The 56,549-nt window shown below is 71.2% G+C and carries 52 protein-coding genes and 3 pseudogenes (2 of these 55 running past the window's edge); 33 read left to right on the top strand and 22 right to left on the bottom strand.

Translation table 11 applies throughout. From position 1 onward, the window contains the following. The 5 genes from GKE56_RS05680 to GKE56_RS05660 form a co-directional block, all read left to right on the top strand. Positions 1-202: the end of a carboxymuconolactone decarboxylase family protein gene (locus GKE56_RS05680; protein ID WP_154683712.1), read on the top strand. Its footprint begins 359 nt before the window's first position; the window shows 202 of its 561 coding nt (coding positions 360-561); the start codon falls outside the window, past its left edge; its stop codon occupies positions 200-202. An 81-nt stretch (positions 203-283) separates the two neighbouring features. Beyond that, positions 284-1,168, top strand: a complete 885-nt coding sequence (locus tag GKE56_RS05675) for a fumarylacetoacetate hydrolase family protein (protein ID WP_154683711.1) — start codon at positions 284-286, stop codon at positions 1,166-1,168. A 2-nt stretch (positions 1,169-1,170) separates the two neighbouring features. Next, complete coding sequence (locus GKE56_RS05670) at positions 1,171-2,022, top strand: fumarylacetoacetate hydrolase family protein (protein WP_154683710.1); 852 nt, start codon at positions 1,171-1,173, stop codon at positions 2,020-2,022. 80 nt (positions 2,023-2,102) lie between these two features. Then, the gene (locus tag GKE56_RS05665; protein ID WP_154683709.1) at positions 2,103-3,371 is read left to right on the top strand and encodes an amidohydrolase family protein; all 1,269 of its coding nucleotides are present in this window, start codon (positions 2,103-2,105) and stop codon (positions 3,369-3,371) included. Next, on the top strand, positions 3,368-4,213 hold the full coding sequence (locus GKE56_RS05660; RefSeq protein ID WP_154683708.1) for an alpha/beta hydrolase: 846 nt from the start codon (positions 3,368-3,370) through the stop codon (positions 4,211-4,213). The genes GKE56_RS05665 and GKE56_RS05660 overlap by 4 nt, the downstream gene beginning before the upstream one ends. 22 nt (positions 4,214-4,235) lie before the next feature. Here the strand turns inward: GKE56_RS05660 and GKE56_RS05655 are convergent, their stop codons facing one another. Further along, the gene (locus GKE56_RS05655; protein ID WP_154683707.1) at positions 4,236-5,006 is read right to left on the bottom strand and encodes an IclR family transcriptional regulator; all 771 of its coding nucleotides are present in this window, start codon (positions 5,004-5,006) and stop codon (positions 4,236-4,238) included. Positions 5,007-5,074: 68 nt separating this feature from the next. Here GKE56_RS05655 and pcaH point away from each other — a divergent pair, with 68 nt between their 5' ends. The 8 genes and pseudogenes from pcaH to GKE56_RS05615 all read left to right on the top strand — a co-directional run bounded on the left by pcaH (position 5,075) and on the right by GKE56_RS05615 (position 11,361). Then, the gene (gene pcaH, locus GKE56_RS05650) at positions 5,075-5,842 is read left to right on the top strand and encodes a protocatechuate 3,4-dioxygenase subunit beta (protein WP_195908254.1); all 768 of its coding nucleotides are present in this window, start codon (positions 5,075-5,077) and stop codon (positions 5,840-5,842) included. Further along, on the top strand, positions 5,835-6,416 hold the full coding sequence (gene pcaG / locus GKE56_RS05645) for a protocatechuate 3,4-dioxygenase subunit alpha (RefSeq protein ID WP_154683706.1): 582 nt from the start codon (positions 5,835-5,837) through the stop codon (positions 6,414-6,416). The genes pcaH and pcaG overlap by 8 nt, the downstream gene beginning before the upstream one ends. Next, positions 6,413-7,624: a lyase family protein gene (locus GKE56_RS05640; protein ID WP_154683705.1), complete on the top strand. Its 1,212-nt coding sequence runs from the start codon at positions 6,413-6,415 to the stop codon at positions 7,622-7,624. Before pcaG ends, GKE56_RS05640 begins: the two co-directional genes overlap by 4 nt. Further along, positions 7,617-8,411 (top strand): alpha/beta fold hydrolase, encoded by a 795-nt coding sequence (locus tag GKE56_RS05635; RefSeq protein WP_154683704.1) that lies wholly within the window; start codon positions 7,617-7,619, stop codon positions 8,409-8,411. The genes GKE56_RS05640 and GKE56_RS05635 overlap by 8 nt, the downstream gene beginning before the upstream one ends. Next, on the top strand, positions 8,404-8,814 hold the full coding sequence (gene pcaC, locus GKE56_RS05630) for a 4-carboxymuconolactone decarboxylase (RefSeq protein WP_154683703.1): 411 nt from the start codon (positions 8,404-8,406) through the stop codon (positions 8,812-8,814). The genes GKE56_RS05635 and pcaC overlap by 8 nt, the downstream gene beginning before the upstream one ends. A gap of 2 nt (positions 8,815-8,816) precedes the next feature. Then, positions 8,817-9,479 (top strand): 3-oxoacid CoA-transferase subunit A, encoded by a 663-nt coding sequence (locus GKE56_RS05625; RefSeq protein ID WP_154683702.1) that lies wholly within the window; start codon positions 8,817-8,819, stop codon positions 9,477-9,479. Beyond that, the gene (locus GKE56_RS05620) at positions 9,476-10,165 is read left to right on the top strand and encodes a 3-oxoacid CoA-transferase subunit B (RefSeq protein ID WP_154683701.1); all 690 of its coding nucleotides are present in this window, start codon (positions 9,476-9,478) and stop codon (positions 10,163-10,165) included. Before GKE56_RS05625 ends, GKE56_RS05620 begins: the two co-directional genes overlap by 4 nt. A 7-nt stretch (positions 10,166-10,172) precedes the next feature. Continuing rightward, positions 10,173-11,361, top strand: a pseudogene (locus tag GKE56_RS05615) (4-hydroxybenzoate 3-monooxygenase). 283 nt (positions 11,362-11,644) lie between these two features. Here the strand turns inward: GKE56_RS05615 and GKE56_RS05610 are convergent. From GKE56_RS05610 to rhaI, 7 genes are all read right to left on the bottom strand, one after another. Beyond that, complete coding sequence (locus tag GKE56_RS05610) at positions 11,645-12,283, bottom strand: LUD domain-containing protein (RefSeq protein WP_230209212.1); 639 nt, start codon at positions 12,281-12,283, stop codon at positions 11,645-11,647. After that, entirely contained in the window at positions 12,280-13,785 is a 1,506-nt protein-coding gene (locus tag GKE56_RS05605) for a lactate utilization protein B (protein WP_154685642.1), read from the bottom strand. The genes GKE56_RS05610 and GKE56_RS05605 overlap by 4 nt, the downstream gene beginning before the upstream one ends. 14 nt (positions 13,786-13,799) lie before the next feature. After that, on the bottom strand, positions 13,800-14,555 hold the full coding sequence (locus tag GKE56_RS05600) for a (Fe-S)-binding protein (protein ID WP_154683700.1): 756 nt from the start codon (positions 14,553-14,555) through the stop codon (positions 13,800-13,802). After that, positions 14,552-15,583 carry a LacI family DNA-binding transcriptional regulator gene (locus tag GKE56_RS05595; RefSeq protein WP_154683699.1) on the bottom strand — a complete coding sequence of 344 codons (1,032 nt, stop codon included), beginning with the start codon at positions 15,581-15,583 and terminating at the stop codon, positions 14,552-14,554. The genes GKE56_RS05600 and GKE56_RS05595 overlap by 4 nt, the downstream gene beginning before the upstream one ends. Positions 15,584-15,662: 79 nt before the next feature. Beyond that, positions 15,663-17,084 (bottom strand): rhamnulokinase family protein, encoded by a 1,422-nt coding sequence (locus tag GKE56_RS05590; RefSeq protein WP_154683698.1) that lies wholly within the window; start codon positions 17,082-17,084, stop codon positions 15,663-15,665. A gap of 12 nt (positions 17,085-17,096) precedes the next feature. Then, the gene (locus tag GKE56_RS05585) at positions 17,097-19,130 is read right to left on the bottom strand and encodes a bifunctional aldolase/short-chain dehydrogenase (protein ID WP_370518463.1); all 2,034 of its coding nucleotides are present in this window, start codon (positions 19,128-19,130) and stop codon (positions 17,097-17,099) included. A 36-nt stretch (positions 19,131-19,166) separates the two neighbouring features. Beyond that, complete coding sequence (gene rhaI / locus GKE56_RS05580; RefSeq protein ID WP_154683696.1) at positions 19,167-20,333, bottom strand: L-rhamnose isomerase; 1,167 nt, start codon at positions 20,331-20,333, stop codon at positions 19,167-19,169. A gap of 272 nt (positions 20,334-20,605) precedes the next feature. Between rhaI and GKE56_RS05575 the strand changes: the two genes are divergently transcribed. The 4 genes from GKE56_RS05575 to GKE56_RS05560 are packed head-to-tail and all read left to right on the top strand — an operon-like array spanning position 20,606 to position 26,020. Then, a complete protein-coding gene (locus tag GKE56_RS05575; RefSeq protein ID WP_154683695.1) occupies positions 20,606-21,916 on the top strand; it encodes an ABC transporter substrate-binding protein in 1,311 nt (436 codons plus the stop codon). Then, on the top strand, positions 21,910-22,878 hold the full coding sequence (locus GKE56_RS05570; RefSeq protein ID WP_154683694.1) for a carbohydrate ABC transporter permease: 969 nt from the start codon (positions 21,910-21,912) through the stop codon (positions 22,876-22,878). The genes GKE56_RS05575 and GKE56_RS05570 overlap by 7 nt, the downstream gene beginning before the upstream one ends. Beyond that, on the top strand, positions 22,875-23,702 hold the full coding sequence (locus tag GKE56_RS05565; protein ID WP_154683693.1) for a carbohydrate ABC transporter permease: 828 nt from the start codon (positions 22,875-22,877) through the stop codon (positions 23,700-23,702). The genes GKE56_RS05570 and GKE56_RS05565 overlap by 4 nt, the downstream gene beginning before the upstream one ends. A gap of 38 nt (positions 23,703-23,740) precedes the next feature. Continuing rightward, the gene (locus tag GKE56_RS05560) at positions 23,741-26,020 is read left to right on the top strand and encodes an alpha-L-rhamnosidase (protein WP_154683692.1); all 2,280 of its coding nucleotides are present in this window, start codon (positions 23,741-23,743) and stop codon (positions 26,018-26,020) included. 19 nt (positions 26,021-26,039) lie between these two features. On the opposite strand, the gene GKE56_RS05555 is transcribed toward GKE56_RS05560, so the two are convergent. Continuing rightward, positions 26,040-26,378 carry a hypothetical protein gene (locus GKE56_RS05555; RefSeq protein ID WP_154683691.1) on the bottom strand — a complete coding sequence of 113 codons (339 nt, stop codon included), beginning with the start codon at positions 26,376-26,378 and terminating at the stop codon, positions 26,040-26,042. 220 nt (positions 26,379-26,598) lie between these two features. Here GKE56_RS05555 and GKE56_RS05550 point away from each other — a divergent pair, with 220 nt between their 5' ends. The 6 genes from GKE56_RS05550 to GKE56_RS05525 are packed head-to-tail and all read left to right on the top strand — an operon-like array spanning position 26,599 to position 33,863. Next, complete coding sequence (locus GKE56_RS05550; RefSeq protein ID WP_154683690.1) at positions 26,599-29,025, top strand: glycoside hydrolase family 31 protein; 2,427 nt, start codon at positions 26,599-26,601, stop codon at positions 29,023-29,025. A 40-nt stretch (positions 29,026-29,065) separates the two neighbouring features. Continuing rightward, on the top strand, positions 29,066-30,943 hold the full coding sequence (locus GKE56_RS05545; RefSeq protein ID WP_195908252.1) for a GAF domain-containing sensor histidine kinase: 1,878 nt from the start codon (positions 29,066-29,068) through the stop codon (positions 30,941-30,943). A gap of 26 nt (positions 30,944-30,969) precedes the next feature. Then, on the top strand, positions 30,970-31,827 hold the full coding sequence (locus GKE56_RS05540) for a DMT family transporter (protein WP_154683688.1): 858 nt from the start codon (positions 30,970-30,972) through the stop codon (positions 31,825-31,827). Beyond that, a complete protein-coding gene (locus GKE56_RS05535; protein ID WP_154683687.1) occupies positions 31,824-32,273 on the top strand; it encodes a TIGR03668 family PPOX class F420-dependent oxidoreductase in 450 nt (149 codons plus the stop codon). Before GKE56_RS05540 ends, GKE56_RS05535 begins: the two co-directional genes overlap by 4 nt. After that, entirely contained in the window at positions 32,263-32,697 is a 435-nt protein-coding gene (locus GKE56_RS05530) for a DUF309 domain-containing protein (protein ID WP_154683686.1), read from the top strand. The genes GKE56_RS05535 and GKE56_RS05530 overlap by 11 nt, the downstream gene beginning before the upstream one ends. Further along, positions 32,694-33,863 carry an acyl-CoA dehydrogenase family protein gene (locus GKE56_RS05525; protein ID WP_154683685.1) on the top strand — a complete coding sequence of 390 codons (1,170 nt, stop codon included), beginning with the start codon at positions 32,694-32,696 and terminating at the stop codon, positions 33,861-33,863. The genes GKE56_RS05530 and GKE56_RS05525 overlap by 4 nt, the downstream gene beginning before the upstream one ends. On the opposite strand, the gene GKE56_RS05520 is transcribed toward GKE56_RS05525, so the two are convergent. Continuing rightward, on the bottom strand, positions 33,860-34,972 hold the full coding sequence (locus GKE56_RS05520; protein ID WP_154683684.1) for a glycosyltransferase family 4 protein: 1,113 nt from the start codon (positions 34,970-34,972) through the stop codon (positions 33,860-33,862). The two genes, GKE56_RS05525 and GKE56_RS05520, sit on opposite strands and share 4 nt — an antisense overlap. 206 nt (positions 34,973-35,178) lie before the next feature. On the opposite strand from GKE56_RS05520, the gene GKE56_RS05515 reads away from it, so the two are divergent. Both GKE56_RS05515 and GKE56_RS05510 read left to right on the top strand, forming a co-directional pair. After that, the gene (locus tag GKE56_RS05515; protein WP_195908251.1) at positions 35,179-35,964 is read left to right on the top strand and encodes a phosphatase PAP2 family protein; all 786 of its coding nucleotides are present in this window, start codon (positions 35,179-35,181) and stop codon (positions 35,962-35,964) included. A gap of 36 nt (positions 35,965-36,000) precedes the next feature. Continuing rightward, entirely contained in the window at positions 36,001-36,702 is a 702-nt protein-coding gene (locus GKE56_RS05510) for a response regulator transcription factor (RefSeq protein WP_154683682.1), read from the top strand. On the opposite strand, the gene GKE56_RS05505 is transcribed toward GKE56_RS05510, so the two are convergent. The 3 genes from GKE56_RS05505 to GKE56_RS05495 form a co-directional block, all read right to left on the bottom strand. Then, the gene (locus GKE56_RS05505; protein WP_154683681.1) at positions 36,651-37,874 is read right to left on the bottom strand and encodes a cell wall metabolism sensor histidine kinase WalK; all 1,224 of its coding nucleotides are present in this window, start codon (positions 37,872-37,874) and stop codon (positions 36,651-36,653) included. The two genes, GKE56_RS05510 and GKE56_RS05505, sit on opposite strands and share 52 nt — an antisense overlap. A gap of 535 nt (positions 37,875-38,409) precedes the next feature. Next, positions 38,410-39,777: an ATP-binding protein gene (locus GKE56_RS05500; RefSeq protein ID WP_154683680.1), complete on the bottom strand. Its 1,368-nt coding sequence runs from the start codon at positions 39,775-39,777 to the stop codon at positions 38,410-38,412. Next, positions 39,774-40,430: a response regulator transcription factor gene (locus GKE56_RS05495; RefSeq protein WP_154683679.1), complete on the bottom strand. Its 657-nt coding sequence runs from the start codon at positions 40,428-40,430 to the stop codon at positions 39,774-39,776. The genes GKE56_RS05500 and GKE56_RS05495 overlap by 4 nt, the downstream gene beginning before the upstream one ends. A gap of 61 nt (positions 40,431-40,491) precedes the next feature. Between GKE56_RS05495 and GKE56_RS05490 the strand changes: the two genes are divergently transcribed. The 3 genes from GKE56_RS05490 to GKE56_RS05480 are packed head-to-tail and all read left to right on the top strand — an operon-like array spanning position 40,492 to position 43,482. Next, positions 40,492-41,604, top strand: a complete 1,113-nt coding sequence (locus GKE56_RS05490; RefSeq protein ID WP_154683678.1) for a hypothetical protein — start codon at positions 40,492-40,494, stop codon at positions 41,602-41,604. Continuing rightward, entirely contained in the window at positions 41,601-42,608 is a 1,008-nt protein-coding gene (locus GKE56_RS05485; RefSeq protein ID WP_154683677.1) for an ATP-binding cassette domain-containing protein, read from the top strand. The genes GKE56_RS05490 and GKE56_RS05485 overlap by 4 nt, the downstream gene beginning before the upstream one ends. Beyond that, positions 42,595-43,482: an ABC transporter permease gene (locus GKE56_RS05480; RefSeq protein WP_154683676.1), complete on the top strand. Its 888-nt coding sequence runs from the start codon at positions 42,595-42,597 to the stop codon at positions 43,480-43,482. The genes GKE56_RS05485 and GKE56_RS05480 overlap by 14 nt, the downstream gene beginning before the upstream one ends. Positions 43,483-43,511: 29 nt before the next feature. Here GKE56_RS05480 and GKE56_RS05475 read toward each other — a convergent pair whose 3' ends face one another. Next, a complete protein-coding gene (locus GKE56_RS05475; protein ID WP_154683675.1) occupies positions 43,512-43,754 on the bottom strand; it encodes a hypothetical protein in 243 nt (80 codons plus the stop codon). 267 nt (positions 43,755-44,021) lie between these two features. Between GKE56_RS05475 and GKE56_RS05470 the strand changes: the two genes are divergently transcribed. After that, on the top strand, positions 44,022-45,683 hold the full coding sequence (locus GKE56_RS05470; RefSeq protein ID WP_154683674.1) for a glycoside hydrolase family 13 protein: 1,662 nt from the start codon (positions 44,022-44,024) through the stop codon (positions 45,681-45,683). Between the two features lie 37 nt (positions 45,684-45,720). On the opposite strand, the gene GKE56_RS05465 is transcribed toward GKE56_RS05470, so the two are convergent. Then, entirely contained in the window at positions 45,721-46,410 is a 690-nt protein-coding gene (locus tag GKE56_RS05465) for an HAD family hydrolase (RefSeq protein WP_154683673.1), read from the bottom strand. A gap of 138 nt (positions 46,411-46,548) precedes the next feature. On the opposite strand from GKE56_RS05465, the gene GKE56_RS05460 reads away from it, so the two are divergent. Then, positions 46,549-47,310, top strand: a complete 762-nt coding sequence (locus GKE56_RS05460) for a GAF and ANTAR domain-containing protein (protein WP_230209211.1) — start codon at positions 46,549-46,551, stop codon at positions 47,308-47,310. A 113-nt stretch (positions 47,311-47,423) separates the two neighbouring features. On the opposite strand, the gene GKE56_RS05455 is transcribed toward GKE56_RS05460, so the two are convergent. From GKE56_RS05455 to GKE56_RS05435, 4 genes and pseudogenes are all read right to left on the bottom strand, one after another. Beyond that, complete coding sequence (locus tag GKE56_RS05455; RefSeq protein ID WP_154683672.1) at positions 47,424-48,017, bottom strand: DUF1989 domain-containing protein; 594 nt, start codon at positions 48,015-48,017, stop codon at positions 47,424-47,426. After that, positions 48,014-48,654: pseudogene (gntA, locus tag GKE56_RS17250) on the bottom strand (guanitoxin biosynthesis heme-dependent pre-guanitoxin N-hydroxylase GntA). The gene GKE56_RS05455 and the pseudogene gntA overlap by 4 nt, the downstream one beginning before the upstream one ends. 103 nt (positions 48,655-48,757) lie before the next feature. Continuing rightward, entirely contained in the window at positions 48,758-49,255 is a 498-nt protein-coding gene (locus tag GKE56_RS05440) for a hemerythrin domain-containing protein (RefSeq protein WP_154683670.1), read from the bottom strand. Between the two features lie 74 nt (positions 49,256-49,329). Then, complete coding sequence (locus GKE56_RS05435) at positions 49,330-49,599, bottom strand: Rho termination factor (protein ID WP_154683669.1); 270 nt, start codon at positions 49,597-49,599, stop codon at positions 49,330-49,332. 108 nt (positions 49,600-49,707) lie between these two features. Here GKE56_RS05435 and GKE56_RS05430 point away from each other — a divergent pair, with 108 nt between their 5' ends. The 3 genes from GKE56_RS05430 to GKE56_RS05420 all read left to right on the top strand — a co-directional run bounded on the left by GKE56_RS05430 (position 49,708) and on the right by GKE56_RS05420 (position 52,211). Beyond that, entirely contained in the window at positions 49,708-50,001 is a 294-nt protein-coding gene (locus tag GKE56_RS05430) for a WhiB family transcriptional regulator (protein ID WP_370518462.1), read from the top strand. A 115-nt stretch (positions 50,002-50,116) separates the two neighbouring features. Next, on the top strand, positions 50,117-50,554 hold the full coding sequence (locus GKE56_RS05425) for a hypothetical protein (RefSeq protein ID WP_154683667.1): 438 nt from the start codon (positions 50,117-50,119) through the stop codon (positions 50,552-50,554). A 52-nt stretch (positions 50,555-50,606) separates the two neighbouring features. Further along, a complete protein-coding gene (locus GKE56_RS05420; protein ID WP_154683666.1) occupies positions 50,607-52,211 on the top strand; it encodes an NAD(P)/FAD-dependent oxidoreductase in 1,605 nt (534 codons plus the stop codon). 198 nt (positions 52,212-52,409) lie between these two features. Here the strand turns inward: GKE56_RS05420 and GKE56_RS18155 are convergent. The 3 genes and pseudogenes from GKE56_RS18155 to GKE56_RS05410 all read right to left on the bottom strand — a co-directional run. Continuing rightward, positions 52,410-52,688 (bottom strand): annotated as a pseudogene (locus GKE56_RS18155) (SRPBCC family protein); the annotation flags it as partial. A gap of 94 nt (positions 52,689-52,782) precedes the next feature. Then, positions 52,783-55,224 (bottom strand): bifunctional salicylyl-CoA 5-hydroxylase/oxidoreductase, encoded by a 2,442-nt coding sequence (locus GKE56_RS05415; RefSeq protein ID WP_154683665.1) that lies wholly within the window; start codon positions 55,222-55,224, stop codon positions 52,783-52,785. After that, positions 55,221-56,549 carry the 3' portion of an AMP-binding protein gene (locus GKE56_RS05410; RefSeq protein WP_154683664.1) on the bottom strand. The gene runs 345 nt beyond the window's last position, so the window shows 1,329 of its 1,674 coding nt (coding positions 346-1,674); its start codon lies off the right edge, out of view; its stop codon occupies positions 55,221-55,223. The genes GKE56_RS05415 and GKE56_RS05410 overlap by 4 nt, the downstream gene beginning before the upstream one ends.

The following is a 56,549-nucleotide window of genomic DNA, read 5'->3' as shown; positions in this document are numbered from 1 at the left end:
CTCCGGTGAGTATGCCGCGCTGCCGGCGGACGAGCGGGCCCTCGCGGAGGCGGCGGCACGCCTGGCGGGGGACGGGGACCTCGACGACGCGGCATACGCGCAGCTGGTGGACCTGGTCGGCGAGGCCGGGGTGTTCGAGCTGACCACCTTGGTGGGCTACTACGCGACGCTCGCTCTGCAGCTGCGGGTCTTCCGGGTTTGACAGCGGCCAGAGTCCCGTTCAGAATGTGAAAGTCACTTTCAATGAATGAAAGTTGCGGAACTCAACGCGGAGGGTAGCCCCATGAAGCTCGTGACGTTCGACGAGGGCCGGGTCGGTCATGTCGACGGGGATTCGGTCGTCGTCCTGGACTGCGCGTCGACGCGCGAGTACTTCGAGCGAGGCGGCGACGTGGCCGAGACCGGCGAGCGCCTGGCCCTCGCCGAGGTCACCCTCCGGGCGCCGATCGTGCCCAAGAAGTTCTTCCACACGGCGGGCAACTTCTCCGACCACCACGAGGAGCTCCAGGCCGTCAACTGGTCGCACCCCGTGCACAAGGGCATCGTGTTCTTCCAGAACGTCGACGCGATCATCGGCCCGGACGAGGCGATCGTCTATCCCGAGGGGCTGACCAAGGAGCTCGACTACGAGCTCGAGCTGGCCGTGGTCATCGGCAAGAGCGGCAAGTTCTTCGGGCCCGAGGAGGCCGAGGACTACATCGCGGGGTACCTGGTCTTCAACGACATCACGGCCCGCGACATCCAGCGGCGCGAGATGCAGTCAGGCGTGTTCTCGTTCTCCAAGGCCATCGACACCTTCTGCCCGATCGGGCCGTGGATCGTCACCAAGGACGAGATCGCCGACCCGCAGGCGATGCGGATGGAGCTGCGGGTCAACGGCGACGTGCGGCAGAAGGGCAACACCTCGCAGATGCTCATCTCGATCCCGCACCTGGTGGCGCACCACTCGGCCCAGGGCTACAGCGCCGGCGACATCATCACGACGGGGACCATCTCGGGCGTGGCCGCCATCCAGCCCGACCCGTTCGAGTTCTACCTCAACCCCGGCGACCGCATCGAGGCCGAGATCGAGGGCATCGGCATCCTGCGCAACCACGTCGTCGCCTGGCGCGATGCGCACGACACCGAGCCGTACACGACGGACCTCTACTCCTCGGCCACGGACTGACCGTGCGGTTCGGCACGGTCGAGGGCCGCTTCGTCCTCGTCGACGGCGACCGCGCCCTGGACGTTGCGACGGCATCGGGTGGCGAGATCCCTTCTGATGCCCTTGCGGCCCTGGCCCAGTGGGACGCCGTGCGGGAGTGGGCGAAGCGGGCCGACTGGGCGCTGGCCCGCGACGTGCGGCCCGAGGAGCTCGGCGCGCCGGTCCCGATGCCGCGGCAGGTCTTCGCCGTGGCCCTCAACTACCGCCCGCACGCCGCCGAAGCGGGGTACGTGCCGCCCGAGGAGCCACTCGTCTTCACGAAGTTCCCCAGCTGCATCACCGGGCCGGTCGGCACCGTCGCCCTGCCGCCCGGTCACGTCGACTGGGAGATCGAGGTCGTCGCGGTGATCGGCCGGGGCGGGTACCGGATCGACCGGTCGCAGGCCTGGGACGCTGTCGCCGGCCTCACCGTCGGCCAGGACCTCTCCGAGCGGGTGTACCAGCTCCAGGGCACCCCGCCGCAGTTCTCCCTGGCCAAGTCGCACCCGGGCTTCGGACCGGTGGGTCCGGTGGCGGTGACGCCGGACGAGCTCCCCGACCGCGACGACCTGGCGTTCGAGGCGACGCTCGACGGCGAGGTCGTCCAGCACGGCCGCACCAGCGAGATGATCTTCCCCGTCGACGACCTCGTCGCGCGCCTCTCGGCGATCTGCCCCTTGCTGCCGGGCGACCTCATCTTCACCGGGACACCGGCCGGCGTGGGCAACCGCCGCACCCCGCCGCGGTTCCTGCGGGCCGGCGAGGTCCTCGTCAGCAGGGTCGAGGGGATCGGCGAGCTGCGGCAGACGTTCGTCGCCCCGACGAACGGTCGGTGACGCGCCTAGCCTTGACAGGGCGCGACGCGCCATCCAGAATTCTGAAAACGATTTTCACGATGTGATAATGAGGTCACGCCATGACGCGCACAGTGTTCACCGGTGGTCAGGTCTTCGACGGGACGGGATCAGCGGCCTTCCCCGGCGACGTGGTGCTCGAGGGTGACCGCATCGTCGAGGTCCGCGTCGGCCGCCACGAGGTGCCCGACGGTGCCGTCGCCGTCGACGTGACCGGTCACACCGTCATGCCCGGCCTGATCGAGTCCCACGCCCACCTCACCTTTCCCTCGGCCGTCGGCCACATCGACCCGCGGTTCAACCCACCAGTCGACGTCTCGTTCTTCCGGCACATCGAGGGCTTCGAGTCCGAGCTCGCCCGCACCGAGCGCAACGCGGCGATCCTGCTCGACGCAGGGTTCACCTCGGCATACTCCGCGGGTTCCCTGCTGCCCATGCCCGTCGAGCCGGTGGTTCGCGACAAGATCCGCGCCGGGGTGATCCCGGGTCCGCGGCTGCTGGCGGCGGCGGCCGAGCGCGACAACCACCCGCAGCGCCCGGACGGGCATTTCGAGGCCGACTGGCAGGGCCCCGAGGCCTGCGCGACCTGGGTTCGCGAGCACGCGGCGCAGGGGTTCGACAGCGTCAAGTTCCTCGTCAGCAACGACGACGTGTTCGTCCCTGGCGGCAGCCACATGACGCAGTACACCGCCGAGGAGCTGAATGCCGCCGGGCAGGCCGCCCGCGAGACCGGTGTCTGGCTCAACGGCCACTGCCAGTCGCCGGAGTCGGTCAAGCTCGCGGTGAAGGCGGGCTTCCGCTCGATCTACCACTGCACGTATGCCGACGAGGAGGCCCTGGACCTGCTCGAGTCGGTCAAGGACTTCGCGTTCGTCTCGCCCGCGCCCGGCATCATCTACGCCAACGTCTACGAGGGCGAGGAGTTCGGCATCACCAGCGAGGTCGCCCGGACCATGGGCTCGGTGGATGCCCTGGACGGGATGCGCGCGATCTACCCCGAGATCTGCAAGCGCGGCATCCGGGCGCTCATCGGCGGCGACTACGGCTTCCCCAACAACCCCATTGGGCGCAACGCCCGAGACCTCGGACTGTTCGTGCGGGAGCTGGGCTACTCCCCGGTCGAGGCACTCGTCGCCGCCACGCAGTACGGCGGCCAGCTGATGGGCATGGGCGACGAGCTCGGCCTGCTCAAGCCCGGTTACCTCGCCGACTTGCTCGTCGTGGAGGGTGACCCGACCACGGACGTGACGCTCCTCGAGGACGCCGACAACCTGGCCTTCATCGTGCAGGGTGGCGCCTTCCACAAGAGCCCGTCGCCACTGGCCGCGTGACGGGTTCCGAGACCACCGATCCGGGCGCGGGGGTCGTCGTCCACCGCGACGTCGTGTACTCCTCGCCGACGGGGTTCCGACCGCTCTCGCTCGACGTCTACATCCCACCGGCTCCCCGCGCCGTCTGCGTCTACCTGCACGGCGGCGGCTGGCGGGTCGGGTCGCGCCGTCAGGGTCCGGGGTCGCTGTCTCCCACGTCGTGGCGTCGCTTCGCCCGGATGGCGGCACGCGGGCTCGCGGTCGTCTCGGCCGACTACCGGCTCAGCGGTGAGGCGCAGTTCCCGGCACAGCAGGACGACGTGGCCGCGGCCTGCGCCTTCGTCCTGGACCGGCGCGACGAGTTAGCCCTGGGCTCGGGCGGGCTCACCGTCTTCGGGGTCAGCGCAGGCGGACACCTCGCCGCCCTCCATGCGCTGACCTCGGCCGACCGTGCAGCCGTCGCCGCCGTCGCAGCGTGGTACCCCGTCACCGACCTCGAGGCCATGCCTGACGACCTTGCCGCGGTGGGAGGCGAGGTGGATCGCGGCGCTGGCTCGCGCGAGGCGCTGCTCCTCGGCGCTCCCGCTGCGGCGGTGCCCGAGCTGGCCCGCGCGGCGAGCCCGGTCCACCACGCGGCAGCGGGCGCCCCGCCGTTCCTGCTCGTCCACGGTGACGCCGACGTGGCGGTGCCGCTGCACCAGAGCGAGCGGCTCCTCGCGGCGCTGGAGGCCGTCGGCGCCCAGGCAGAGCTCGCCGTCGTGCCGGGGCAGGGGCACCTGTTCCCCGACCTGCCCGACGACGCCCTCGACCTCTGGCTCGACCGGACGGCCGACTTCCTGGTCGACCACGGATCGCGGGCGTAAACCTCCCGACGGGATGCCGTGCTCACCGCGAGATGCTGCGGCCGATGCCCTGCGCCGCAACCTGGAGCGCGGCCAACAGCCGGCTCCGATCGCGCTTCAACGACGGCACCACGACCCCCACCGCCGCCACGACTGCGGCGTCGCTGCGGTCCTCGCCGTGGGCCGACCACACCGGCACGGCGAGCGAGCAGGCGCCGAGGGTCATCTCCTCCACCGTCGTGGCGTAGCCGTCCCTGCGCACCGTCGCCAGCTGCTCGCGGAGCCGGGCCGGCTGCACGATCGTGTACGGCGTCAGCCGGGGTAGCCCGGCCAGGACCTGCTCGACCACCTCCTCGGGCGCGTGGGCGAGCAGCACCTTGCCGACCCCCGTGGCGTGCAGCGGCAGGCGCGAACCCACCCGGCTCACCACGGGCACCGACGCCTTGCCGGACAGGCGCTCGAGGTAGAGCACGTGGCTCCCGTCGCGGATGGCGAGGTGCACGGTGGCCAGGGTCGCCGCGTGGATGTCGGTGAGGAACGGCGAGGCGACCTGGCGCAAGCCGGTCTGCACCGGCGCCAGCAGCCCGATGTCCCACATCCGGCGCCCCACGACGTACTCGCCACCGGCCCGGCGCACCAGCGCGCCACCGGCCACGAGCTCGCGAGCCATCCGGTATGCCGTGGGCACGGGCAGCTGCGCGCGCGTGGCCAGCTCGGTGAGGGTGAGGCGTCGGTGCTGCTCGTCGAAGGCGTACAGCAGGGCCAAGGCTCGCGAGACGACCGTCGCGCCCGCCGTCGAGGTGTTACCCGCCATGGCTCCGTCTTTCACTGAGTGAAAGGCCATCCTCGCGCACTGGGGTCGCATCGCGCCACTATCTGAGGGTGACGACGACGCACGCCGGCCTCGACCCGCAGTCCCGGGTGAGCGAGGAGATCGCGCTGGCCCACCGCGAGGCGCGCCCGGGCGACCCACAGCCGCAGGTGGACTTCCCGGCATACCGCAGCTCGGTCCTGCGCCACCCCACCAAGGCGCTCTGGCGGGTGGATCCCGAGGGCGCCGAGCTCGTGGCCCCGGTCTTCGGGCACTCAGACGTGAGCCCGCTCGAGGCGGACCTCACCATTGCGCGAGGCGGCGACCCGCTGGGCGAGCGGATCGTCGTCACCGGGCGGATCATCGACGGCGACGGGCGGCCGGTCCGCCACCAGCTCGTCGAGGTGTGGCAGGCCAACGCCGCCGGGCGCTACGTGCACCAGCGCGACCAGCACCCGGCCCCCCTCGACCCGCACTTCACCGGGATGGGGCGCTGCCTGACCGACGGTGACGGCGTCTACCGCTTCACGACGATCAAGCCGGGGCCGTACCCGTGGCGCAACCACCACAACGCCTGGCGCCCGGCCCACATCCACTTCTCGCTGTTCGGGCGTGAGTTCACCCAGCGCCTCGTCACGCAGATGTACTTCCCGGGCGACCCGCTGTTCGCGCTCGACCCGATCTACCAGTCCATCACCGACCCCGCCGCGCGCGAGCTGCTGGTCGCGACGTACGACCACGACCTGACGCAGCACGAGTGGGCGACGGGCTACCGCTGGGACGTCGTCCTCACGGGCAGCCATGCGACGCCGGTGGAGCGGGAGGACGACGATGCCTGACCTGGCTGGCGCCCCGAGCCCACGCGCCGCCACTCCTGGACAAACCGTGGGGCCGTTCTTCCACTACGCGCTGCCGTACGACCAGGACCACGAGCTCGTGCCCCCGGCGACCCCGGACGCCATCCGCCTGCACGGGGTCGTCTACGACGGCAGCGGGGCACCCATCCCCGACTCCCTCGTCGAGATCCGCCAAGCCGACCGCAACGGTCAGGTCCCCGCGGTGGAGGGTGCCCTGCGCCGCGACGGGATGGTCTTCGCCGGGTGGGGCCGGTGCGCGACCGACGCGGGCGGCCGCTACGCCTTCACCACCATCGCGCCGGGGCCGAGCGGGCGTGATGGCGCGGCGTTCTTCTCCGTAGTCGTGGTCGCCCGGGGTCTGCTGGACCGGCTGTTCACCCGGGCCTACGTGCCGGGACCGCACCTCCAGGACGACCCGCTGCTCGCTTCGCTGCCAGCCGATCGGCGCGACAGCCTGGTGGCCACCCGAGAGCCCGACGGCGGGCTGCGGTTCGACCTCCATCTCCAGGGTGAGGCCGAGACCGTCTTCCTGACCTTCCCCGGGCACCGGCGATGAGCCCCGCGAACGGGCTGCTCGAGCCCGGGTCCGGCCGGGCGTCGGGTGTCGCCGACGACGCCGCCCTGTTGGCCGCGATGGTGCGCGTCGAGGTCGGGTGGCTGCGCGCGCTGGCCTCCGTCGGCGCGATCAACCCCGACGACGCCGAGATGGCCGCGGCGGCCGTCTCGTCGCTCGACGTCGACCTGGTCCGGCTGCGAGCCGATACCGAAGCTGCCGGCAACCCGGTGGTCCCGCTCGTCCAGCTGCTGCGCGACAGCGTGCGGGAGCCCCGCGTCTCGACCCTGATCCACCGCGGCCTGACCAGCCAGGATGTGCTCGACACCGCGCTCGTCCTGCTCGCCCGCGATGCCCTCACGCGCATCCGGGAGGACCTCGCGGCAGCGGCGCGCGCGTTGGGGCAGCTGGCGCAGACGCATCGCGGCACCGTGATGGCCGGGCGGACGCTCACGCAGTATGCCGTCCCGATCACCTTCGGCCTCAAGGCGTCCCAGTGGCTCTCGGGAGTGCTCGATGCACTCGAGCAGGTCGAGGACGTCCTGGACCGCCTGCCGGTCCAGTGCGGGGGAGCCGGCGGCACGCTCTCCCTCGTTGCCGAGGTCGCGGGCGACCCGGTGGCGGTCGCCCGGGCCTTCGCCGACGAGCTCGCCCTGGTGTGGCCTGGCCTGCCCTGGCACACGACGCGGACGCCGGTCACCCGGCTGGGCGACGCCCTCGTCGGGGCGTGCGACGCGGTCGGCGTCGTGGCCACCGATGTGGCCCTGCTGTCGCGCCCGGAGATCGCGGAGGTCCGTGAGGGCGCGGTGGCCGGCCGTGGCGGTTCGTCGACGATGCCGCACAAGCGCAACCCGGTCCTGAGCGTCCTGGTCCGCAGCGCCGCGCTCCAGGCCCCCCTGCTCGGTGCCCAGCTGCACCTCGCCGCGGGGCAGGCCGTCGACGAGCGCCCCGATGGCGCCTGGCACTCCGAGTGGCCCGCGCTGCGGCGGCTCCTCGAGCTCACCGTGACGGCCACCTCGCAGGCTGCCGAGCTGGCGAGCGGGCTCGAGGTCGATGCCGTCGTCATGCAGGCCCGGGTGGTCGCGGCGGCGGACTCGTTGCTGGCGGAACGTGGTGGCGGTGGCACCCCGCAGGACTACCTCGGCGCGACCGGGCAGTTCGTCGACCACGTCCTCGCCCGGCTCCCGAAGGACGGTCCCCGGCATGGTTGAGGGACAGCTGGCCATCACCCGCCTCGCCGGGTCGCCGACCTGCGCAGAGGTTCTCGTCGTCGGGCCCTCGTTGGGCACGTCGGTCGAGGCCCTCTGGGGGGCCGCTGCGAGCCTGCTGAGCGAGCGGTTCGAGGTATTCGGGTGGGACCTGCCCGGCCACGGCCGAAGCCGGCCCGCCACGGCGCCGTTCAGCGTGGCCGAGCTCGCCGCCGAGGTGCGCCGGATCGGCGCCACGGTCGCGAGCGGTGGGTCCCGCCCGGTCTCGTATGCCGGCGTCTCACTCGCGGGCGCCGTTGGTCTCGAGCTTGCCATCGACCCAGGTCCGTTCGCCGCCGTCGGGTGCTTCGCCTCGGCCGCGAAGATTTCCGAGCCGGACGCCTGGCGCGACCGGGCCGCACTGGTGCGCCGGGCCGGCACACCCGTCATGGTTGCCGGGTCGGCGCAGCGCTGGTTTGCCGCAGGCTTCGTCGACCGCGACCCGGCCACCGCGAACCGGCTCCTGCTCTCGCTCTCCGATGCGGATGCCGAGTCCTACTCACTCGCGTGCGAGGCCTTGGCGGACTTCGACCTCCGGGCGCGCCTCGACCAGGTAGCGGTGCCGCTTGTGGTGGCCCCGGGCGAGCACGACCCGGTGGTGACCGTCGAGCTGGCCACGGCCACCGCCGCGGCCGCGCCCGGTGCCCGGCTGCACGTCATGGCCGGCTGTGCCCACCTGCCGCCGGCCGAGGACCCCTCGGGCACGGCATACCTGCTGCTCCACCACCTCGAGGAGGGCTCCCGTGCCTGACCAGACCGACCGCCCCGACCCGTATGCCGCGGGCCTCGCCGTGCGCCGCGAGGTGCTCGGCGACGAGCACGTCGACCGCGCCCAGGCGACGGCCACGGCCTTCACCGAGGACTTCCAGGAGCTCATCACGCGCTACGCCTGGGGGAGTGTCTGGACCCGGCCCGGGCTGGACCGCCGCATGCGCAGCGTCGCCACGCTGAGCGCCCTCCTCGCGCTGGGTCACTGGGACGAGTTCGCCATGCACGTCAAGGCTGCTCGCACGAACGGCCTGAGCGACGAGGAGATCGGTGAGGTGATCCTGCAGAGCGCCGTCTACTGCGGCGTGCCGGTCGCCAACCATGGGTATGCCGTGGCGCGGGGTGTCTTCGAAGGACTCGACGGCGTTGCCGAGGGTCGGGACTGAGGATGGCGACGATCGTGTCGAGCCCGGCCGAGGCCGTGGCAGGCATCGCGGACGGCGCCACGGTGATGATCGGCGGTTTCGGCCCGGCCGGCCAGCCCGTCGAGCTCGTCGACGCGCTCATCGGGTCGGGCGCCACCGGCCTGACGGTGGTGAACAACAACGCGGGCAACGGCGACGTCGGCCTGGCTGCCCTCATCCGTGCCGGCCGGGTGCGCAAGATGGTCTGCTCGTTCCCCCGTCAGGCGGACTCGTGGCACTTCGACGCGGCGTACCGGGCCGGGGAGCTGGAGCTCGAGCTGGTGCCCCAGGGCAACCTCGCCGAACGAATTCGGGCCGCTGGTGCGGGAATCGGGGCGTTCTACACCCCGACCGGGTACGGCACGCCGCTGGCCGAGGGCAAGGAGGTCCGCGAGATCGCCGGGCGGCACTACATGCTGGAGTACCCCTTGCACGCGGACGTCGCCCTCGTGTCCGCGCACGTCGCCGACACTCTCGGCAACCTCGTGTACCGCAAGACCGCCCGCAACTTCGGCCCGATCATGGCGGCCGCCGCGACGACGACCGTCGTGCAGGTGGGCTCGATCGTGCCGGTCGGCGGGCTGGATCCCGAGCACGTCGTCACCCCGTGCGTCTACGTCGACCGTGTCGTCGAGGTGGCGCGGTGAGCCCGGCGCAGGGACGAGCCGTCCCGGTTCACGCGGGCCTGGACCAGGACTCCCTCGCCGCCTTGGTCGCACGAGACATCCCGCACGGCTCGTTCGTCAACCTCGGGATCGGCTTGCCCACCAAGGTCGGCAACCACCTGAGTCCCGAGGGCGCGGTCATGCTGCACACCGAGAACGGCATGCTGGGCATGGGTCCAGAGGCGCACGGTGACGAGGTGGACGCCGACCTCATCAACGCGGGCAAGGTGCCTGTCACCGAGCTCCCAGGGGCGTCGTACTTCCACCATGCCGACTCGTTCGCGATGATGCGTGGCGGCCACCTCGACGTCTGCGTCCTCGGCGCCTACCAGGTCTCGGCGACCGGCGACCTCGCCAACTGGCACACCGGCAAGCCCGGTGACATCCCCGCTGTCGGGGGCGCCATGGACCTCGCCCTCGGGGCCAAGCAGACGTTCGTCATGATGAACTTGCTCGCTCGCGACGGTGCCCCCAAGCTCGTGCCCGAGTGCACCTACCCGCTCACCGGGGTGTCGTGCGTGAGCCGGGTCTACACCGACCTCGCCGTCTTCCTGATCGCCCCTGAGGGCGTCGTGGTCCGCGAGGTGTTCGGGGTCGAGGTCGCACGCCTTCGCGAGCTGACCGGCATACCGCTCCTTGATGGAACAACGCCTTCGAGCCCGAGATGAGGACGCCATGGCACCGCAGGTGACCACCACCGAGGTGGGCATCGTCGGCGGCGGACCCGCCGGCCTGATGCTCGCGCACTTGCTCGCGTTGCAGGGGATCGACTCGGTCGTCGTGGACCACCGCACCCGGCTCGAGATCGAGAACACGGTCCGCGCCGGCATCCTCGAACGCGACAGCGTCCGGCTCCCTCGTGGACAGCGGGGTCTCGGACCGCGTCCTCACGGCCGGTGACGAGCATGCCGGCATCGAGCTGGCCTTCGGCGGCTCCTCGCACCGCGTCGACTTCCGGGACCTCGTCGGGGCGTCGGTGTGGCTCTACCCGCAGACCTCGGTCTTCACGGACCTCGCGACCGCGCGGGAGAAGGCCGGCGGGGACGTCCGTTTCGGCGTCAGTGACACCGCCGTCGCGGACCTCACCAGCGAGCGGCCCGTGATCCGCTTCACCGACTCCTCCGGCGGGTCGCAGGAGGTCCACTGTCGGTACCTCGTCGGCGCTGACGGATCGCGCAGCCTGACTCGCCACGAGATCCCGGAAAGCCAGCGGCGGCAGTACTTTCGCGAGTACCCGTTCGCCTGGTTCGGGATCCTGTGCCAGGCACCGAAGAGTGCACCCGAGCTGATCTACAACCACTCCGAGCGGGGGTTCGCGCTCATCAGCCAGCGCACCGAGTCGATGCAGCGCATGTACTTCCAGTGCGATCCCGAGGAGGACGTCGACTCGTGGTCCGACGACCGGATCTGGTCCGAGCTCCAGGCCAGGGTCGGCGCCAACGGCCACGCTCTGGTCGAGGGGCCGATCACCGACAAGGCGGTGCTCCGCTTCCGGAGCTTCGTCAACGAGCCGATGCGCTACGGCAACCTGCTGTTGGCCGGGGACGCGGCCCACACGGTGCCGCCGACCGGGGCCAAGGGCCTTAACCTCGCGCTGGCGGACGTGCGGGTGCTGGCCGAGGCCCTCGAGCGCGTCCTGCGCACGGGCGACGACGACGCCCTCGAGGGCTACACGCAGCGGGCCCTGTCCAGGGTGTGGCGGTCGCAGCACTTCTCGTACTGGATGACCACGATGCTGCACCGCCTGCCTGACGCGAGCGACTTCGACATTCGGCGTCAGATCGGTGAGCTCGCCTCCGTGGTCGGCTCGCGGGCCGGGTCCACCTGGCTCGCCGAGGGCTACACCGGCTGGCCCGACCGCTGACGGCTCGGCCGAACGGACGAGGGCCGGATCGACCGTTCGGGCCCGACTCGCCTCGCCACGCGCTCTGGACACCGGTGCGGCATACCCATGACCACCGCCGCGTCGTTGTGGTGCCATGGGGGAACTGTTCGGAGACGAGATCACCGACTACGCGCTCGAGGGTGAGATCGAGCTGCTGGCGGAGGTGATCACCGCAGTGCGCACCTGTCAGGGGCGACTCACTGGCCGAGCACTCGACGAGGCACTCGGGCTCGTGGCAGCGAGCTCACCCGCCGCCGCAGGCTCAGCCAACGATGAGGACGATGAGGGTGCGCGGGCCGTGAACGCCTTCGACGCGGCTCAGCTCGATGTCGCTGGTGGCTGACGGCCCGCTGATGAGGGTGAGTGGCCGGGCGGGGTCGAGCCCGGCCAGCCCCTCGGGCACGGTGTGCACGATGTCGCCCGCGAGCACGATGCACAGATGGGTGTCGGGAACCAGGGTGATGGCGCGTCGTCCGCACAGGGGGCTGCCGTCGAGGGCGATGGTGCCGGTGTCGGCGACCGCGAGGACCGATCCGGTGATGACCGCGGGGATCTGGTCGAGGTCGCGGGCGGTGGCGCTGCCGTCGTCGGTGGTGACGTGGGGCAGGCGGGCAGTCCAGGCGGGTGGCAGCCCCGGGGGCGCGATGGCGTGGTCGACTGTCCGGGAGGTCAGGGCGTCGGCGACGGCATGGCCGACCATGGCCTCGCTGTCGACCCGGATGACGGTCGCCCGGTAGTCCTGCAGGCGCTCGGTGAGCTGGGTGACCAGCTCGGGTGAGCCGGGGGCGAAGGCACCGGTGGTGCGGTAGTCGCGGGGCACCGGCGCGGCGGGGGCGCCATCGCCGAGAGCGCTGCGGATCCGGGCCAGGACCTCCGCACGGGCGGTGTCGGGGGCGCTCACTGCGGCGCCTTGCGGGTGCGGTCCCACCAGTCGCGGAAGGTCTCCGTGGGCAGGGCAGGTGCGTCCCGAGAGGCGGTCCACCCGTTCAGGGGCGGCGGCAGCGGCAGGACTGGTTTGCCGTCGCGTATGCCGTGTCGTGCCCAGCCCGCAGCCCGGCCCGCCTTCGCGAAGCGCCCGTCGTCGGCCATCACCCACGCGGCAGCCTTCATCGCGGCGGCTTCCGGGCTGGGCAGCCGATGGGTGTCGGCGTGGGCCTCGGTGTGTTCGGCGCGCAGCTGGACGAGGATGTCGGGGATGTTGATCTTCACGGGGCAGACGTCGTAGCAGGCGCCGCAGAGGCTGGAGGCGTAGGGCAGCGAGTCGTTGGGGTCGTCGCCCCCGGTCAGGCCGGTCAGCAGAGGCGTGAGGATCGCGCCGATCGGGCCGGGGTAGACCGAGCCGTACGCATGGCCGCCGGTGCGTTCGTAGACAGGGCAGACGTTCAGGCAGGCCGAGCAGCGGATGCAGTGCAGGGCGGTCCGGCCGAGCTCGTCGGCCAGGGCGCGGGTGCGGCCGTTGTCGAGCAGCACCAGGTGGAACTCTTGCGGCCCGTCGCCTGGGACCACGCCGGTCCACGTGGAGGTGTAGGGGTTCATCCGCTCGCCTGTGGAGGAGCGAGGGAGTAGCTGGAGGAAGACCTCCAGGTCGCGCCAGGTGGGGATGACCTTCTCGATGCCCATCACCGTGATCAGGACCTCGGGCAGGGTCAGGCACATCCGGCCGTTGCCCTCGGACTCGACCACGGTCAGGGTGCCGGTCTCGGCGACCGCGAAGTTCGCACCCGACACGGCCACACGGGCGCGCAGGAACACCTCGCGCAGATGGGTGCGGGCTGCGGCCGCGAGCGCGGCCGGGTCGTCGGTCAGGGTCGGGTCGACGCCGGGCATCTCCCGCGCGAAGATCTCGCGGATCTCGGCCCGGCCGCGGTGGATCGCCGGCACGAGGATGTGCGACGGCTTGTCGCGCCCGAGCTGGACGATGAGCTCGGCGAGGTCGGTCTCGTGGGGGGTGATGCCGGCGGCGTCGAGCGCCTCGTTGAGCCCGATCTCCTGGGTCGCCATCGACTTGACCTTGACGACCTCGTCGGCGCCGGTGGCCTTGACCAGGTCGACCACGATCGCGTTCGCCTCCGCGGCATCGCGGGCCCAGTGCACCACCCCGCCACGGGCTACCACTGCGGCCTCGAGCTGTTCGAGAAGCTCGGGCAGGCAGGCCATCGCGTCGGCCTTGATCGCCGACCCCGCATCACGCAGCGCCTCCCAGTCCGGTACCTCGGCGACGACCTGGGCGCGCTTGCCGCGGATCGTGGAGGTGGCATGCGCCAGGTTGGCCCGCAGCCGGGTGTCCGCGAGCGCGTCGTGTGCCGCGGCGGGGAACGACCGGTCACCGCTCAGCTGACCGACCCCGGTGTCGGCGGCCGGACCACGCACACCGGCGGGACCCGGGGCCCAGCCACGCGGCATACCCAGGAAGGTGCTCACCGGGTGCCGCCCTCGGTCGAGGCGAGGATCTCGGCGAGGTGCACCGGGCGCACCCCGGTCCGCAACCTCGAGAGGCCACCACCGATGTGCATCAGGCACGACGCGTCGCCCGCCGTGACGACCTCGGCCCGCGTGGTGAGCACGGCCGTCATCTTGTCGGCGAGCATGGCCGTGGAGGTCTCGGCGTTCTTGACCGAGAACGTGCCCCCGAACCCGCAGCAGACCTCGGCCGTTGGGAGCTCGACGAGGTCGATGCCGCGAACCTCCCGCAGGAGCCGCAGTGGCGCGTCGCCGACCCCCAGCAACCGCAACGAGTGACACGTGGGGTGGTAGGTCACCCGGTGCGGGAACGACGCCCCCACGTCGGTCACCCCGAGGACCTCCACCAGCAGCTGCGACAGCTCGTACGTCCGCGCCGCCACGGCCTCGGCGCGCACCGCCAGGGCCTCGTCGCCGAACCGGCGCGCCACCGCCGCGTGCTGGTGGCGCACCGAGCCCGCGCAGGACCCCGACGGCGCCACGACGGCCTCGCACCCGGCCGCGAGGGCCGCCTCGAAGACCTCGACGTGGTGCGCGACCAAGCCAAGGGCGTCCCGCTGGTACCCGGTGTTCGTGTGCATCTGGCCGCAACACGTCTGCTCGCCGGGAAACACCACCTCGTGCCCCAACCGCTCGAGCACCGTCACCGTGGCCTTGCCCACGTCGGGGAACACCACGTCACCCAGGCAGGTCACGAACAGCGCGATCTTCACGGACCGGTCCTCGTGACCGCGGTGGACGCCCTGGCCACCAGCTCCGGGGGGAAGACGACGTGCTGGTGCTGGTGGTCGGTTCCGGCTTCGCTCTCCTCTGCCAGGAGCCGTGCGGCAGTCCGGCCGAGGAGCAGCCGGGGCTGGGCGACGGAGGTCAGCGGGACGGCCGCACCGGCGGCGTACTCGATGTCGTCGTACCCCACGATGGCGACGTCCTCCGGGACGCGGACCCCGTGCTGGATGAGGTGCTGGAGCAGCCCCAAGGCGAGCAGGTCGTTGGCACAGAAGACCCCGCTCGGCCTGCGGCGCTTGGGCAGCCCAAGCAGCCGCTCACCCGCCCGGCGCCCGTCAGCGATGGTGAGGGCGTCGGTCTGGATCCAGACGAGGTCCTGTGGGTCCAGCCCCGCATCCACCATGGCGTTGACGGCTCCGGTGTGACGGTCGGCGACCTGCGGGATGTTGCCGGGACCGCCCACCAGGGCGAGCCTGCGGTGGCCGCCCTCGACCAGGTGGCTGATGGCGAGGCTGCCGCCGGTGACGTCGTCGACGCCGACGGTGCACCAGTCCTCGGGGGTGTCCGGTGCGCGGTCGACGAGCACGACCGGCACGCCCTGGTCGCGCAGCCCCTTCAGCCGCGGGTTGGAGTAGTCCATGGCAGTGATGAGGACACCCCGCACGCGAAGCTGGGCGAGCTGCTCGAGGTACTCGTCCTCACGCTCGGCGTCCTGGTCGCTGTTGCAGAGAAAGAGCGACAGTCCGCTGGTGCGCGCCACCTCCTCGATGCCGCGGGCGACGTCGTTGAAGAACGGGTTGGCGGTGTCGAGGACCAGATAGGCGATGGTCCGGCTGCGACCGGCGGCGAGCTGCCTCGCCGAGCCATTGGGGACGAACCCCAGCTCGGCTATGGCGGCCTCGACCCGGGCGCGGGTCGCTGGGCGCACGGCGGCCGGCCGGTTGAGCACGTTGGATACCGTGCCGAGGGAGACCCCGGCCCGCGCCGCCACGTCCTTGATGCTCACCGATGCCATTCGCACTCCGTTCGTCGAGGAAACGTACCGCGTTCGTGGGTGGGGCCGGTCGGCCCCTGGTCGGCGCCCCGCGCGCGTGTCACGACGGGCGGTACCGGCGGACCGCCTGGGTGCGGGCGAGACCGGCCCGGATCTGTTCAAGGGTGGCGGGCGCGGCGCCCACCGCCCGCGCCTGGACGAGCACGTTGCCCAGGGCCGTCGCCTCGACCGGCCCTGCGGTGACCGGCAGTTCTGACAGGTCGGCGGTGAGCTGGCCCAGCAGGGCGTTCTGCGAACCGCCGCCGACGATGTGGATCACGTCGGCGTCCTGCTGGGCCAGCGTGGTCGCCTGCCGGACCGTCCGGGCGTATGCCGTCGCGAGCGAGTCGAGGATGCAGCGCACCGTCTGGGCCGGGGTACTCGGGGGTGCGAGCCCGGCCGAGACGGCTGCTGCGCTGATCCGTGCCGGCATGTCGTCTGGAGGAATGAAGGTTGGGTCGTCGACATCGACGACCGGGCCGCCCGCGGGGAGGGCCTCGGCTTCGCCGAGGAGGTCCGCGGCGGTGAACGGTCGACCTGTCGCCGCCCAGTCGCGCAGCGACTCCTGGAGCAGCCAGAGGCCGCCGACGTTGCGCAGGAAGCGGATCCGTCCGTCGACACCGCCCTCGTGGGTGAAGTTGGCCTGCTGGCTCTCGGCGGTCAGGACCGGCTTGTCGAGCTCGAGCCCCACGAGCGACCAGGTGCCGCTGGAGACGTAGGCGAACCGCGAGCTCGTGGCGGGGACGCCGACCACCGCCGAGGCGGTGTCGTGCGAGCCCACGGTGGTGACGACGGTTCTGGGCGACAGTCCCGTCTGGTCGAGGACCGCGGGCAGGAGGCGACCCCTGATCGTCCCTGGCTGCTCGAGGGGCGGCAGCAGGGCGGGCGGGATCGCGAGGTCGTCCAGGAGCTGCGTGGACCACTGCCCGGTGCGCACGTCGACGAGGCCGGTGGTCGAGGCGTTGGTGGCCTCGGTCGCCAGGGCACCGGTGAGCCAGTACGCGAGGAGGTCGGGGATCAGGACGAGGTGAGCTGCCTTGTCCCACAACGGGGACTCGCGCTCGGCCTCCAGCTGGTACAGGGTGTTGAAGGGCAGGAACTGGAGCCCGTTCACGGCATACAGGGCGTCGCGGCTCACGCGTTCGTGCACGCGGGGCACCGCTGCGTCGCTCCTGGTGTCCCGGTAGGACACCGGCTCGGCGAGCAGCGCACCGTCGCTGTCAAGCAGCCCGTAGTCGACCGCCCAGGTGTCGATGCCGACCGACTCCACCTCCGGGAAGCCCCGCGCGAGGGCGCGCAGCCCGGTCAGCACCTCGGCGAACAGGGCGGTGAGGTCCCAGCGGAGGTGGCCGTCACGGTGCAGTGCGCCATTGGGGAAGCGGTGCACGGTGTGCAGCGTGGTCGCGTCCCGATGGACCACGCCGGCCATGACGCGGCCACCGGAGGCGCCGATGTCGATGGCGCCGAACACCCGTGCTGTCATTGCCCGGTCCGACTATCGCAGGAAGGCCGCGGCAACGCCGGCGTCGACTGGGATGTGCAGCCCGGTGGTGTGGCTGAACTCGTCCGAGGTGATCAGGGCTGCGGCATTGGCCACGTGGTCGGGCAGCACCTCGCGCTTGAGCAGCGTCCGCTGCGCGTAGTAGGCCCCCAGCTCCTCCTCCGGCACGCCGTAGACAGCGGCGCGCTTGGCACCCCACCCGCTGGAGAAGATGCCGCTACCGCGGACCACCCCGTCGGGGTTGATGCCGTTGACCTTGATGCCGTACTCGCCGAGCTCGGCGGCCAGCAGGCGCACCTGGTGGGCCTGGTCGGCCTTCACGGCGCTGTAGGCGATGTTGTTGGGACCGGCGAACACGGAGTTCTTGGAGGAGATGTACACGATGTCGCCGCCGAGCTTCTGGTCGATCATCGCCTTCGCCGCGGCCTTGGCCATGAGGAAGCTGCCCTTGGCCATGACGTCGTGCTGCAGGTCCCAGTCGGCCTCGGTGGTCTCCAGCAGGGGCTTGGAGATCGACAGACCAGCGTTGTTGACCAGCAGGTCGAGTCCGCCGAAGGCGAGCAGGGCCGCGTCCACGGCAGCCTGCACCTGCGCGGCGTCGGTGACGTTGGCCTGCACTCCGACGGCGACATCGGCGGTGCCCAGCTCGGCCGCCGCGTCCTGGGCCTTGGCGAGGTCGAGGTCGGCGATGACGACGCAGGCACCCTCTGCCGCGAGGCGGGTGGCGATCGCCTTGCCGATGCCGGAGGCGGCGCCGGTCACCAGGGCGATCCGGCCGGCGTGGGAGCGGGGCTTGGGCAGGCGGGCCAGCTTGGCCTCCTCGAGCGCCCAGTACTCGATCCGGAACTTCTCGGACTCGTCGATGGGGGAGTACGTCGAGACCGACTCGGCGCCGCGCATGACGTTGATGGCGTTGACGTAGAACTCTCCGGCGACCCGCGCAGTCTGCTTGTCCTTGCCGAAGGAGAACATCCCGACCCCGGGCACGAGCACGATCGCCGGGTCGGCCCCACGGATCGCGGAGGAGTTGGGCGTCGCATGGCGGTCGTAGTAAGCCTGGTAGTCCTCACGGTATGCCGCGTGCCGCTCGCCGAGCCGGGCGACGGTGTCCTCGACGCTGGCGTCCGCGGGGACGTCGACGACCAGGGGCTTGACCTTGGTGCGCAGGAAGTGGTCGGGGCAGGAGGTGCCGAGCTCGGCGAGGTGGGCGAGCTTCTCGTGGGCGAGGAACTCCAGGACCACCTCGGCATCGGTGAAGTGACCGACCATCGGGCGGTCCTTCGAGGCGACGGCGCGGACGTGCGGCGCGAGTGCGGCGGCCTTGGCGCGACGCTCGTCCTGCGACAGCGCGGCAAACGCGGGCACGGGCGCACCAAACGGATCGGCCTTGCCGTGCTCGTCGAGATAGACCTGCGCCGTCTCGATGATCCAGACCGAGTTCGCCTGCGCCTCGTCGCTGGTCGCGCCCCAGGCGGTGACGCCGTGGCCACCGAGGATGGTGCCGATGGCCTGGGGGTTGGCCTTCTTGATCTCGGCGATGTCCAGTCCGAGCTGGAAGCCGGGACGACGCCACGGCACCCACACGACCCGGTCGCCGTAGATCTCCTTGGTCAGGTGCTCGCCATCCTTGGCGGTGGCGATCGCGATGCCGCTGTCCGGGTGCAGGTGGTCGACGTGGGGCGCGTCGACCAGGCCGTGCATGGCGGTGTCGATCGAGGGCGCCGCGCCACCCTTGCCGTGCAGGCAGAAGTCGAACGCCGCGACCATCTCGTCCTCACGGTCGACGCCGGGATAGACGTCCACCAGGGCGCGCACCCGGTCGAGCCGCAGCACCGCGAGGCCGGACTCCGTGAGGGTGCCGAGGTCGCCGCCCGAGCCCTTGACCCAGAGCAGGTCGACCTGCTCGCCGGTGACGGGGTCGGTCTCGGTGCCCTTGGCGGAGGTGTTGCCGCCGGCATAGTTGGTGTTCTTGGGATCGGCACCCAGCTGGTTGGACCGGGCGATCAGGTCTGCGACGACGGTGTTCATGGCTTCCTTCGTGGTCATGGGTTGTCAGACGGGTGGTCAGGCGCCCCAGCCGGCCTGGGTCCCGCCCACACGGTCGGCGGCGATCTGGGACTGGTAGCCGCTGGCGGCATACGCCTGCATGGGGTCGGCTGGAAGGCCGCGGCCGGCCCGCCAGTCGGCGAGGTCTGCGCGCACGTCGGTGTAGAAGGCGTCCATGAGGATGCCGTTGCCCGCGAGGACGTCCCCGGCCCGCTCGGCCTCGAGCAACGCGGTCCGGTCCACGAGGAGCGCGCGAGCGGTCATCTCCTGCACGTTGAGCACGGAGCGGATCTGGCCCGGGATCTTGTCCTCGACGTTGTGGCACTGGTCGAGCATGAAGGCGACCTCGCTGCCAGGTCCGTACCCGCCTCCGCGCACCACCTCGTGGAGGATCCGGAAGAGCTGGAACGGGTCGGCCGCGCCGACGATGAGGTCGTCGTCGGCGTAGAAGCGGGAGTTGAAGTCGAAGGCGCCGAGGCGACCCAGGCGCAGCAGCTGCATGACGATGAACTCGATGTTGGTCCCCGGGGCGTGGTGACCGGTGTCCAGGCACACCATGGCCCGCTCGCCGAGCGCCAGGCACTGGACGAGCGAGGTGCCCCAGTCGGGGACGTCGGTGGCGTAGAAGGCCGGCTCGAAGAACTTGTACTCCAGTACCAGCCGCTGGTGCTCGCCGAGGCGGGCGTACACCTGCTGGAGGCTGTCGGCCAGGCGGTCCTGGCGGTCGCGCAGGTCACCCTGCCCCGGGTAGTTCGTGCCGTCCGGCAGCCAGATCTTGAGGTCCCGGCTGCCGGTCTGGTCCATGATGTCGATGCACTCGAGCTGGTGCGCGATGGCCTTGGCCCGGATCCGCTCGTCGACGTGGGTCAGGCTGCCGAACTTGTAGTCGTCGTCCTGGAACGTGTTGGAGTTGATGGTCCCGAGCCGCACCCCGAGGTCCTGGGCGTGCCGGCTCAGCTTGTCGTAGTCGTCGACCCGGTCCCACGGGATGTGCAGGGCGACGGAGGGGGCCAGGCCGGTGAGGCGGTGGACCGTCGCGGCATCGGCGAGCTTCTCCTCCACGGTGCGGGGAGTCCCCGGCGTCGTGAAGACCTTGAAGCGTGTGCCCGAGTTGCCGAACGCCCAGGACGGCAGCTCGATGGCCTGGTGGGCGAGCCGCTCCGCGATGTCGCCGAAAGTCGTCATGGTGATCCTGTCATGTGAGTGGTGGCCGCACCCGGAGCAATGAAGCGCTTCATCTGCGAGGTTCCGAGTAAAGCGCAGGCGATCGGTCAGGTCAACCCCTCCTCGCCGACAACTCGTCGGCTGCATGGAAATTGTCGAGCACGATTCCCAAAGAGTCTCTGCGGAACTGTTGACACTGACAGATCGGGACCCTACCTTGAAGCGACCGAATGAAGCGATTCAAAATCGGTGAAGACATCGCGGACACGCGCCCCAACGCTGTGGAGGTACCAATGAAGACTTTTCGCCCCAGGTTCGCGATCGCCATGGTCGCGGCCTCAGCCCTTGTCCCGCTCGCTGCCTGCTCGAGTTCGTCGGGCTCCGGTTCAGGCGGCGGCAGCGGGAAGACCGAGATCACGCTGCTGACAGACAGCGCCGACACCACGGTCAAGCCGGCGGCCGCCGAGATCGCGGCGTTCGAGAAGGCCAACCCGACCATCACGGTCAAGACCGAGACCCGTCCCGGCGGCTCCGACGGTGACAACATCGTCAAGACCAAGCTGTCGACCGGCGACATGGCGGATGTCTTCTGGTACAACTCCGGCTCGCTGCTCGCGGCGCTCAGCCCGGCCAAGACGCTGGTGGACCTCACCAACGACCCGGCCCTGGCCAACACCGACCCGTCGTTCCTGCCGGCAGTGACCCAGAACGGCAAGGTCTACGGCGCTCCCTGGGGCACGGCCATGGGTGGCGGCATCCTCTACAACAAGGACGTCTACGCCAAGCTGAACCTGCAGGTCCCGAAGACCTGGGCCGAGTTCGAGTCGAACAGCGACAAGATCAAGGCCTCGGGCATCACCGCGGTCCTGGGGAGCTTCAAGGACACCTGGACCTCACAGCTGTTCGTGCTCGGCGACTACCACAACGTCGCCGCCGCCAACCCGAGCTTCGCCACGGACTACACCGCCAACAAGGTCAAGTACGCCACCGACCAGGCTGCGGAGAAGGGCTTCGAGAAGACTGCCGAGGCCAAGCAGAAGGGCTGGCTCAATGCCAGCGCCGGATCCACCACCTTCGCCCAGGGCATCAAGCTCCTCGCCTCGGGCAGGGCGGCGCAGTACCCGCTCCTCACCTTCCCGGTGGGCACCCTCCCGCCTGCGCAGGCAGCCAAGATCGGCTTCTTCGGGATCCCCGGTGACGACGCCAGCACCAACGGCGCCACCCTGTGGGAGCCGGGCGGCCAGTACATCCCCAAGACGACGACCGGCGCCAAGCTCGACGCGGCCAAGAAGTTCATCGCGTTCGTCGCGTCGCCCGCCGGCTCCGACGCCTACACCTCGGCGGCGCCGCCCACCGGTCCCTACCTGGTCAAGGGCTACAGCCTGCCAGCCAGCGCGCCCCCGGTCGCCAAGGACCTCGAGGCCTACATCACCGCGAAGGCCACGACCCCGGCCCTGGAGTTCCTGTCCCCGGTCAAGGGCCCGTCGCTGGAGCAGATCACCGTCGCCGTCGCCACCGGTCAGACCTCGGCCAAGGATGGCGCTGCGCAGTATGACGCGGACGTGACCAAGCAGGCCAAGCAGCTAGGACTGCCGGGATGGTAATCCGGTCCCGGCCTGAAGAGGCCACCCCGGTCGGTCCCCGCGGCAACGCGGGGGCCGGGCGGTCCACCCGGAGGCCGGGCAGGACCAGGAGCGATGCGCAGAACCTCCGGGCCCGCACGTACTCGTACTGGTTCTACGCACCAGCAGGTCTCGTCTACGGCCTCATCTTCGTGGTGCCGACGGTCATCGCGTTCTACTACTCCCTCACCCGGTGGACGCTGTTCGACTCGCAGTTCATCGGTCTGGACAACTTCCGCCAGTTCTTCTCCGAGCAGTCGCTGGTCAGCGGTCTGAAGAACACGCTGATCTACGCGGTGGTCACCAGCGGCCTCAAGGTCGTGCTGGGCATGGTGTTCGCGGTTCTCCTCACCGGCCCCATCCGCTCCCGGGGATTCCTGCGTTCGGTGGTCTTCTTCCCGGTCCTGGTCAGCACCGTGGCTGTCGGTATCACCTTCAGCATGCTGCTCCAGCCGGACACCGGTCTGGTGGCCGTCGTCCTGAGCAAGGTCGGGATCACCTCCCCGGACTGGCTGGGCAACCCCAGCACCGCGCTGCTCTCGGTCGCCCTCGTCGACGTCTGGAAGGGCGTCGGCCTGGCCACCCTCATCTACATCGCCGGCATCCTGGCGATCCCCAAGGACTACTACGAGGCCGTCGATGTCGACGGTGGTGGGGCCTGGACGAAGTTCCGGAACGTCACCCTTCCCCTGGCGCGCCCGGCGACCTTCACGGTCATCCTGCTCTCGCTGATCGGTGGCCTGCGCTCGTTCGACCTCATTTGGACCATGACTGGGGGAGGCCCCGGGTTCAGCAGCGACGTCATCGCCTCGGTCATCTACAAGCAGTACCAAGCGGGGTTCTTCGGCCTCGCCACTGCGGGGAACGTGGTCCTGTTCGTCCTGGTGTCACTCATCGTCTTCCCGCTCTTCCGCTACTTCAACTCCCGCGAGGTCGAGTCATGAGATCCCTGCGCCGAACCTCGCTCGAGGTCGTGGCGATCCTGGTCGCCCTGGTCGTCTTCGTCGTCCCGTTCCTGTTCATGTTCCTCACCGCGTCCAAGGACGAGAACGAGTCCTCGGACCTCAGCTTCTCGCTGCCGACCCACTGGCGGATCCTCGACAACATCAAGGATGTGTTCACGGCCCGCGACGGGATCCTGCTGGTGGCGTTCAAGAACAGCACCATCCTCACCGTTGCCTCGGTCACGATCATCGTGGTCCTGTGCTCGATGGTGGGCTACGTCATCCAGCGCAGGCCGGGCCGGGTGGCGAACATCGCCAACGTCCTCGTCGTCTCCGGCCTGATCATCCCCCCAGCCGTCGTCCCCACCATCTGGGTGCTCCAGCAGCTGCACATCTTCAAGACCCTGCCGGGGTTGATCCTGGTCGAGGTCGCGTTCCAGATGGCCTTCGCCGTACTGCTGTTCCGGGCGTTCGTGGCGGCCATCCCGCGTGAGCTCGACGAGGCCGCGATGATCGACGGCTGCACCGGGCTGTCGCTGTTCTTCCGGGTGATCTTCCCGCTGCTGCGCCCGGTGACGATCACGGTGATCCTGACGACCTCGGTCTTCATCTTCAGCGACTTCGTCAACCCGCTGTACTTCCTGCCGGGTGACGAGAACGCCACGGTCCAGCTCACCTTGTTCAACTTCCTGAGCCAGTTCAGCACGCAGTACAACCTGCTCTTCATGAACATCGTGCTCGTGACGATCCCACCGCTGGTCCTGTTCATCTTCTTCAACCGCAAGATCGTCGCCGGCATGACGTCCGGCGCGGTCAAGGGCTGAACCACTCCGACCATCCCGCGCACGACCGAAAGGCAGTCATGACCCACACGTGGTCTCCCGAGTCCGCAGAGTTCATCGCCCCCGACGAGGACTTCGCCGGTGCGCCGTTGCTGCGCAAGGAGTTCAGCCTCGACCTCGATCACGGCCCGGTGCGCTCGGCCACCCTGGTGGTCACGGCGCAGGGGATCGTGGAACCCACCATCAACGGCGCCGCGGTGTCGCAGGACGTGCTCACGCCCGGCTGGACCAGCTACGAGTGGCGGCTGCGGTACCAGAGCTACGACGTCACGGCTCTGGTGACGCAGACCTCGGTGCTCGGGCTCGCGCTCGGCAACGGCTGGTACCGCGGCCGCCTCGGCTGGAGCGGTGGGCGAGCCTTCTACGGCCCCGAGCTCGCGGCCCTCGCCGAGCTGCAGGTCGAGTTCGAGGACGGACACCGCCAGGTGGTGGGGACGGACGCCACGTGGCAGGCGGGTCCGTCGTCGACCGTGGCGAACGACCTCTACGACGGCCAGACCATCGACGCCCGGGTCGGGTCCGCGGACTGGACCCGGCCCGGTGCCCTGCTCGAGGGATGGACCGGGGTCCACCCCGTCGAGTCCGACCTCGGGCGGCTGCAGCCCTATCTCGGGCCGCCCGTTCGCCGCCAGGAGACGCTGCGACCGAGCAAGGTCTGGACCTCACCGGCCGGGGCCACGATCGTCGACTTCGGCCAGAACCTCGTCGGCTGGCTGCGCTTCACGGTGGAGGGAGAAGCTGGTCACGAGATCACGATCCGGCACGCCGAGGTGCTCGAGCACGACGAGCTCGGCACCCGGCCGCTGCGCACCGCCCAGGCCACCGACCGGTTCGTGCTGAGCGGGGGAGTGGACACCTTCGAGCCCACCAAGACCTTCCACGGCTTCCGGTATGCCGAGGTGACCGGGTGGCCGGGGGAGCTCACCCAGGACTCCGTCGAGGCCGTCGTCGTCCACTCCGAGCTGCGTCCGACCGGGACCTTCGAGTGCTCCGACGAGCTGCTCAACCAGCTCCACCGCAACGTGGTCTGGGGACTCAAGGGCAACTTCCTCGACGTGCCCACCGACTGCCCCCAGCGTGACGAGCGGCTGGGCTGGACCGGCGACATCGCCGCGTTCGCGCCGACCGCGGCATACCTGTATGACGTCTCCGGATTCCTGTCGGACTGGCTCGTGGACGTCGACCTCGAGCAGGCGCACGCCGAGGGCATGGTGCCGTTCGTCGTGCCGGACGTGCTCAAGTACATGGAGATCCCGAGGGACTTCCCGGACCCAGACAGCACCGCGATCTGGAGCGACGCGGCGGTCTGGGTGCCATGGGCGCTGTGGGAGGCGTATGCCGACCGCGACGCCCTGGCGCGCCAGTACCCGGCGATGGTCGCGCACGCCCGCCGGGTCGAGGGGCTCCTGTCGGACACCGACCTGTGGGACACCGGCTTCCAGTTCGGTGACTGGCTCGACCCCCAGGCCCCGCCGGACGACCCGATCAAGGCCAAGGCAGACAACGGCGTCGTCGCGACCGCCTGCTACTACCGCACCCTGCGCCAGCTCGCCGCTGTCGCCGAGATCCTGGGCAACCCCGACGACGCGGGCGACTTCGCTGCCCTCGCCGACCGGGTCCGCGGCGCGTTCCAGAAGCACTACGTGACCGACGGTGGTCGCGTGCACAGCGACTGCGCGACGGTCTACGCGCTGGCCATCGAGTTCGGCCTGCTCGACGACGCCGACCGCCTGGGGGCCGGTAACCGTCTCGCGGAGCTGGCTCGCGAGAACGGGTTCCGGGTGTCCACCGGGTTCGCCGGTACGCCCTTCGTGACCGACGCGCTCACCTCAACCGGGCACCTCGACGAGGCGTACCGGCTACTGCTCGAGCGCGAGTGCCCCTCGTGGCTCTACCCCGTCACGATGGGCGCGACCACGGTCTGGGAGCGCTGGGACTCCATGCTGCCCGACGGCACCATCAACTCAGGCCAGATGACGAGCTTCAACCACTATGCCCTCGGAGCGGTTGCCGACTGGATGCACCGCACCATCGGCGGTATCGCGCCGGCGGCCCCGGGATACGCCCAGGTACGGATCGCACCGAAGCCTGGCGGCGGACTGACCTGGGCCAAGGCGTCGCTCGAGACACGGCAGGGTGTAGTGGCCACGGACTGGACGCTCGACGAGCAGGGACGGTTCGCCCTGCGGGTCGAGGTGCCCGAGGGCGTCGAGGCGCGGGTGGAGCTGCCCGACGGCACGCAGCACAGCCTGGGCGGCGGCCACCACGAGCTCTCGGCTACCGTCGCGGAGGCTGGCTGAAACCGCGGGGTGCTGGCGGTCAGCTGCCCTGCCTGGCCGCCAGCGCCTCGAAGTTCTCGTAGAGCTGCGGCACGCCGTACTTCTCGCGCTGCTTGAGCGCGGCGGGTCCGACCCGTTGCCACGCGCCGGCGACCCAGAGCCAGTCGAGGACGAGGTCAGTGTCCACGAGACCGTTCTTGGTCAGCGTGCCGATGGTCTCGCCCCAGTTGAGGACCCGGGACACGAGGGGGTTCTCGACCGACGCAGTGTCGGGGTCGAAGTCCTCGGCCCACACGGTCTGCATGGCCTCCTCGAGGCCCATGGCTGCGCCCCACTGGGCCAGTTGCACGATCATTGCGCCGTCCTGCTTGTCCGCCACGAGATCTCCTCCTCGACGATGCCGGTCCTCGATGCCAGTCCTCGAGGCTGGGGGACGGTCCGGCCCGGCAGCACGACGCTAGCCATCGCCGACCGGCCCGCCCTCCGCCCTTTGGTGGAGCACTGGGCTTCCCATGGACGGCAACGACGCCCGCCACGAGAATGGGTCGGCGATTCCCCCGCGCCGGCCCGAGGCCGCGGCCGTCCCCGAAAGGTGCACCGTGTTCGAGACCGATCACTTCATCCGCTTCGAACGGGTCGGCTCGGTCACCGAGACCCCTCGAGGCGTCCTGGCGGACGTCGAGACCGAGCGGCTTCGCATCGACGTCGTCAGCCCCGAGGTCGTGCGGGTCACGATGAGCCGAGGGGGAGTCTTCGACGAGTCGCCCACCTTCGCCGTGTGCGTCGACCCCCTCGCGGACGAGGTCGAGTTCACCGTCGAGCGGGACGACGAGCGAGTCCGGGTCGTCACCGCGGCCCTCGTGGTGTCGCTGTGGCTCGACCCGTTCCGGTTGGACGTGCACCGCAGCGACGGCACCGTGGTCGTCGAGACCGCCGCCGACGAGCAGGGCCGCTACTGGGCGTACGCGACGCTCAACGACGCGTTCACCGTGCGGCGCCGGTGCCGCCAAGAGGATGCCATCTACGGGCTGGGCGAGAAGTCGGGCCGGCACAACCGCAAGGGCCGGGACTTCACGCTCTGGAACACGGATGTCCTGAGCCCGAGCGAGACCAAGGAGTTCACGGCCGGCAAGGAGCCCGGCGACCCCCGCGGCGACCGCACGAGCGTCGAGTTCGACCCCTTCTACGTCACTATCCCGTTCTTCTACCACCAGACGTACCCGGCAGGGTCGATGGCGGGGTCGTTCCTCGACAACGGCTACCGCGGCTTCTACGAGTTCTCCTCACCCGAGGAGTACCGCATCAGCTTCGCCGGGGGCCAGTACACCGAGTACATCTTCGCCGGACCCGACATGCCCGCCATCCTCACGGCATACACGGGGTTGACTGGCCGGATCCCGCTGCCGCCGCTCTGGTCGCTGGGCTACCACCAGTGCCGGTGGTTCGACTACACCCAGGAAGCGGTCGAGGCCATCGGGCAGCGACACCGCGACCACGACATCCCGTGCGACGCGCTCTGGCTCGACATCGAGTACATGGACGGCTACCGCGTCTTCACCTGGGACCCCGAGCGCTTCCCCGACCCGCCCGGGATGCTGAAACGGCTGTCGGACAAGGGGTTTCAGGTCATCACCATCATCGACCCCGGGGTGAAGTTCGACCCCGGGTATGCCGTCTTCGACGAAGGCCTCGCCCGGGACGTCTTCTGCCGGACCGAGGGTGGCGACCTCTACATCGGCCAGGTGTGGCCCGGCAACACCGCCTTTCCGGACTTCGTCACGCAGGAGGCGCGCACCTGGTGGGGTGAGCTGAACGCCGCCCACGTCAAGTCCGGGCTGGCCGGGATCTGGAACGACATGAACGAACCGGCGACCGGGACGATCTCCTCGGCCGGCATGCGGTTCGGCAGGGGCCAGTACTCGCACGAGCGGTACCGCAACCAGTACGCCCTGCTCATGGCGATGGCCACCACCCAGGGCCTGCTCGACGCGATGCCCGACCGGCGCACGTTCATCCTCTCCCGCGCCGGCTTCGCCGGCATCCAGCGGTATGCCGCGAACTGGATGGGCGACAACTTCTCGCGATGGGACCACCTGTGGCTCGGCATCGCGATGGGGTCGGGCTTCGGCATCTCGGGCCAGGCCTTCGTCGGCGCGGACATCGGCGGCTTCGCCGGCAACTCCAACGCCGAGCTGTTCCTGCGGTGGATGCAGTACGGCACGCTGACCCCGTTCTGCCGCAACCACTCCGAGATCGGCAACGTCGACCAGTACGCCTGGGCGTGGGGCGAGGCCATCCAGGACATCGTCCGGGACTCCATCGTGCTGCGGTACCGGTTGCTGCCCTACATCTACAGCGCGTTCCTGCGGGCCGCTGAGACCGGCGAGCCGATCCAGCGACCGATGGTCTTCGACTACCAGTACGACGGCGCGGTGCGCGACCTCGACGACCAGTACCTGTTCGGCACCGACCTGCTGGTCGCACCGGTCACGGCCGCGGGCGCCACGTCGCGCCAGGTCTACCTGCCCCGGGGTGACTGGTACGACTGGCACAGCAAGGAGCACGTGGGTGGTCGTCGGTTCGTGCTGGCGTCGACGCCGATGGACCGGATCCCGATCTACGCCCGGGGTGGTGCCGTCATCCCGATGTGGGTCGAGGCGCCGCCCTCGACGAGCGGCTACCACCCCGAGGTGGTCGAGCTCCACCTGTTCGTGCCGGTTCAGGACGGATCCCACCGCTCACTCCTCGGTGAGGACGACGGGGTGACCTCGGCGGCGGCGAGCGGCGCGGCATACCGCACCACGTTCACGCTCACCCGCGCGGGCGGGACGATCTCGCTCGACGCCCAGGTCGAGGGCGAGGGCTACCCCGAGTTCCGCCGCCGCGCCTTCCACCTGGTCGTCCATGGGGCGACCCCCGAGGCCATCGACCTCGATGGTGCTCCGGTCCGGCCCGACGATGGCCGGTTCGTGCTGCCGAACGCCGGTGACGGGTTCACCTGCCGGTTCGAGGTGGACCACGCCTGAGAATGGACGAAGCGCGCGGCCGGCAGCCGACTTGGTTACCGTGGGAGGAATCAGACAGATCGGGCGGGTGATGGTGGCAGGCAACCAGGCGAGCGGCACGGCACCCGTGGAGCTGCTCCCTGAGATGTCCGCGCTGCGGCGACTCTCCCAGCTGATGAACCACGCCAGCGGTCAGCAGAGCCTCCAGGACCTCCTCGACCTCATCGTCGACGGTGCTGCCGGCGTCGTCGGCTTCCAGGTGGCGGCGATCAGCCTGGTGCAGGCTGATGGGGACCTCGAGGTCGTGGCCGTCGCGGGCGACCCTGACGCCACCGCGCAGCTCATCGGCCGGCGCACCCCGAGGCACAGCGTCGAGGCGGAGTTCGCGGTGGCCGAGCACTGGGGATCGTTGCGGTTCGTCCCGGCCGACCGACTCCCCACGTCGGCCGCAGAGGGGTGGGTCGCGCGCGAGTGGGACGGTCGCGGTGCCGCCGACGACCCCGACGCGTGGGACCCCGAGGACACGCTGCTCGCGCCGTTCTACGAGCCGGGTGGCCAGATGCTCGGCATCCTCTCCGTCGACCTCCCGCTGGACGGGCGTCGCCCCTCGCAGGTGCAGCAGGGTGTCCTCGAGGTCTTCGCCAACCAGGCCGGGATCGCCATCAACGGCGCCCGGCAGCGGCAGGCGCTGGCCGAGCAGGTCCGGCTCGTCGGAGCGGTGCAGACGGTGGCCCGGATCTCCCAGCAGGTCCTCGAGCCGGCGCGGGTCCTCGACGAGATCGTCGTCCCGGTCCTCGAGGGTTTCGCCTGCACCGGCCTGTGGGTGCGGGCCTTCGCTCGCGACGAGGACCCGTTCGACGAGGACGTCGCCGCGTACTCGATGCCCGTGCACGGGCCACCACCGGCGGCCTTGGTGAGACTGGCGCGCCGGATGGGCGAGTTCTGCTGGCAACGGCAGGTCCCCGGACTCGTCCGGGCCGGCTTGGTCGAGCCTGCCGGCCTGCTGACCGCCGAGGAGGCGGCCGAGCTCATCGACTTCACGGGCCGCACCGGCGACGAGTCGCTGCTCTTGGCCCCGATCGGCGCCGGCCGCGAGTGCCTCGGCCACCTCGTGCTGACGCGAGCCGTGGGCGCCCGCGCCTGGAGCGATGCCGAGGCCATCGCCGCCCTCGAGCTCGGCCGCGACCTCGGACGGGCGATCGTCAACGCGCGGCTCATGGAGCTCGAGCGGCGCGCCTCGGCCGAGCTGCGCGAGTCGAGCAAGGCCAAGACCGTGCTCTTCTCCACCGTGTCGCACGAGCTGAAGAACCCCTTGGCCTCGATCGTCGGCCACCTCGAGCTGCTGCGCGACGAGCCCGACGGCGACCTCACCTGGTCCATCGGCGTGATGGAGCGCAACACCCGCAGGCTGCAGACCCTGGTCGACGACCTCCTGACGATCTCGCGCGTCAGCGACCCTGACCGTCCTCTGGACCTCACGGCGCGCGTCGACCTCCTCGCGGTCGTCCAGGACACCGTCGACATGTTCCAACCGGGCGCGGTGCAGCAGGGTGTCTCGCTGTCGGTCCAGGTCGGGGAGGGCGCGCTGGTCGTGTCGGGCAGCGCCGAGGAGCTGGGGCGGGTCGTCCAGAACCTCGTGAGCAACGCCGTGAAGTTCACTCCACCGGGCGGCACGGTCACGCTGGGTGTCGCGCGCCGTGGTGGCGCGGTGGAGCTCGTCTGCGCCGACGACGGCCTCGGGATCTCGCTCGCCGACCAGGAGTCGCTGTTCTCGGAGTTCTTCCGCAGCACCAACCCGGCAGCCCTCGAGGTCCCCGGCACCGGCCTCGGGCTCAGCATCGTGCGGCGCATCCTCGACCGCCACGAGGGCATCATCACGTGGGAGTCCGGCCTCGGGCGCGGCACGACGTTCACCGTGGTCCTGCCAGCAGCCGGCTGAGCTGCCCACGGGTAACGTCTCGGCACATGTCCCTCGCGGTCGCGATTCCCTGCGCTGTCCTCTCCGCCGCGTCCTACGGGGTCTCGACCGCCGTCCAGCACCGTGCCGCGCACCAGCCGAGCGGTCGCGCGAACGCACGGCGCCTCGTCGGCCTGCTCACCAACCCGCGGTGGCTCATGTCGGTCGGCGGCGACGGGCTCGGGTTGGTGCTCCAGATCGCGGCCCTGGCCACGGGGCCGGTGGTGCTGGTCCAGCCGCTGCTGGTGCTGGCTGTCCCGGTCTCGCTCCCGGTCGGCTGGCTGCTGGGTGGCGCGCGGCCAGCGGGGCGCGACTACGCCGCATGCCTGGGCATCCTGGCCGCCCTCGCCGGGTTCTTCCTCGTCGTCGGCGACCCCGGCGCCGCCGCCCTGCTGTCGGCGCGCGCCACGGCGACGGTCGTGATCGTGGCAGCGCTGGCGGGAGGGGCGGCGATCGCGGCGGTCCGGCAGGTCTCGGCCACCGCGCGAGCGGCCGTCTACGGCGCGGTCGCCGGGGCGTGGTTCGGCCTCGTGGGGGTGCTCATGGACTCCGTCGCGACCCGCTGGCGTGGGGCGTCCTGGGCAGCGGTCACGACCACGGGCGGCTGGGTCGCAGTGGTAGGGCTCGTGGTCATGGGCGCCGCGGCGCTGGTGCTCACGCAGGTGTCCTTCCAGGTGGGCGCGCTGGCCGCGAGCTTCCCGGCGAACGAGGCGGCCGCTCCGGTCGTCGCGGTCGTCCTGGGTGCCGCGTTGCTGCACGAGCGGGTGCCGGTCAGCCCGCCCGCCGTCACGGCATACGTCGCGTGCGGGCTGGCCATCACGGCCGGGACGGTCTGGCTCGCACGGTCGCTGGACGGTACGCGATGACCTCGGCGTTCGACCGGCAGCGGTTCGCCGCAGCCGACGTGGCGAGGCTGGCCACGGTCACGCCGCTGGGCGACCCGCACCTTGTGCCTGTCGTGTTCGCGCTCGACGGGAACCGGGTCTGGATGGCCGTGGACGCGAAGCCCAAGTCGACGCGCGCCCTGCAGCGCCTCGCGAACCTCCGTCAGCACCCGCGGGTCAGCCTGCTCGTCGACCACTACGAGGCGGACTGGTCGACGCTGTGGTGGGTCCGGGCGGACGGAGCCGCGCGGGTGGTCGAGCCCGACACCGACGAGGAGCGCCAGGGCATCGCCCACCTGGTCGCGAAGTACCCTCAGTACCAGGTGGATCCTCCGGGTGGCCCGGTCGTCGTCGTCGACCTCGACACCTGGCGCTCCTGGTCCGCCGTACCCGGCCAGACCGAAGGCGGTGGCAGACGTGGGGTCTGAGCGTGATCGTGACGCCAGCGGCCGGGCGCGCCAAGCGCGTCCGCGTGACGCCCTCGGGCGACCGTTGCCCTACGGCGCGACCGGGGTCGAGCCGGTCTCCGAGGAGCCGCTGCCACCGCTCGAGACCATCGAGGCCGCGCGGGCCCTGGTGGACGCGGGTCGCCCGTTCGCTGCCCACGAGGTCCTCGAGGCCCGGTGGAAGGCCGGACCGGACCACGAGCGCGACCTCTGGCAGGGCCTCGCCCAGCTCTGCGTGGCCCTCACCCACGCCGCGCGCGGCAACCAGACCGGAGCCCGGCGGCTCGCCGACCGGGCCCGGACGAGGCTCGAGGCGTATGCCGCGACGAAGGCGCCCACGTACGGGCTCGACCTCGAGGCGGTCCTGGCCTGCGCCGCTGATCGCTCTGGCAAGATCGCCCCATGAGTGCCCAGACCCCCCTCGGCCTGTTCGCGACGGACACCCTGATCCACGACGAGGACCGCGCCATGGCGCAGACCGTGCGTCGCTTCGTCGACGACCGGATCCGGCCGGAGATCGCGGCCTGGTACGAGGCCGGCCACATCCCGGCACGCGACCTCGCCAAGGAGCTCGGCGCCCTGGGCGTACTCGGCATGCACCTCGAGGGGTACGGCTGCGCCGGAACGACCGCCACGGCATACGGCCTGGCGTGCCTGGAGCTGGAGGCGGGGGACTCGGGGGTCCGGTCGCTGGTGTCGGTGCAGGGGTCGCTGGCGATGTTCGCGATCTATGCGCACGGGTCGCAGGAGCAGAAGCAGGAGTGGCTGCCGCAGATGGCGGCCGGCGAGGCGATCGGCTGCTTCGGGTTGACCGAGCCGGACTTTGGCTCCGACCCGGGCGGCATGCGCACCCGCGCCCGCCGCGACGGCACGGACTGGGTGCTGAGCGGGACGAAGATGTGGATCACGAACGGGTCTGTAGCCGATGTGGCCGTGGTGTGGGCGCAGACCGACGAGGGCATCCGCGGCTTCGTGGTCCCGACCGACACGCCGGGCTTCTCGGCCCCGGAGATCACGCGGAAGATGTCGTTGCGGGCGTCGGTGACCGCCGAGCTGGTCTTCGACGAGGTGCGCCTGCCCGAGTCCGCCATGCTGCCCGGTGCGAGGGGGCTGTCGGGGCCGTTGTCGTGCCTGAGCGAGGCCAGGTTCGGCATCGTGTTCGGGGCCCTGGGGGCGGCCCGGGACTGTCTGGAGACGGCGATCGGGTATGCCGGGCAGCGCCAGCTCCACGGCCGCCCGCTGGCGGGGTACCAGGCGACCCAGCTCAAGCTCGCCGACATGACCCTCGAGCTCGGCAAGGGGATGTTGCTGGCCCTGCACCTCGGCCGGCTCAAGGACGCCGGTGCCCTGCGCCCCGAGCAGGTCAGCCTGGGCAAGCTCAACAACGTGCGCGAGGCGATCGCGATCGCCCGTGAGTGCCGCACCATCCTGGGGGCTGCGGGGATCACGCTGGAGTACCCGATCATGCGACACGCCAACAACCTCGAGTCGGTGCTGACCTACGAAGGCACCTCGGAGGTGCACCAGCTCATCATCGGCCAGGCCCTGACCGGCGAACGGGCCTTCGGCTAGGAGGTCGGGACGGACCCCAGGCGCACTCGGGCGGAGGTCCGCACCGGGAGGCGCTCGGCCGCGGTCGTGTAGGCGTACTCGGCGCGCCACAGGTGGTCAGCCCAGTCGAAGGCCGGCCGGTGCGCCCGGTTGTGGGCCATGACGCCGTCGAGCAGCGCGCGGTCCGTGCAGAGCAGGGCGAGGTGGTCGACCATCTGCGCGTCGTCGTCGGCGAGCATGCCCTCGACGCCGTGCGCCACGAACTCGGACACCCCGGTCGCCGCGTGACCGATGACGGCCAGCCCTGAGGTCCGAGCCTCGAGCGCCGCGATCCCGAAGGACTCGCGGGTCGCCGGGGCGATGAAGATCTCGGCGCTGCGGTAGAGCTCACGCAGCTCGGCGTGGTTCAGCGCGCCCGGTGCGCTGACCCAGGACCCGAGTCCGGCCGCGGCGATCCGGCGCTGCACCTCGCGGCGCTGGGGTCCTTCGCCGACCAGGACTGCCCGCAACCGGACCTCGGGGGGCACGATCGCGCGCGCTCGCTTCAGCATGGACAGCAGGGCCAGGGGGCGCTTGCGTCCCGTCATCCGTTGGACGCTGACGATGGTGACGTCCTCGGTGCGGTCGCCCACCCGTGCGGCCGGGGCCCAGCGGGACGTGTCGACGGCGTTGGGCAGGACCAGGACCGGCGCGCCGGCCACCCGGGTCACCGGGCCGGCCGCGGCCTCGCTCACCGCCGCCCACTGGATGGGCATGGAGCGCCACCGGCGCAGCCCGGCCACCGTGCGCACGATGGGCCAGGCGTTGCCCCACATGGAGTGCACGGTGGCGACCACAGGGGTGGAGCTGGCCGCGGCCACCTCGGCCGAGCGCAGGGTCAGCGGTGAGAAGGCGGAGACATGGGCGTGCACGCAGTCGGCCCACTCGACGAGCCGGCGCAGCTCGGACAGGTCGCGGCTCACGACCACACCGGTGTCAGGCTGCACGCCGGTGGGACCCTGCTTGGGGGTGCGCGTGAGCACGGTGACGTCGTGGCCCGCGGCGGCCTGTCGACCGGCCAGGGACTCGACGAGCACCTCGATCCCACCGACGGTGGGCTGGTAGGTGTCCGTGACGTGGAGGATCCTCATGCGGTCGACAACGATCGGCTCTGCTGGGTGATGAACAGGGGATGCCTCCGGGATCCTGTGCCGTCGGGGCAGTGCGGCCGTGCTGACAATGCCGGATGAAGCCTGAGCGTTTGCTGAACGGCGGCGTGCCCCGGCCCCCGTTCAGGAATGGTTCAGGGTACCGGGCGCAGGCTGGGCGCGACATCAGGCGCAGCGAAGGGACCCCAGTGAGTAGTGCGACGACCAGTGACCGAACCGCCACCCAGTGGGTGCGCTCGACGGTCGTCCCGCCCGTCCGATGGGACCCGCGGGCGCTCTGGGCCGTCGCCGCTGCCGTGCTGGCCGGCGCCGCCGCGCTGGGCCTCGCTGACGGCGTGGGGGAGCACAGCGACCTCTCGTCCTACGACCCGACGGTCACCGCGAGCGTGGTCGCCGACCGCTCCGGTCCCCTGACCGCCCTGGCCCAGGTGTTGACCTTCATCGGCAGCGAGGTGTCGGTCGGGGTCCTGACGGTCCTGGTGCTCGCCTGGCTGGTGTGGCGTCGACGGGCCTGGCGCACGGCCTTCCTGTTCGGGGCAACGATGACCGTGGGTGCCGTCGCGACCCTCGTCGTCAAGCACGTGGTCGCCCGCACCCGGCCCCCGGCCTCGGTCATGCTCGGTCCGCTCGACACCGGGTTCTCCTTTCCGTCCGGGCACACCACGTACTCCACCGTGTTCTTCGGCCTGGTGGCCGCCCTGCTGCTGGCCCGTCGGATCGGCGTGGCCCAGCGGGTGGGCATCGTCCTCGCGTGGGTGCTGGCCAGCGGCGGGGTGGGCCTGAGCCGGCTCTACCTCGGCTACCACTGGATGACCGACGTGCTGGCCGGCTGGAGCCTGGCGACGGCCGTGCTGGCGCTCGGCGCCGCGGTCGTGCTGCTCACGCGGCCACCGGCCCAGGGCTCCCGGCCCGACCAGGCCGACGACCTCGACGACCTGAACGACCGCGACCAGAACACGCGAGTCCCGGCCTAGGCTGGGACTCACCGAGACAGACGGAGGGCATCCACGGTGCGAGTGCTGCTGGTGGAGGACGAGCGGGCCTTGGCCGAGACGATTCGGCGGGGCCTGACCAACGAGGGCTTCGTCGTGGACGTCGCCCACGACGGTGTCACGGGCCAGTGGATGGCCACCGAGAACCCCTACGACGTCATCGTCCTCGACATCATGCTGCCGGGCCGCAACGGCTACGACGTCCTGCGCAACATCCGTGAGCTGCTGATCTGGACGCCCGCGCTCATGCTCACGGCCAAGGACGGCGAGTACGACCAGACCGACGCCTTCGAGCTCGGCGCCGACGACTACCTCACCAAGCCGTTCAGCTTCATCGTGCTCGTGGCGCGGCTGCGGGCGCTCGTGCGTCGCGGCGCGCCCGTCCGCCCGGTGGCCCTGACCGTGGGTGACCTGGTCCTCGATCCCAACACCCGAGTCGTCACGCGCGGCGACCAGCGCATCTCGCTCACGGCCAAGGAGTTCGCGGTGCTGCAGTTCCTCATGCGCCACCCGCAGGACGTGCTGTCCAAGGCAGAGATCCTCGACAACGCGTGGGACCACGCCTTCGACGGCAGCGACAACATCGTCGAGGTCTACATCGGCTACCTGCGCAAGAAGATCGACACCGCCTTCGGGGTGCAGTCCCTCGAGACGGTCCGGGGGATGGGCTACCGGCTCATGCCGGTGACCGTCGAGTCCTCGCTCCCAACCGCCCGCTGAGCCCGGACGGGCCCCAGCGGCCCGGTCGCTGCCGGTGGGGTGGCTGCCGCGTCGTCCGCCGACGGGAGCCGCACCTCGAACCGGCAGTTCCCGGCCGGGGTCTGCGTGGCCACGACCGTGCCCCCGTGCGCCGAGACGAGGGTCCGGCAGATGGCCAGCCCCAGCCCGCTACCCCCGGTGTCGCGCTCGCGGGACTCCTGGAGACGGGTGAACCGCTCGAACACGGCATCGCGCTGCCCGACCGGGATCGGCGCACCCTCGTTGTCGACGCAGAGCACGACCCAGGAACCCTGGGTGCTCACCGACAAGGTGATCTCACCGACCGTGTGCCGGGCGGCGTTGTCGACGAGGTTGCGCACGACCTGCTCGAGCCGCGCCCGGTCGCCGACGACCCGGGCGGCTTCGATCGACGCGCGCACGCGGGCGTCCGTGGTCGCCCGGAGCCGGCGCACCTCGGCGTCGACGATGTCGTCGACATCGACCTCCTCCGAGGACATCGGTATGCCGTCGTCGGCCCGGGCGAGCGTGAGCAGGTCATCGACGAGGCGCTGCATACGCAGGACCTCGGACCGGATCAGCTCGTCCCGCTCGTCGTCCGGACCGAGGCGGTGGGCGCTCGACACCTCGATCGCCGCCCGGATGGTGGCCAGCGGACTGCGCAGCTCGTGGGAGGCGTCGGAGACGAACCGGCGGGTGCTCGCGTCGGCCTGGTCGAGCCGGCCGAGCATCTGGTTCATGGTCTGCGCCAGCTTGGAGATCTCGTCACCGGACGGCGGCACCGTGATCTGGCCGCGGCCACGCACCTGGGTGATCCGGTCGACCTCGCTGCGGATCCGCTCGACCGGCTCCAGCGCCCGACCCATGATCCGGCCGATCAGGGCCACGAGCAGCAGCAGGAGCAGCAGGGCGCCCACGCCGAGCAGCAGGGTCGCGGTGCGCACACTCTTGGTCTCGACCCGCAGGGGTGAGGCCACCACGACGACGTACGGCGTGCCGGTGCGGTCACGCACGCCCTGCGCCACGATCGCGTAGGGCTCGCCCACCTCGCCGGGCAGGCTCGCGACCTGGTCGGTCAGGATGTGCCCGGGCGCGGGCGACAGACCGGTGAGGGGGGCGTTGCCCGCCGGGTCCGAGGTCGAGACGACCTGGTGGCCCGCGTCCACGAGCTGCACGAGGGACCCCTGGCTGGGCAGCTCCTGGACCGCGCGGTCGGGGGTGCGCTGGCCGGAGGTGATGGTCGCGACGAGGTCGTCGGCCTGGAGCCGGGCGGCGTCCTGGGCGGCGGAGTAGAGGGATCCGGTCGAGCGTGATCGCGTAGGCGCCGATGCCCATGACGATGGCGACGGTCACGGCTGCGACGGCCAGGGTGAGGACCCGACGGTGCAGGGACCAGCGCTCCCAGCGCTTCATGAGACGTCCGCCCTTCCTCACCTGAGTGCCGCCATTCTCGCGCACCGGTGCGAACGCGCGGAACCGAGGCGCCCGGCAAGGGGGATCCGGGCGCCTCGGTCCACGCACACGCTCAGGCGTGCGCGTCCTCGGGCTCCAGCAAGACCCGGGCAGGGGTCTGGTCGCGGCGGGAGCGGGCGAGGTGGGCGACCAGCGCCGTGGCGCTGGTGAGAGAGGTGGACGATCTGCTCATCGCCGCACAGCCTGCGCGACACTCGCTGAGAGCCACCTGAGACCGAGACGACCCACCCTTCAGGGTCAGGCGAGGTCGAACGCCACGACTGCCCTCACCCCGGGACTGCCGTCCTCCAACCACACCCGGGCACCGTTGCGACGCAACAGCTCGCGGGTGATCGCCAGCCCGAGCCCGCTGCCGCCCGAGTCCCGGGCGCGGCCCTCGTCGAGGCGCGCGAAGCGGTCGAAGACCCGTTCCAGGTCCGCCTGCGGTATGCCGCCGCCGTCGTCACGGACGACCACCCGGGCGGTCCGTTCGCCGGAGTCCACCGAGACGGTGACGCTGCCGGTGGCGTGGCGCACGGCGTTGTCCACGAGGTTGGCCAGGGCGCGCTCGACATCGTCGCGACTGGCCACGACCACCGGGTCGGCACCGGACCGCGAGCCCGGCGCGGCGGAGCGGCGCACCGGAACGCGCGCCCCGGCATACCGGGTGAGCACGTCGTCGACCACCGAGCCGAGGCCGAGGTCCTCGGTGCGCACGGGCCCCGCCTCGGTGCCGCTGCGGGCCAGGACGAGCAGGTCCTCCACGAGAGCCGCCAGCCGTTGCACGTCGGGCAGCAGCTCCGCGGGCAGCTCCCCGCCCTCGCCCACGTGCTGCGCCACCTCGAGCTGGGTCTGCAGGGAGGCGAGTGGGCTGCGGAGCTCGTGGGCGGCGTCGGCGACGAAGGTGCGCTGCTTGTCGTGCGCCGCGGAGAGCCGGGCCAGCATCTCGTTGAGGGTGGTCGCGAGCGCGCTGATCTCGTCGCGGGCGGCCAGCACCGGCAGGCGCTCGGTGAGGTCCGCCGAGTCGCCGATCCGCTCCGCGCCCTGGCGCAGCCGGTCGACCGGGCGCAGCGCCAGGCCCACCACGCGGTAGGCGATCAGCGCGATGAGCAGGAGGAAGAGGGGGAAGAAGACGAGCATGAGGGTTCGCAGGACCCTGCGGCTGGTCTCGAGATCGACAGTGGGCACTGCGGCCACCACGAGCACCCGGGCCGCACCCGGGCCGGCCGGCACGCCCACCGCGAGCAGTGACCCGGAGACTCCGGCCCGGTTGCCCGGGATCTCGAGCACGGCTCCCGACGACAGCTGCGCGCGCTGGGCCGCGGTGACGAGCGAGGTGAGCCGGTCCGCGGTCGCGGACCCACCCACGACTCGGTTGCGGCTGTCAAGCACCTGGACCACCAACGCGCCGCTCACGGGCACTGGTTGGGGCAGCCTTCCCGCGTTCACGAGACTGGCCACGTCGGTCGCGCTCGAGCGTGCCTCCTGCTCGGTCGCCTGCCGCAACGAGGCGCTCGTCGCGGCATACAGGAGCAGTCCGGCGATCACCAGGGCTCCGGCGACGCCGGCGATCCCGAGGGCCATCAGGCGCCACCGGAGGCTGAGGCGGGCCAGCCAGCCGCTCACGAGCGCAGCCGGTAGCCGACGCCACGCACCGTCTCGATGCGCTCGCGGCCGAGCTTGCGGCGCAGGTAGCCCACGTAGACCTCGGCGACGTTTCCGTGCCCGGCACCCGCGGCCCCCCACACCTCGTCGAGCAGGGACTCGCGGGTCACGACGGCTGGGTGGGCTCGCATCAGGTGTTCGAGGACGAGGAACTCGCGCCGCGACAGGTCGACGGGAGCCCCGTCGACCTCCACCCGTCGCGAGGCGGGGTCGAGGTGGACACCGGCGGCCTCGAGCACCGTGGCGCGTGGCGACGCCCCCCGGCGCAGCATCGCCCGCAGCCGAGCCAGCAGCACGACGAACGAGAAGGGCTTCGTGAGGTAGTCGTCGGCGCCGTAGTCGAGGCCGTCAGCCTGGTCGTACTCGCCGTCCTTGGCCGAGAGCAGGAGGACGGGGACCCAGTTCTGCTCCTCGCGCAGCGTCCGGACCACGGTGTACCCCGACATGCCCGGGAGCATGATGTCGAGCACGACGGCGTCGTAGGCCCCGAAGCGAGCCGCCTCCAGCCCCTGCGGCCCGTCAGGCCGGACGTCGACGACGAAGCCCTCGGCGCGCAGCCCCTTGGCCAGCGCCGCCGCCATCCGTTCCTCGTCCTCGACGATCAGCAGTCGCACGCCATCACCTTGGCACGGGGTTCTCAGAACCGTCTCACAATCGCGAGCCATCATGAGCGGCATGAGTCTTTTCGTGGACCACCCCAGGGCCCGATGGGCCGTTCCCGGCGCCGTGCTCGCGACCATCGGCGCGGTGGCCCTAGCCGCGAACCAGACCGCGAGCGCCGGCCCCAGCCTGCCGCCGCGCACGGCCGCCCAGCTGCTCGTCGACGTGCAGCGGGCGCGGCTGTCGGGGATCTCGGGCACCGTGGTCCAGACATCCAACCTCGGCCTGCCCGAGCTGCCCGGCCTGAGCGGCGCGGGTGTCGGGGGTGGTTCGTCCTCGCTGACGTCGACGATCAGCGGCACCCACACGTGGCGGATCTGGTACGCCGGCCCCGCCAAGGCGCGGGTCGCGCTCCTCGGCAGCCTCGGCGAGTCCGACGTGATCCGGAACGGCAACGACGTCTGGGTCTGGTCGAGCAAGGACAAGACGGCCACCCACTCGACCCTGCCGGCCGGTCACCCGGAGCCGCAGCCCACGCCCGAGCTGCCGACCTCGCCCCAGGCCGCCGCCGACGAGGCGCTCAAGGCCCTCGACCCCACGACCTCCGTGACGACCTCCGGCGCGACGACCGTGGCGGGCGAGGCGGCCTACGAGCTCGTCCTGCGCCCCAAGGACCCGAGCACCCTGGTCGCACAGGTCCGGATCGCCATCGACGCCACCGAGCACGTGCCGCTGCGCGTGCAGGTCTACTCCGTGAAGTCGGCGAACCCGGCGTTCGAGGTGAGCTTCAGCCAGGTCTCCTTCGGCAAGCCTGACGCGTCGAACTTCGCGTTCAACCCACCGCCCGGCACCAAGGTCACCCAGTCCACTACCCCCATGCCCACGGCAGAGGCTCCCAAGACCGGTACGTCCAAGACCGCCGCCGCCAAGGCGGTCAAGACCGTCGGGTCCGGCTGGTCGACCGTCGTCGTCGCCACCCTGCCGCAGGGCACCTCTGTCGGCTCGGCGGCCAGCGCGAGTCGGCAGCTGGCCGGCATCCTCCGCAGCCTCCCGGCCGTCTCCGGCAGCTGGGGCAGCGGTCGGGTGCTGCAGGGGACGTTGTTCTCGGTCGTGATCGCAGACGACGGCCGGGTGGCCGTCGGCGCCGTCGCACCTGCTCGGTTGTATGCCGCGCTGGCGGCTCGATGACCCAGCTCACCGAGGTGCCCGCGCACACCGTGGTGCGTGGAGCCGCAGGCCCGCGACCCGGTGACGGCAGGGTCGGCGAGCTCGCCCTGCAGACCCATGGGCTGACGAAACGGTTCGGCACCCAGGTGGCCGTCGACGCCATCGACCTGAGCGTTCCCCGCGGGGCGGTGTACGGCTTCCTCGGACCCAACGGGTCGGGCAAGACCACCACGATCCGGATGCTGCTGGGCCTGGTGACTCCCACCGCAGGCACCCGTGAGCTGCTCGGCATGCCCATCCCGGAGCGGGCCAACGAGGCCCTCCACCGGGTCGGGTCCCTGGTCGAGGGGCCCGCCTTCCACCCCTACCTGTCGGGCCGGGCGAACCTCGCCCGGCTCGATGCCGCAGACCTGCTCGCCGACCCTCGGACCACGGGTCGGCGGATCGACGCCGCGCTCGACCGGGTCGGGCTCTTGGCAGCCGCGCAGAAGCGGTACCGCGCGTACTCGCTGGGCATGCGGCAACGGTTGGCGATCGCCGCGGCCCTGCTCGCCCCACGCGACCTGCTGGTCCTCGACGAGCCGACCAACGGGCTCGACCCCCAGGGCACGCGGGAGGTGCGGTCGCTGATCGGCTCCCTCGCGGCCGATGGCGCGACCGTCTTCGTCTCGAGCCACCTGCTCTCGGAGGTGGAGCAGATCTGCACCCACCTCGGTGTGATGCGCGACGGCAGGCTGGTCGCCCAGGGCGGTGTTGCCGACGTGCGCGGCACCGGGACGTCCCGGCTGCGGCTCGAGACGGGGCAGGTCGAGGCCGCCTCGCGGCTCCTCGTCGGTCTTGGCGTCCGCGAGGTGGAGGTCGAGCACGGGGTGGTGCGCGGCATACCGGACTCCCTCGCCCCAGAGGACATCGTGGCCGCGCTCGTGGGTGCCGGTGTCGGCGTGCGCGCGTTCGACGTGAGCGCGCCGAGCCTGGAGGACCTGTTCGTCTCCCTGACGGGGGAGGGCTTCGATGTCAGCGGTTGAGGTGGCTCGCCCGGGCGGGACGCGTCCGGCGGACGTGGGCCGCCCCGGCGTCGGGGCACGGTTGTCGACCCGGCTCCTGCGCTCGGAGCTGCGGATCATCGCCGGGCGACGGCGCAACCAAGCGGGTCTGGCCGTCCTCGCGGCGGTCCCGGTGGTCATGGCCATCGCCGTCAAGGTCTCCAAGCCCGGCGGTGGCGGCGACGGACCCGACTTCTTCGCCTCGATCACGTCCAACGGGCTCTTCGTCCCGCTGGCGGCGCTCGGCGTCGAGATCGGGATGTTCCTGCCGTTGGCGATGGCCATGCTCGCGGGCGATGCCATTGCCGGCGAGGCCAACATCGGCACGCTGCGCTACCTGCTCACCGTGCCGGTCCACCGGACCCGGCTGCTCGTGGTGAAGTACGTGTCGCTGTGCATCGGCGCCGTGTGGGGGATCTGTGCTGTCGCGCTGCCCGGCGCGCTCGTCGGCATCGCCCTGTTCGGCACCGGTGAGCTCACGACGCTGTCCGGCTCGCAGATCCCCTTTGGGGCAGCGGTCTGGCGGCTCGTGCTGGTGATGCTCTACCTCAGCGCCGGGCTGGCGGCCCTGGCGGCGGTGGGGCTGTTCATCTCGACGCTGACCGAGCAGCCCATCGCGGCGGCGATCGCCCTGATGATCTTCACCATCGTGTCCTGGATCATGGACAGCGTGCCGCAGCTGGCCTGGCTGCACCCGTGGCTCGTCGTGCACCAGTGGCTGGCGTTCGGTGACCTGCTGCGCGATCCGATCGCCAGCACCAACGTCGTCAGCGGACTGCTGGTCGATGCGGCATATGCCGCGGTGTTCTGGTCGCTGGCGTGGGCGCGGTTCGCAGGCAAGGACATCACCAGCTGAGCCTCGGTGGCTAGGACGGGTCGAGACGGCTACGACGGGTCGAGATCCTGCATGACGGCGGCCAGGGACGAGTAGCGCCGCAGCGGCGAGAGCGGCGCCAGCCGCCAGAGCAGCCGCGCCGGCGCCTTGCGCCGGATGAGCGAGGCCTGGAGCTCGTCAGCCGTGGCGGGGAACGCTGCAGGAGAGAGGTACTCGGCAAGCTGGGCCTGCAGGGCAGGCGCGCTGAGCTCGCCCGCGTCGAGGTCGGGGCGGGGCACGGTGGGTGTCGACATGACTCCCCCTTCCGGTTGGTGGGGGCGCGCATCGTCGCGGCAGACCCTCACCGTGAGACTTGCCCACGGAGGGCCGCGGGTAATCAAACTCCGGGTCAAGACTCGGTAAAGGTTTGCCAACACACCGCCTCCCACCTGCGGAAACACCCGAAGAGCCGCCCCATCGGCGGCCACGTCCCACGACGCTCTCCCCGTGGCGGGCCCGCTCCAGTACGTTTCTCGGTGAGCCCGCAGCGCTGCGCGCCCCACCCGTCGTCAGGAGGCCCCATGCCCCGCGATCCCAGCCCGGAAAGCCCTCCGCAGGAGGCGTGGTGGCGCAGCGCGGTGATGTACCAGGTCTATCCCCGCAGCTTCGCCGACGGGAACGGCGACGGCGAGGGTGACCTGCCCGGGCTCCGGGCCCGGTTGCCGTACCTCGCCGAGCTCGGCGTCGACGGGATCTGGATCTCGCCCTGGTACCCCTCGCCGATGGCCGATGGTGGCTACGACGTGAGCGACTTCCGCGACATCCACCCGATGTTCGGGACCCTCGAGGATGCCGACGCCGTCGTCAGGGACGCCCACACCCTCGGCCTGCGCGTCATCACCGACCTCGTGCCGAACCACACCTCCGACCAGCATCCGTGGTTCCAGGCGGCGCTCGCGGCCGGCCCGGGTTCGCCCGAGCGAGCCCGGTACTTCTTCCGGGATGGCCAGGGAGAGTCGGGGGAGCGCCCGCCCAACAACTGGATCAGCGCGTTCGGTGGTCCCGCGTGGACGCGCATCACCGAGCCCGATGGGTCGCCGGGTCAGTGGTACCTCCACTCGTTCGCCCCCGAGCAGCCCGATCTCGACTGGAGCAACCACGAGGTCCTCAGCGACTTCGACGACGTCCTGCGGTTCTGGTTCGACCGCGGCATCGACGGGTTGCGCATCGACGCGGCGCCGGCGATGGGCAAGAAGGCGGGGCTGCCCGACGCCGACTACGGGGGTGTCCTGCAGTTCCGGACCGTGGACTGGGTCGACAACCCGCACTGGGACGTCGACACCGTGCATGACGTCTTCCGTCGGTGGCGGGCGCTCGCCGACAGCTATGGCGGCGACCGGGTCTTCGTCGCCGAGGCCGTGGTCAATGGTGCGGAGCGCCTCAGCCGCTACCTGCGACCCGACGAGATGCACACGGCATTCAACTTCCCGTACATGAAGTCGGCCTGGGATGCCGACGACCTACGGGCGGTCATCGACGCGACCCTCGAGTTCTTCGCACCGCTCGGGACCGCCTCCACCTGGGTGCTGACCAGCCACGACGAGATCCGTCCCGTCACGCGCTACGGCCGCGCCACGACCAGCTCGGCGTTCATCACCGACGGCGAGGGCGAGGTCTCGGACCTGGTCCTTGGGACCCGCCGGGCCCGGGCGGCCGCGCTGTTGATGCTCGCCCTGCCGGGGGGTGCCTACATCTACCAGGGTGAGGAGCTGGGGCTGCCCCAGGTCGACGACCTGCCCGACGAGGTGCTGCAGGACCCGATGTTCGCGCGCAGCGGCGGCCAGATGCGAGGGCGGGACGGGTGTCGCGTGCCGATGCCGTGGAGCGGCGCCGAGCCGCCGTTCGGCTTCTCGCCCCCCGGCGTGCAGCCGTGGCTGCCCCAGCCTGCCGCGTGGAGCGCCCTCACCGCCGAGGTCGAGCAGGACGACCCCGCGTCGATGCTCTCCCTGTACCGCGAGGCACTGCGTCTGCGGCGGGAGGCGTCCGGACTACACCTGACCGGGCTCGAGTGGCGTGCGGCTCCCGCGGGCGTCCTCGACTTCGACCGCAGCTCCGTGCTGCGCTGCGTGGTCAACCTCTCGCGCGATGCCGTTCCCCTCACCGGCAGGGTGCTCCTGTCGAGCATGCCGCTGGACGGTGGGGCGCTGCCCCCGGATACCGCGGTCTGGCTCTCCAGGGACTAGCGCCGGTCTCTCCACGGACGAGCGCGGCGGGCCTGGCTCAGCCTTCTCTGCTCGCCCGGGCGCCCGCGCGCCAGTGGTCGAGCAGCGCCTCCGGGTCCGCGAACGTCTCGATCGCGCCCGCAGCCAGCAGCTCGGCGGCACTCGTGCCACCGCAGGTCAGTCCGATGCACGGCAGGCCCGCTGCTGCGGCGGCCCGGACGTCCCACACCGAGTCCCCCACGAGGACCGCGTCCTGGGGCTCGAGGTCGGCGCGCTCGAGTGCCGCCGTGAGCACGTCAGGGCTCGGCTTCGCCTCGTCGACGTCGTCACCCGAGACGATGACGTCGAGGTCGGGCCGCCCCAAGACGTCCAGCATGGCGTCGAGCTCGCGCGAGTGGGAGGAGCTCGCGATCGCCGTGGTGAGCTGCTGCGTCCAGCACCACCGTAGGAGGTTCTCCGCGCCGGGCAGCGGCTGGACCAGCTCCCACCAGGTGGCGAACAGGATGCCGTGGGCAGCCGCGAGGTCGCCCGTCTCCTTCGGCGGGTGGTCGCGCCCCAGCACGTGGGGCACGAGGTGCTCCGCCCCCATCCCGATCGCCCGGTGCAGCCGCGCCATCGGGACGACGTGCCCGAACTGCGAAAAGGCCTGCCACCAGCACAGTGCGTGGATGTAGTTCGTGTCGACCAGGGTCCCGTCGACGTCGAACACCACGCCGGCATACGGCAGCGCCGCCTCTGATGCAGGCATACCGGACAGATGCCCGCTTGCGCGTCCGGGCAAACCCGAACGAACGGGCGACCTGGTGCTCATCGCCGCCGGTGAGGGTTACCGTGGGATCCGACGACCGGTGGTCGTCGAGCACACGGGCAACCCGGGTGGTGAGTGGTGACAGGGGACGCGAAGGCAGACCGAGGCGCGGCCAACGAGCTCATGCACGTCGCAGCGGCGTTTGACGAGCTGGGAGCCCTGTTGGGCGCCTCGGAGTCGTCAGCCTTCGACGCCCTCGTCAAGGTCGCGGTCGAGCGCGTCCCCGGGACCGAGTCCGCCAGCGTGACCACCCTGATCGACGGTCGGTTCGAGACGGTGGCCGCGACCGACGACGACTGCCGGCGCGCCGACCACATCCAGTACGAGCTGGGGTCTGGACCGTGCGTGGACGCCATCCTCGACGAGGCCGTCTACCGACCGGGCAACCTGGCGGCCGACGACCGCTGGCCCGAGTTCGGCCGTCGCGTGTCGGCCGAGGTGGGGATGGCGAGCATGCTCTCGTACCGGTTGTTCCTCGAGCGGGACCACGTCATCGGTGGGCTGAACCTCTACTCCCGCACCGTCGATGCGTTCGACGACGAGGCAGCGATGGTCGGCTTGCTGCTCGCCACCCACGGCGCCATGGCAGTCAAGGCCGCGACCAGCGAGGAGCAGGCGGCCAACCTGCAGCGTGCGCTCGAGACCAACCGCGACATCGGCACCGCGATCGGAATCCTCATGGCGCGGTTCAGACTCACCCGTCAGCAGGCGTTCACCGTGTTGGCGGTCGCGAGCCAGCGGGCGAACCGCAAGCTCGCCGACATCGCCCAGGAGGTGGTCGAAACCGGTCAGGTCGACCTGAGCCCGGGCCGCCGTCGCTCGCTGGACCGCGAGGGGTAGAACCCCTCGTTCGTGGGTATGGGATCACCAGGCTCGTCGCAAGGTGCGCGCGCCCACGCGGCGAGCTAGAGCCGCGGGGTTGAGACCACAGCCCCTCGGCTCGGCAGAAGGCGTCAGACGGCTGCGTCCGACACGGCATAGTCGATCGGCTTGCACACCCCGCCGTTCGACTTCTCGGCCGAGCAGGCCGTGAGCCCCAGGTGGAGGTCCATCTCCGCCCTGACCACGAACCTGGAACCGGCGACCGACGTGGGTGGGTCGATGTGCAGGGTGCCGTCCGGGTCGGTCCACACGTTCATGAAGATGTTGAGCGTGGTGCCGATCCGGTCCGGCTCCACGCCGAAGGGGGCCAGGGCCTTGGCCAGGTTCTCGTGGCAGCTGGGGTGGTCCGCCCCCTCGAGCTCGGGGTAGAGCAGGTCAAAGGTCTGCTGGCTGCACGGGGTGAGCAGGAAGTCGTGCCGCCCGCAGGTGTCCTCGATGATCGTGAGCATCGGCCGGCTGCGGTTGCTGAAGAGCTGGTGGCCGGTCGTGAAGTAGATCGTCTCGGCATAGTCGATGGTCCGCCCGCTCGACAGCCACTCGCCGTCGTCCTCGGCGTTGACGCAGAACAGGTCGCTGACCTGTCCACCCGTGGGGTCCACCACGAGCAGCTGGTCGCCGGCGCGCAGGCTCAGACCGACGCCGGTCTGCGGGGCGAGGCGCTTCATCGTGCTCCCACCGTCGCATCGTCGTCGTGGCCGTCGAGGTCCACGGGCGGCGCCCAGCCCGGCGGCACGTGACGACCGGAGTACTGCCGGGCCTCCGACTCGCTGCCATGGTCGCCGACCATGGGGTTGACCGTGCCCTGCAGCTCGGTGTCCCGACGCCTGATGGTGTCGCGCATGCGCGCGAACCGCTCGGAGCCGCGCAGCTGCTCGAACTGCTCGTGCAGGTTGAAGACCAGGGTGGGCAGGGGGTTCGTCGGGCGATCCGGGACGCGCCAGGGTGCATGCCGACGACGAAGTATGCCGTTCCGGCAACGCTGAACGCGAAGTGCGGGTCCTCGGGGTCATCCGACACCGCAGGGTCCGACGGAGCGTCATCGGCCGATCGCAGCAGTTCGAGCTGGCGCCACAGCAGGGCCTCGAACTCCTTCTCAGTCGGCACCTCGGGCTCCCGGAACACCGCCACGAACGACGCGAAGCCGTCAGCGAGATCGGTCCGCTCGGCGAATGCGGCCAGCTCCTCGACGAGGCGCCGGGACGCGGCATCGGTGGCCAGCTCGTCGAGGACGACCACCGTGGCTCGGTCGGTGTTGAACACCGACCGAGCACCCAGACAGGGATAGTCGGGGTGCAGGACCATCGCCTCGAGGGCAGCCACGATCTCGTGTCGAGGACCGCCCGCCAGTCCGTCCTGGTTCACCTCCTGCTGGAGCTCGGGGAGCTTGGGGAGCTTGGGTCCGGCCTCAGGCGACGACGGCATCAATGGCTTTCTTGAGGGCGCTGGGCTGGGCCGGGCTGCGTGGGGCGCGCTTCTTGGCCTCGACCAGCTGGAGGCCGAGCTCGCGGAGGGTCGAGCGGCTCAGTCCCTCCCGGACCTTCGGGAACCAGTCGCTCTCCTCCTCGTCCATGTGGTGCCGGACGTTCTCGATGAGGACGGTGGTCTTGGCCTCGAACCGTTCGTCCTTCGGCGTCATCGTCGCGAGCTCCATGACCAGGACGTCGGCGACGTGGTGCTCCTCGTAGGACTCCAGCACGTCCTGTTCGAGGTCCGGCAAGAGCGCACGGACGGCGGGGTACATGACCTCGTTCTCGATGTAGGTGTGCTGGGTCAGCAGTTGGATCACCTTGCGCACGATCGCGCCCTTGCGCGCCCGGGTCGTCGAACGGCTCTCGAACTCGCGGAACAGGGCCCGCACTTCCTTGTGGTCGTCCCGGAGGATCACGATCGCGTCAGTAGACATGCAGAAAACTCCCGTGTGGTGAGGGTTGGGTTGGGTCGGGCGAGGGTTGGCGTGGTGGGGTGGGTCGGATGGTGTCAGTGGTGCCGCAGGGCGTTGATGAGCTCGTCCTTGTCCATCGAGGAGCGTCCCTCGATGTCGAGCTCAGCCGCACGCTTCATGAGCTCGCCCTTGGTCCAGTCGTCGTAGTCGCCGGACTCGCCACCGCGGCGGCCGACCTCGCTGCGTGAGGTCGCGGCGGCAGCATTGGCCACTCGTGCGGCCTTCTCCTTGCTGGCGCCGTCCTCGCGCAGAGCCTCGTACAGGTCCTTGTCCTTGACGCTCGGTCCGGGGTCCTTGCGCGGCATACGGCCCTCCTGTGGTGCGGTGGATCCTGGTCTGACGCAGACGTACCCGCGTCGCGACGAATCATGCGTTTGCCCTGCGACCTCGCGGGGCATGAGGTCGACATGGCCATGACGACCCGCCTCCCCCCGCCCCTGATGGACGCATACGAGTGGCAGAGCCGGGGCGCCTGCCGCACCGCAGCCACTGGCCTCTTCTTCGACAGCGATGCCAAGCGCGGTGCGCGCCGGGCGCGTCAGGAGGAGGCGGCCAAGCAGGTGTGCCTGGGGTGCCCCGTCCTCACCCAGTGCCGCGCCCACGGCCTGGCGTGCGAGGACTACGGGATCTGGGGCGGACTGACTGCCAAGGAGCGGGCCGTACTGCGCTCGGGCGGGGTCGTCAGCAATCCCGCGCACGCCGCGTAGAGGTGTGATCGGGGCAGTTCGGGGTATCAGGTAGGCAACGCGCCACCGGCGCGTCGTTGACCGTGGCCGTTTTGGCCACCCTCGACTCGGCTGCCACATCCCCTGGAGGGCCCCCATGTCAGCCACCACGATCGTCTGGATCGTCCTTGTCATCGTCCTCGTGGCCATCGTGCTCGCGGTCGCGATGCGCGCCTCACGCGGGCGACGGGAGGAGGCCCACCGCGCCGAGGCCCAACAGCTGCGCGAGGAGGCCGCCGGCCCGGATCTCGAGCTGCGTCGTCGTGAGGCGGCCGCGGACCACGCCGCCGCCAAGGCCCAGCAGGCCAAGGCGGAGGCCGAGCAGTATGAAGCGGAGGCCGAGGCCCGACGCCAGAGTGCGGCGGGTGTGCGCGACGAGCGCGACGACGTCCTGCGTCGCGCCGATGCCCGCGACCCCGATGTCGAGACCGACGAGGATGGGCGCCGCATCAACGACGGCGGCCTCGACGATCGCACGGAGGTCGACCGCAGCGCGGAGGACCGCCGCGTCGAGCGGGATCCGGGCCTGCGCTGACCCGGCCGACCCGCATGGCAGGCTGCGGTGATCGACCCACCCGAGGAGACCGATGACCGCAGCCACCGTCACCGTCGACGCCGTCGTCATCGGCGCGGGCCCCAACGGGCTCGTCGCAGCCAATGCCCTCGGCGACGCGGGCTGGGACGTCCTCCTGCTCGAGGCGCAAGCCGAGGTCGGCGGCGCGGTGCGCAGCGCGCAGGTCACCGCGCCCGGCTTCGTGTCCGACCTCTTCAGTGCGTTCTATCCGCTGGCGGCGGCCAGCCCGGTCATCCGTGACCTGGACCTCGGGGCGCACGGTCTGGCGTGGAGCCACGCGCCCGACGTCCTCGCCCATGCCCTCGACGACGGGCGCGCTGCGGTCCTGCGGCGCCGAGCCGAGGACACCGCGGCCGGCCTCGAGGAGTTCGCGCCCGGCGACGGCGACGCGTGGCTGACGATGGTCGAGGGCTGGCGGACCGTCCGGGACCCGCTGCTCGACGCGCTGTTCACGCCGTTCCCACCCGTGCGTGCGGCCAGCCGTATGCTGCGCCGCCTGGGCACCCGCGGAGCCCTGGACTTCGCGCGCCTGGGGGTGACCTCGGCGCGGCGGCTGGGTCAGGAGAGCTTCGACGGCGACGGCGGTCCGCTGCTCATCACCGGGAACGCCCTGCACAGCGACCTGCCGCCCGACGCCGCCGGCAGCGGCCTGATGGGATGGCTGCTCTGCATGCTCGGGCAGGACGTCGGCTTTCCCGTCCCACGCGGGGGAGCCGGCGAGCTGGCGGGCGCACTGCTGGCGCGGGCACGCAGCGTCGGCGTCCAGTGCGAGACCGGCGCCACGGTCACCTCGATCGTCACGGCCGGGGGGCGGGCGGTCGGGGTGCGGCTGGCCGACGGCCGCACGGTCCGGGCGAGACGCGCCGTGCTCGCCGACGTGGCGGCGCCCACGCTCTACACCCAGCTGCTGAGCCCCGACCAGGTCCCCGCGCGGCTGCGCGCGGACGTCGAGCGCTTTGAGTGGGACCCCGCGACGGTGAAGGTGAACTGGGCGCTCGACCGGCCGGTGCCGTGGACCGCTGCGCAGGCCCGGGGGGCCGGGACCGTGCACCTCGGGGTCGACGTCGACGGCTTCGTCGACTTCTCGGCCGACCTGGCGACCGGGCGCGTCCCCACCCGGCCGTTCGTCCTCTTCGGCCAGATGACCACCGCAGACGGCACCCGCTCGCCCGCTGGCACCGAGTCCGCCTGGGCGTACACCCACGTGCCGTCATCGCGCACCTGGGATGGAGAGGCCGTCGCCTCCCACGTGCGGTCTGTCGAGGCGGCGATCGAGCGCGTGGCGCCGGGCTTCTCGGCATCCGTCCTCGCTCGCCACGTCCAGGCGCCGTCCGACCTCGAGGGGGCCGATGCCAACCTCGTCAGCGGGGCGATCAACGCCGGGACGGCCGCCCTGCACCAGCAGCTGGTCTTCCGTCCCACGCCCGGGCTCGGTCGCCCGGAGACGCCGGTCCCGGGCCTCTACCTCGCTGGGGCCTCGGCGCATCCCGGCGGCGGGGTGCACGGGGCCTGTGGCTGGAATGCCGCGCGCGCCGCGCTGGGCGCCCGCGGACGCACCGGCGCGGTGCGGCGGGCCCTGGTCCGAACCGCGTGGTCGCGCCTGCTTCCCCCGCAATGACGAGGCGGCACGATGCCCCTGACTTCTAGTCGACGCCCCCGACGTCGAGTCCGCCCTACGGGCGCTGCTCGCGACCCGCCGCCAAGAACTCGAGACGCCGTAGCGACTCGGTGTTGCGGGGGCGATGAGCGCCTGACGGACCGGCTTGGGCACCAGCACGCCGGGGCCGCGGACGGCATCCTCGTCCATCCGCACCAGGCACCCGTCACCGTCGGGCGTCAGGGTCATGACGACGCCGGCCGCGCCGGCGGGCCAGCCGCGGGCGGTGAGGACGAGCTCGCGGTCCTGGCTGGACCGCTCGACCTTCGTGGTGTCGTCGATCAGCAGGGGCCAGAGGCCGACGGAGTGGTGGATGCGCGCGCCGGGGGACGGCCAGCTCCGGTCGACGTCGCGCACCCGCGACGCGCCCACGACCCACCCGGCATACGCCCAGCCGTCGGCGAGCACCCGCCAGACTGCCGCTGGCGATGCACCCATCCTGCGCTCGACGGTGACGACCTTCGGGTCCTGCGTCTGCATCGGCGCTCCTTGTCGGTCAGCGACGCCCGGTGGCCGCCGTCTCAGTGACTCCTTACCCGCTCAGCCCTCCGGAAACCTCCACGGGCGCGACGGACGCCATCGCCGGGGTGCCAGACCCGCGACCCGCCAGGTCGCCGGGTGTCCAGCGAAGGTGGGTGGGCAGCTCGTCGGGGGCAGCCTCTCGCACGAGCGACAGGCGAGGGCGTATGGCGTCGGTCCGCGCCGACGGGGGCTTGCGGCGCCCCGCGGCGAAGGGCAACGGCCATTGCGCCGCCGCTCCCTGGAACTCCTGCTCGGCGGCAGCATGGAGGGTCCACTGCGGGTCGTAGAGGTGGGTGCGGCCCAGGGCGCACAGGTCGGCCCGGCCGGCCAGCAGGATCGAGTTCACGTCGTCGTAGGACGAGATCGCCCCCACCGCCATCACGGCGACGCCTGCCTCTGCGGCGACCTCGTGGCGGATGCGGTCGGCGAAGGGCGTCTGGTAGGACCGCCCGAACGCCGGTCGCTCGTCCTTGGTGACCTGGCCCGACGAGACGTCGATCCCGTCGGCGCCATGGGCCACGAACGCCCGGGCCAGCTCGACCGAGTCGTGCTCGTCGTTGCCGTCCGGTGCCCAGTCGGTGGCCGAGATGCGCACCATGAGCGGGCGTTCGGCCGGCCACTCCGCGCGGACCGCGTCGAAGACCTCGAGCGGGAAGCGCAGCCGGTTCTCCAGCGACCCGCCGTACTCGTCGGTGCGCTGGTTGGAGATGGGGGAGAGGAACGAGGACAGCAGGTAGCCGTGGGCGCAGTGCAGCTCGAGCAGGTCGAAACCCGCCTCTGCCCCACGGCGCGTCGCCGCCACGAACTCGTCGCGCACGGCGTCGAGGTCGGCGCGGGTCAGCTCGCGCGGCAGGTGGCAGCCCGGGCCGTACGGCAGGGCCGAGGGCGCCGTGACCTCCCAGTTGCCGGACTCCAGCGGCTCGTCCATGCCCTCCCACATGAGCTTGGTCGATCCCTTGCGTCCCGAGTGCCCCAGCTGCAGGCCGATGCGCGCGGTCGAGCTGGCGTGCACGAAGTCGACCACCCGACCCCACGAGTCGCGCTGCTCGTCGGTCCACAGGCCCGTGCACCCGGGGGTGATCCGTCCCTCGGCCGACACGCAGACCATCTCGGTCATGACCAGTCCCGCGCCGCCGAGCGCCTTGGACCCCAGGTGCACGAGGTGGAAGTCGCCGGGCACGCCGTCCACGGCCGAGTACATGTCCATGGCCGACACCACGACGCGGTTCTTGAGCTCGAGATCGCCGATGCGGAACGGCTGGAACATGGCGGGGGCGACCTCGTCGATGCCGTGCGCCGCCGCGAACGCCTCGTCGACGCGACCTGCAAACTCCTCGTCCCGGGTGCGCAGGTTGTCGTAGGTGATGCGCCGCGACCGGGTCAGCAGGTTGAAGCAGAACTGCGTCGGCTCCTGGTCGGCGTAGAGCCCGATGTTCTCGAACCACTCCAGCGAGGCCTGGGCCGCCCGCTGGGTCGACTCGACCACGGGGCGGCGTTCGGTCTCGTATGCCGTGAGCGCAGCGTCCAGCGCCTCGTGCTCGTGCAGGCAGGCGGCGAGGGCGAGCGCATCCTCCATCGCGAGCTTGGTGCCCGAGCCGATCGAGAAGTGGGCGGTGTGCGCCGCATCGCCGAGCAGGACCACGTTGCCGTCGTGCCAGCGCTCGTTGCGCACCGTGGTGAAGCTCAGCCACTTGGAGTTGTTGGAGAGGACCTGGTGGCCGCCCAGCTCGTCGGCGAAGATGTCGGCGATGCGCGCGATGGCCTGCTCATCGGACGCACCCGGGGGGAACTGCACGTCCTCGGTCGCGTCGAAGCCGGCCCGGCGCCAGACCTCCTCGTGCATCTCGACGATGAACGTGGATCCCTGGTCCGAGTACGGGTACCCGTGGATCTGCATGGTGCCCCAGGGCGTGGCCTTGACGTAGAACTGGAAGGCCTCGAAGACGAGGTCGGTGCCAAGCCACATGAACTTGTTGTGCCGGCGGTCGAGGCTGGGTCGGAACACGTCGGCATACCGCTCGCGGACCTGCGAGTTCACCCCGTCGGCCGCGAGCACGAGGTCGTGTGTCGCGCGCAGCTCCTCGACCGGGGGAGCCAGGGTCGAGAAGCGCACGTCGACCCCGAGCTCGACGCAGCGCGCCTGGAGCAGCGAGAGCAGGTCCTTGCGGCTCATCGCGGCGAAGCCCTGGCCGCCGACGGTGTGCCGCTCGCCGCGGACGTGGATGTCGATGTCGGTCCAGCGGGCGAACCGCTCGGCCATCTGCTCGGCGATCCGCTGGTCGGCGTTGCCGATGCCGCCCAGGGTCTCGTCGGAGAACACCACGCCGAACCCGAAGGTGTCGTCGGCGGCATTGCGCTCCCAGACGGTCACCTCGTGGCCCCGGTCGAGCTGCTTCATCAGGGCGGCGAAGTAGAGGCCACCGGGGCCGCCACCGATCACGGCGATCTTCACGGCTGGACCTCTTGGGCCACGACCTCGCGGAGCTTGCTGTGCTCGTCGTTCAGCTGCTGGCGCAGCTTGAAGTGCTGCAGCTTCCCGCTGGGGTTGCGCGGCAGCACCTCGACGAAGCGCAGGTCGCGCGGGTACTTGTAGGGGGCGATCCGGGCCTTGACGAAGTCCTGCAGCTCGCGCCGCTTTTCGTCGGTGCCCTCGACGCCTTGGCGCAGCACGACGAACGCGCACACCACGGAACCACGGTCTGGGTCGGGGCGTCCGACGACCGCGCACTCGGCCACGTCGTGGTGCTGGTCCAGGGCGGCCTCGACCTCGGGGCCGCCGATGTTGTACCCGGACGACACGATCATGTTGTCGGAGCGCGCCTGGTAGTAGAAGTACCCGTCGGCGTCGCGGGTGAAGGTGTCGCCGGTGATGTTCCAGCCGTGGTCGACGTAGGCACGCTGCCGCTCGTCGGCCAGGTAGCGGCACCCCGTCGGGCCGATGACGGCAAGCCGGCCGGGTTCGCCCGGGCCGAGCTCGTGGCCCTCGGCGTCGAGGATGGTCGCCCGAAAGCCGGGGACGGCCTTGCCGGTGGCACCCTCGCGGATGTCGTCGCCACGGGCCGAGACGAACACGTGGAGCAGCTCGGTCGAGCCGATGCCGTCGATCACCCGCAGGCCCACCTGGTCGCGCAGGGCGCGCCACGTCTCGGGCGTGAGGTGCTCGCCCGCCGACACGGCGGTGCGGACCCCCGCGAGTAGCGGGGCGTGCCCGTCGACGACGATGGCGCGGTATGCCGTCGGCGCGGTGAACAGGGCGGTCACTGCATGGTCGTGGACCAGCCGCGCGAGCTCGGCGGGGGTGGCCTTCTCGGTGAGCAGTGCCGTCGCCCCGGCGCGGAACGGGAACACCAGGAGGGCGCCGAGGCCGAAGGTGAAGGCCAGCGGAGCCGTGCAGGCCACGACGTCGTCGGGCTCGAGCCGGACGAGGTGACGCCCGAACGTCTCGGCGATCGAGGCGATGTCGCGGTGGAAGTGCATCGTCAGCTTGGGGACGCCGGTGGTACCGGACGTCGGGCCGAGCAGCGCGACGTCGTCGGCGGCGGTCGCGACGGCGGCGAACTCGCCGGACTTCGACTCGCAGCGCCGGATCAGGTCGTCGGACGCCGAGCCGCCGAACTCGATCACCGCCAGGCCGGGGGCGTCGCTGCGCTGCACGGCATACACGTCGTCGGCGAACCGGTGGTCGACGAGGGCGATGGTCGGCCTCGCGGCGGCCACGATCGGAGCGATCTCGGGAGCGCGCAGCGCCGCCATGGTCGTCACGACGACGGCGCCGGC

It is taken from the genome of Nostocoides sp. HKS02 (assembly GCF_009707485.1).
In the GTDB taxonomy this organism is placed as follows: domain Bacteria; phylum Actinomycetota; class Actinomycetes; order Actinomycetales; family Dermatophilaceae; genus Pedococcus.
The sequence above is the reverse complement of the archived record's forward strand: the minus strand, read 5'-3'. Positions and strand labels throughout refer to the sequence as shown.

Coding starts and splice junctions, on each gene's coding strand:
- GKE56_RS05675 (WP_154683711.1), top strand. CDS start 284: ATGAAGCTCGTGACGTTCGACGAGGGCCGGGTCGGTCATGTCGACGGG.
- GKE56_RS05475 (WP_154683675.1), bottom strand. CDS start 43,754: ATGTCGACACCCACCGTGCCCCGCCCCGACCTCGACGCGGGCGAGCTC.
- GKE56_RS05640 (WP_154683705.1), top strand. CDS start 6,413: ATGAGCCCCGCGAACGGGCTGCTCGAGCCCGGGTCCGGCCGGGCGTCG.
- GKE56_RS05590 (WP_154683698.1), bottom strand. CDS start 17,084: ATGACAGCACGGGTGTTCGGCGCCATCGACATCGGCGCCTCCGGTGGC.
- GKE56_RS05595 (WP_154683699.1), bottom strand. CDS start 15,583: ATGGCATCGGTGAGCATCAAGGACGTGGCGGCGCGGGCCGGGGTCTCC.
- GKE56_RS05535 (WP_154683687.1), top strand. CDS start 31,824: ATGACCTCGGCGTTCGACCGGCAGCGGTTCGCCGCAGCCGACGTGGCG.
- GKE56_RS05565 (WP_154683693.1), top strand. CDS start 22,875: ATGAGATCCCTGCGCCGAACCTCGCTCGAGGTCGTGGCGATCCTGGTC.
- GKE56_RS05570 (WP_154683694.1), top strand. CDS start 21,910: ATGGTAATCCGGTCCCGGCCTGAAGAGGCCACCCCGGTCGGTCCCCGC.
- GKE56_RS05575 (WP_154683695.1), top strand. CDS start 20,606: ATGAAGACTTTTCGCCCCAGGTTCGCGATCGCCATGGTCGCGGCCTCA.
- GKE56_RS05540 (WP_154683688.1), top strand. CDS start 30,970: ATGTCCCTCGCGGTCGCGATTCCCTGCGCTGTCCTCTCCGCCGCGTCC.
- pcaG (WP_154683706.1), top strand. CDS start 5,835: ATGCCTGACCTGGCTGGCGCCCCGAGCCCACGCGCCGCCACTCCTGGA.
- GKE56_RS05625 (WP_154683702.1), top strand. CDS start 8,817: ATGGCGACGATCGTGTCGAGCCCGGCCGAGGCCGTGGCAGGCATCGCG.
- GKE56_RS05430 (WP_370518462.1), top strand. CDS start 49,708: ATGACGACCCGCCTCCCCCCGCCCCTGATGGACGCATACGAGTGGCAG.
- GKE56_RS05490 (WP_154683678.1), top strand. CDS start 40,492: ATGAGTCTTTTCGTGGACCACCCCAGGGCCCGATGGGCCGTTCCCGGC.
- GKE56_RS05470 (WP_154683674.1), top strand. CDS start 44,022: ATGCCCCGCGATCCCAGCCCGGAAAGCCCTCCGCAGGAGGCGTGGTGG.
- GKE56_RS05425 (WP_154683667.1), top strand. CDS start 50,117: ATGTCAGCCACCACGATCGTCTGGATCGTCCTTGTCATCGTCCTCGTG.
- GKE56_RS05520 (WP_154683684.1), bottom strand. CDS start 34,972: ATGAGGATCCTCCACGTCACGGACACCTACCAGCCCACCGTCGGTGGG.
- GKE56_RS05440 (WP_154683670.1), bottom strand. CDS start 49,255: ATGTCTACTGACGCGATCGTGATCCTCCGGGACGACCACAAGGAAGTG.
- GKE56_RS05420 (WP_154683666.1), top strand. CDS start 50,607: ATGACCGCAGCCACCGTCACCGTCGACGCCGTCGTCATCGGCGCGGGC.
- GKE56_RS05465 (WP_154683673.1), bottom strand. CDS start 46,410: ATGCCTGCATCAGAGGCGGCGCTGCCGTATGCCGGCGTGGTGTTCGAC.
- GKE56_RS05525 (WP_154683685.1), top strand. CDS start 32,694: ATGAGTGCCCAGACCCCCCTCGGCCTGTTCGCGACGGACACCCTGATC.
- GKE56_RS05665 (WP_154683709.1), top strand. CDS start 2,103: ATGACGCGCACAGTGTTCACCGGTGGTCAGGTCTTCGACGGGACGGGA.
- GKE56_RS05635 (WP_154683704.1), top strand. CDS start 7,617: ATGGTTGAGGGACAGCTGGCCATCACCCGCCTCGCCGGGTCGCCGACC.
- GKE56_RS05605 (WP_154685642.1), bottom strand. CDS start 13,785: ATGCCGCGTGGCTGGGCCCCGGGTCCCGCCGGTGTGCGTGGTCCGGCC.
- GKE56_RS05560 (WP_154683692.1), top strand. CDS start 23,741: ATGACCCACACGTGGTCTCCCGAGTCCGCAGAGTTCATCGCCCCCGAC.
- rhaI (WP_154683696.1), bottom strand. CDS start 20,333: ATGACGACTTTCGGCGACATCGCGGAGCGGCTCGCCCACCAGGCCATC.
- GKE56_RS05585 (WP_370518463.1), bottom strand. CDS start 19,130: ATGAACACCGTCGTCGCAGACCTGATCGCCCGGTCCAACCAGCTGGGT.
- GKE56_RS05455 (WP_154683672.1), bottom strand. CDS start 48,017: ATGAAGCGCCTCGCCCCGCAGACCGGCGTCGGTCTGAGCCTGCGCGCC.
- GKE56_RS05435 (WP_154683669.1), bottom strand. CDS start 49,599: ATGCCGCGCAAGGACCCCGGACCGAGCGTCAAGGACAAGGACCTGTAC.
- GKE56_RS05485 (WP_154683677.1), top strand. CDS start 41,601: ATGACCCAGCTCACCGAGGTGCCCGCGCACACCGTGGTGCGTGGAGCC.
- GKE56_RS05480 (WP_154683676.1), top strand. CDS start 42,595: ATGTCAGCGGTTGAGGTGGCTCGCCCGGGCGGGACGCGTCCGGCGGAC.
- GKE56_RS05655 (WP_154683707.1), bottom strand. CDS start 5,006: ATGGCGGGTAACACCTCGACGGCGGGCGCGACGGTCGTCTCGCGAGCC.